Genomic DNA, 57671 nt, shown 5'->3' with positions numbered 1-57671 from the left:
GTTTCAAATAAGACAATTTCCTGATAAAAAACTAGGAACTATTAATACAACAAAAGGACAGTTGACTTTGTTCTAATAACTATTATACAGTTTGGCTTAGATTGCGCATAATAAGCCTGTCACTCATTCATGTAGTCGGGCTTGGATCTCAAATAACAGCCCAAAAATCAACTAAAATTTTAAAACAACACAAACCCTCAAAAAGTATAGCACACAAGCTGTATGAGCTATCGCTATGCCCTTATTTTGAATAATAATAAATAATTATGGAATATCAATATTTTAACAACACGCCCAGTACAATTATCAATCTTTGTAAAGCCATAACATTTAGAGATATTGTATATTCTGTAAAAGATTTAAAAGAATTTATTGACTTAGTAAAATCAGATAGTAAACCTGAGAATATAGCTATTAACAAGCTTAGAACATTTAAGAAGAAAAGTCCTGAGTTTAATAAAATCAAATTAAATCAAATCTCCTGTGCAATACTTCATTTTAACTATGCTAACAATAAAATGATAAGTGAAAACACTAAAAATCCCACAGGCTATTTATTTTTTGATATTGATAATAATACTTCAGAAATATTAAAACAACAATTAGATAATAATCAATATATAGCAGCCTATTGGAAAAGTGTCTCTAATACTGGATTTGGGTTAGTAGTTAGAGTTTCTGGAATTACTCCTTCTAATTATCTTGATGCTTGTAAGTATATTCGGAGAATATTAAAACTCCCAATAGATAAAAAAGCGCATTCAATAGATAGGTTGACAGTTCTTTCATATGATCCAGATGCGGTATATAAACCTACATCTACTATAATTGACATTGATTCTCTAAATTTTGAAAATGTAATTTCCAATGAAAGTTCTAAAAATAAGGAAAAATCTAAACAGTCACTTTTCCGTAACACTATCAATAAAGATAAATCTTTATTAGGTGTACACTGTGACGGAAAAATAACAATAAGATATGATAATCTTGACGAAGTGACTGAAAATATGGAGTTTCATTATAATAATGATGGTATTCATGATTGTGGCAAAAATAAAGTCAAATATATAATTGCTTATATGCCTAAAAATGTAAAAAGAGGAAATCGTGAAAGAACATTAGGGTTGTATGCTAAGAATTTATTATTTCTGAATCCTGATATGACAAAAGAATTGTTACACAAAATAATATCAAATGCTAATATGAGAAACCTTTTAGAGCCATTAGGATACAAGGAACTACAAACTATTATATTTAAGGCATATCATAATCAAGATAAATTTAAGCCTATTTGTAAAAAGGATAAAAGATTTTTCTTTGAAAATGTTACTCTTAGCCCTGTTGAAAAGACTTTAAAGTTCCTGCCAATTCTTCACGAAGAAAAAAGACAAAAAACGGATGAAAAGAAAAATATGATTTCAGAAATACTCTGCAATTGGAACTGTAATGAAAGTGGTAAAATAACTCCTAAAAAAGTATTGGAACTTGGAAATGGAATATTAAAAAAGACATTGGTGTATAACTATTTTAGAGATAATAAAGAAGAAATTCCTAATTGTTAAAAAATATATTATTCTTAAATACCATAATATTGCTAAAGACTATGTGTCTGTATAGTTATTAATTAAATAAAATGTAGTTTCTAAAGATTATTATAACTGGTGGATTGAAAATATTTGTTTTTTTTAATTGTGAGTTAAAAAAATATTTTTATCTTTGCTAAAGAAGTTCTTTGAATTACACGAGGTATATTAGCAAATGTATGAATTGAAGTGAATTAAGTTTCACAACCGAAAGGTATTTTTAAGCGACACATATTGTTTATGCAACATTAAACCCTGAGAGGTAACCCCTATGGTTTACATACTGTTTTCAAGTTTTTTTCCAATGACAATTTCAAAGGATGATTACTTTTTACAGCTAGCAATTCTTTTAAACGATTAGGAGCCAATAGATCAATTAATGGTTGATATTTTGGGATTTCAAATTTAACAATAGAAGCAATTACGAGGTTAACAATAGATGTTTTACATGCTTTCCATTTTTAATTATTAGATGAGATTATTTTTAATTAGAAAATAAATCGAGGATTAATTTTTATTTATGGAAGCAGGAATCTGATAGAGATGACAGCAACTTACGAGTATGCATTTGCTAATATACATTGATTGAAGCAGGCGATGTAAAGCTAAGCATTGCATTAAAATTTTAATAACAATAAAAAAATAAGTTATGAAAAAAACATTTTTCAGTCGTACAACTCGTGTAGAAGCTGTTATCAATAATCTTGAAACAGTTCTTGAAAAGAGCCGTGAATTGCTCTTGGATGATGATATTCGTTTAATCGAAGAAAGCTTGGCAGAATTAAGGAAACTTAATAAAACCGTATTTGACAAAAACGATTCAATAGCAATAGCTAGAGTAATAATTGATTTACTCCATTTATTCGGTATTGAAAATTTATTCTAAATCCAACATCTCTATCTTAATTTTCAAATTATACTTATGAATATAGGTCAAGTAATAAAAGATTTCCGAAAACAGAAAGGTATAAAACAGGGAGAATTTGCAGAATTATGCCAAGTCTCACAAACATACCTTTCTCTTATCGAAAGTAATCAGAAAGAACCTAATTTATCCTTGCTTAAAACAATTGCTGAACAATTGGAAATTCCTTTGCCAATATTGTTTTTTTTAAGTTTGGATGAAAGTGATGTTCCAGAACAAAAGAAAGAAATATTTAAAATATTAGAGCCCTCTCTAAAAGAGCTTATAGCACAAATATATATAGATGATCCAAAGTCTTAAACAATTATCTGAACATTATTTAAAAATGTCGGAAAGGGATTTAAAGGCTTTAGCTCAAAATCCACAACAGTACTATAACGTTTTTATCAAAAAGCAACCGAAGCCTGATGGAAGAATTAAGTTAAGAGAAATTACAGAAGCTGTTGGGTTGCTCAAAAAAGTTCACAAACTTATTTTGAAAAATATTTTGACAAAAATTGAATTTCCTTCTCCTCCTTTTATTGGTGGGTTGAAAAGTAAAGATAATATCTTGAATGCTTATTTTCATAAAGGCAAGCCATATAAGTTTTGTACAGATTTAAAAAAATTTTATCCTCATATTAACAATAAAATGGTTTACAATGCATTTGTAAATTATGGATTTTCCGCTGATGTTGCGAGTATATTGACGAAACTAACAACTTATAAAGGAGGTTTGATACAAGGCGGGGCTAACAGTACTCACATTGCTTATTTAGCATTATGGAATACCGTAAAAGAAATTCTACCTATTTGTGATAAAAAAGAAATAACTTTTACTGTTTATGTAGATGATATGACATTTTCATCATCAACTGATTTTAAAGAGCTGTCAATTGAACTAAGAGATATTATTATTAAAAATGGTTTTTTTGTGAATCACAGTAAAACTTTTTTCACAAAAGGAAAAGCTGATATTACAGGAGTAAAAGTAGGACAGAATACGTTAAACGTTAAAGATGATTTTCGAGAAAAATTAAATAACCTTGAGGGGTTATCTGACTTACAAAAACAAGGGTTGGAAAGGTATTATCACAGGGTTATTACCTATGGGAAGAATTAAAAAAATAGATTGTTGTACTTTTTAATTTGAAAATTTATTATGGAATTTGTAAATTATGCTTATTTTTTAGATGAATTTAATATAACATTAAATAAATATCCAACCTACAGCCCGTTTCCTTTAGACTTTCGTAGTAAGGAAGATTTTGAAAATGACATATATGAATCTTAATAATCTAAAATATTTATTGTGAAAAATTTTTTAGATTATTATGAATTATATAGCTCTACAGAAAATGCTGTAGAAAAATTTGATAAAAATTTACTAAATAAGATATGTAGATTTTGTAATCAAACAGATCAATCAAAATTTAATTCTATTCCTCATATCATTCCCGAACTTTTTGGAAAAAACAAGGTTACCTCAAATTTTGAATGTGATGATTGTAATAAGAAGTTTCAAAAATATGAAAATGATGCTGCAACAATGATACAGCATTATTTAAGCTTACTGGGGTTAAAAACTAAAAAAGGTATTCCAACCTTTCAATCTAGAAAGAAGAAAGATTCATTCTCAACAATATTAAAAGCGGAAGGGAATCAAAGATATTTTAACTTTAATACTAACTTAAATGACTTTGAATACCATGAAGCAAGAAATAAGTTGACAGTTAGGTTTCGTACAAGAAAATTTTCCCCCTATTCTGTTTACAAAGTTTTATTCAAAGTAGGAATATCGCTTTTAAAGGAGAATGATATTTTAGAAAATAAACATTATCTGGAACTCATTAATTCGGAGAATCCAATTTTAAATGGAATTCAGTTTTTTACGGCTTACAGATATATGTTAAAAACTGTCTTTTTCAAAGAGCCAAAAGCCTTTTTATATAAAGCTAAAAATGTTTTAATAAATAAAACAGAAATTCCAGAATATACTCTTGTGATTCAATTTGCTAATATAGTCATTCAGCTATTTCTTCCGATAAGCAAAAATAATGATGATATTCATAATAAAGAAAATGGATTAGTGTTAGAGCTATTTCCATCTTTCCTATATGACGATATTAACCAAATTGCAAAAATTGAGATATTCCAAATGAACTTAGCAGAGCCAACTAAAGTATCTATTACAGATGAAATTGTTATGTATTATGATAAAAAAGAAAGAGTAGATAAATTTGAATATTAATATGTTAGAAAATAAAACTTATAGATATAGCTCTGAATTTGGTATTAATATGTTTTTAAAAAAATATCAAATATTGCAACAACAGGAATTAAAAGTATTTTCTAAAATGAATGTTTTTACAGAAAATGATCCCTGTCATATTTATTTTATTTTAAAACGTCCAAGAATAATTATTGATCCAGATTATTTTATTTCTAATGATGAATTTTATGAATTAAAATTTAAGATCCAGGTAAAAGATAAATATATAACTCAAATACATAAATTTCCACATGCTAATAATAAAGTTCTAGAAATATTTTCAGAATATCCTAATAATTATTTTACTGCAATCTTTGAAAATGGAGATGTTACTTATATAAAAGTTGGAGCATTAATAGATAATATTCAACAAGATTATGACTATGATATTCCGTTACTAGATTATGAAGTTCTTTATATTGGTCAAGCTTATGGTGAAGATGGAAAAAGAACGGCAATTGACAGATTAGATAGTCATACTACTTTACAAAAAATATACAACGAAGCGATTATTCGTTTTCCAGACTCAGAAATATGGTTAATGTTAGCAAATTTTGGGCAGAAAAATATTACATCTATGATTGGTGGAATTGATATTTACACTGAAAGTAAAGATAATGAAGTAAATCGTTTTATGAATTTTTTAGATTTGGATAAAATGGAGATTAGTGGAGATCAAAAAATTAATTTTACAGAAGCTGCATTGATAAATTTATTTAAGCCACCTTTTAATGAAGACTATAAAGAAAATTTCCCCAGCAAGACTCATGTTTCATATAAAGATTGTTACAAATTAGATGTGCATTCCCTTTCTATTAATTTAGACATGTCAGATTATAATAGATGGATATATACTGATGCTTTTCCAAGAGGAATTAATAATGAAATTTTAAAATATTGTCACAGTTGTAATTTTAATTTTATAACAGATGATGATAGGTTTAGATTATTTAATAATGATTATTTGAACTTGTAATCATGTCATATAAATTAGGAACAATTTTTGCTTATTAAGCACAGATTGCAAAAATTTATATCTTTGCAATTCAAATTTTATTGAAAAACAAGAAGCATAGCTTTTATTTTGTTGACAGAAATCTGACAGTTTCAAAAAACAACACAGAATAAATAGTTTATGACTCGTGCTATATGGGCACGGGTTATTCCTATTTGTGTTGTTGGCTTTGTCAGAGCCTCTGTCATCAAGTATGGTTTAATCCCGTGCTTTCTGCATTTATAAACCTTCACTTTTCGGGACTGAGTGAGTAAAACTTTCATTTATGAAAAAACTATTATTCACAGTTTTTACAGCATTATCATTCATTGGTTGTTCAAATCACGATGATGACAGCACACAAACAACAAACAATCCAGTAGCAACACAGTATTTTCACCCTCCCGCATGGATTCAGGGAAAATGGCAAAAAGACGGAACAGCATTGTATAAATTTACTAATGATGATTTTTATACTATTGCGGGAAGTATAGAAACAAGCTACAAATCAATATTACAGCAAGGTACAAGTTTAGGAGCCTCTTCTAGTGTTCCAGAAAATATTTCTGAAACAGTTTATGAATTTACTATAAAGTCAGGATCTACGAATGCAGAATACAAATTTAAAAAGATCAGTTCTACAAAGATTGAGTGGGTAAATTATCCTTATGCTTCGACTGTAGGTGCATTTTATTTAACTAAACAATAAAATATCACCATTATGGCAATTCATCAAGTTAAACAGTATAGGTATTATTTTACAAAACCCTATAAACCAGTTTCTGAAAGTGAATATCTACAATTAAAAAGATCATTACCACCACTTCTTGAAAATCCATCTAATGCAATTTTGAAAAAATATTGGTGGTGCTTATTGCTTATTCCTGCTTTCCCAATATTATTTATTTTGGCTTTTACTGGTTTGGTGGATGAGATAATTAGTTATAGTGATTATATAAAAGATAAAAATCGATTTGTTCAAAGGTATTTTCATTTAATCCATACCTCAAATAATTACGTTGATTTTGTTAATGGATATAAAAAGTTATAGTTATGAAAAGTATATTTTCAACTTTTTTTAATTCATTGGTCAACCGCATTGAGGAAACTGTCCAGACAGTTGTAAGGATGTATAGGAAGGCGGGACACAGAAATAAACGAGACAAACACCGCCCAACCTATTAATAATAAATTCAAAATATATCACATAATATGAAAAATCACAAAATCCATTTAAAACAAACAGACAGCCAGTTTCCAACTGACAAAGAAATTAGAATGTCACTCAGAAAGTTAGGGCTAAAAGATGTTGTTTTCTCAATATTAAAGACCGTTGAGTTTGCTGAATTGTCTGAAAGAGATTTAAAAACAGTAATAACAAGTAAACCTCAAAATCCTTTAGAAGAATTATTTAAAAATCAATTGTTAAATCTTACTCTATCAAAACAGAATATTGACAGTTTTTAGTAATCGTAGATACAAACTGTCAGATCAAGTAGTGGCTGTTAGAGATTAAGCTAAGCATATAATCTAACCTCGAATAATTTGTCGAGGTTAGTTTCATTTTCATTATTTTTTAATATATAATTATCATGTAAGTTAAAATTCAGTAACTTCAAAAAATAGTTTTTAAAAACATCAATAATTTTTCTTTGCTATAAATAACCAATTTCTATACACTTTATATGAGAATGAATTTGAATCATTTAAATGAGATGTCTCAATAATTTCATCCGTAATTGTTTCATATCCATTTTCTTCAAAGAAAGCTTTAAATTCTTGTGCCGTAAGCATTTCAGATTCAGCAGAAAAAAAATAATCTAGTGGTCCAAAATGAATGAAGTAACCACCTTTTTTGATAATACTATTTATCTTTTCAAACCATAAATTTAAAGCAATAACATCTGTAAAATAAATTGAAAAAACTGCATCCATACAGTCTTTTTCTAATGGAAGATCTAAAACATCTGAAACAAAGAAATCTACTTTTTCCTTTATTTTAGATTTTAGATTGTCAGATATTGACGCTAAATGTTTTTGAGCTACATTTTCTAATGAATAAATATTTTTTTCTTGAGGAGTATAAAATTCAAAATTAGTATCTGATAGAAGTTTGGTTATATGCCAAATCATTGAATATGATTTATCTGTGGCAAGTATCTTAGTAAAGAAATTTGAAAACTCTACTGCTAATCTTCCTACACCACATCCTAAGAATAGCGCATTTTCCATTTCGGAAGGGAGTATTTTTTGAATAATAGATTCAACAGTCTTTGAAATTTGAGCTTCTCCATCTTTGTAATAGCACCAGTCTCTCTGTAAATACATATAATCTTTTAGTGTAGCATTAACTACATTATCTCTACTTGTATTTACATTTAATACATTATCAACATCAACATATGGTCTAATTTTCCCAAGTAATTCCCTTATATTATTATAGTTATGCAAATAAGCATTTACCAAAGAATCAAAATACTCTCTCCTTTTTTCCTGATTAATATACTTGTGTAGGAAAAACTCATTGTATCTATTATGATTTGATAGTAATAGATATGATTCTGCAATATAATTATCCAAGTTTTCAATATAAATTTTAACTCCATCTATTTCAGAGTGTTCTTTTTTGTACATCATTGTGCTTACTTTATTTAATAGCTAAAAATCCTTCAAAACAAACATATTTCATAATACTCATTACATCAACAAATCCAGCCCTTTGTAAGAGGTCAAGGTTTCCTTGAGTTGAGAAGGGTTCTAAAACCCCTTTTAAGCTTCTAGTCTTATCTAAAATTTCCTCTTTGGTAAATCCTTGCTCAATTTTAAAGTCTGTATATAATGCAGTTGTAATATCTTGAAATCTAGCATCTGCTCCTCTAACTTTTTCAAACAAAACAAAAGCTCCACCCCAATTTAAAGATTCGTATATTTTATCGAAAATTAACTGTCTAATTCTAGGCTTAATAAATTGTATTGTATAATAAGAAATAATCATGTCTGACTTTTCCAATTCTATATTTAGAATATCATCACAAATTATTTCAATGTCACCATAATCTTTAAGTTTATCATTGGCATAGTTCACCATGTCATTTTCAATTTCAATCCCAATGAATTTTATTTTTTTATTCTGATTGTGATCTGCTAGATTTTTTAATAAAGTTCCCGTACTAGAACCAAGTTCGTAACATACAGAATCATTAGATAAAAAAAAATCTGAAAGATTTGAGATTAGCGTATGCCCTTGTTCATATAAAGGGACAGATGAAAGGATATGTTTATCAAATTCCTGAACAATATCCCCTGAAAATTTCCAATTAGCATTTTTCATCATGTTTTGTTATTAAATTTATATATGTCTTTTATAGGAATTATCTTGTAGCAATAATTAATAATTCCATACAAAAATATTATGCTTATACTATTAATAAAAAGGAAATAAAATTTATTAAAAAAAATAAAATTTTGGCTTACAAATAAAACAAGAATTATTGAAATTAAAATTGGTAACATTTTCTTGGAAAATGGATGTATTTTTAAGAACTTATAATTAAAAAACAATTTTAAGCCATTGAATACAAGCATTGAAATAAAAGTAGATATAGCAACCCCCATAATCCCAAGTTTGTAGTAAATAATCAATAAAAAGCTTACCGTTAAAGAAATTAGTGCTGTTATTATAATAAAAGCAGTGTTAATCTTATAATGTTTGGATCTATTAATTATGTTACTATTTATTCCTGTTAATAAATCTATCATTAGTGCGAGCCCTAAAATACATATAATGTTAAAATGACCAACAAGCTCTCCTTTGTTCAAAATTGAAAAAAAAGAATCAAAGTTAGTAGCTATAATAAGAAATAAGAATGAACCAATAAAAAAAAGACTCAAAGAAGTTTTCTTATAAAATGAATTCAAATCTCTTATATTCTCATTATCAATAAAATCTGAAATTAACGGAGTAGATGATTTTGAAACGGCTAATAATGGAATATTTATAAGTCCTATAATTGAATAAATAACTGCATAAATCCCATTAATTTTCAAATCATTAGATTCTCCCAACATCACCATACCAATTTGTGTAATAATAGCATATAAAAAACTATTCAAGATAGAAAAGGAAGAAAAACTAATGACTTCTTTTCTGATACTATTGTCTTTCCAAAAATTAACATTAAAATCAAAACTCAACCCAGTCTTCTTTTTCATAAATAGAAATAGTATGACAGTTGAGATAAATGAGAGTATAACGAATAATAATAATGCACCACACGCATCTTTATAGTACAAAAAATAAATAAAAGAAATAATCATATTTACTTTAGGTAGTAGTGAATCAAAAATATTTGGAATCGCAGTAATATAAAAATTAGCTAAGAATGAATAAATTACTGAGTTTAAGCTGTAAAGGCAAATTATCGGAAATATAAAATTCATATAATTCCAAAAGTTTGCTCCTCCAAAAGTAAAAAAAAATTCCTTTAATAAATCAAAAGTAAAATAATTTAATGATATAAAAACAATTATTACTATAAGTGAAAGACAAATAAAAGAGTTTATAAAACCTTTATTTGTTAATTCATTATAAAGTTTTATGATAGTTGCATTTAAACCTAAAGAAAAAAAAGAGCTAAGTAATAATGATGTAGCCAAGATATATCTAAGTGTACCATAAAATTCTAATTCAGAGGAATACAAAAAAATAGTTGATATAATTCCTATTATATAACCAATATAGCTTATAAAGCTATATTTAATTGCTTGTGAACTCATCTTTTTATTCATACACCATCAACATATTAATTAGAAAAGACAGCCCAAAGACTGTCTTTTTTGTAATATTTCTTAGTTCAATACTATCCAAAAGGATTCGCTAATTTTTCAGCATATTGAATTATTCTATCAATCAAACCTGGATGACAAGCACCAAGAATACCACCTGTTAATTTTTCTAATTCTTCATTGTTAAGATTGTTAGAAGATTTAGCTTTAAATTGGTCTAAAGATAATCTTGAACCATTTTCTTCCTTTTTTTCAGTTTTAAACTGTTCTAATGTTAATTTACTCATTTGTATATTTTTTAAAATTTGTCTTACAAATATATAATAAGTTTTTAATTTTCCAAATTTTTTTGAAAAAAAATCATTTGTTTTTCATATACTCTGTCTACTATATTTGTATAAGGATCTTTCATATATTTATCAGTCAAATAATAATCCAATGCTTTTTTGATTAATAATATTGCTTGTGGTTTATTATTTTGTTTTTTATAGATTTGGGCTAAGTAATAGTAGGGTTCAGCATAATAATCATTATTCCTAATCTGCTTTTCAAAATATTTTTTAGCCTTATTATAATTGCTTGTTTCATAATATAATATTCCCAAATGATAATAATCAAACAATCTTGGAGTATAATCTTTTCGAGAAACTTGCCCTTCAATTATATTAATGGCTTTACTAGTATCTCCAAGCATCTTGTAACATAATGCTTTTACTATTTTTAAGCTATAATCCCCATTCTGGGAATATTCTATATAATTATCGTCCATTAGCTTTTCGAAAGATTCAATATCATCTAATGCAGCTCTATAATCTCGTAAAAATTGATATTTACACCATCCTCTGTATGCAAGGTTATTTCTAGGATTTAACTCTACTGCTTTATCAATTAATTTTTTCCATAAAATAAAGTCTCCTCTTTTCAGATATGGAACTGACTTCTCTCTGTAAGCATAATCGAAGCTAGGACATAGTTCAATTGCCTCATCAAAAGCTAACTGTGATTGCTTATAACCTTGATATGGTTCAGCTAAATTCACTAATTCACAAGCTTTCTTACAACTTTCATCATTAAATGTATTACAATTTATTTGAGCTTTTAAGACAATGCCCATCAGTGTTAAGATAAAAAAAAACTTATGGTAATATTTCTTTAATGATTCCATCTTCTACTTTAAAAGTTAAATATTGATAATAATCTACTTTTTGCTCTTTATATTTGTTTACACCCCATCCATCTAGTTCTTTTGTAAATTTTAGAATTATATTCACAAAATCTTCATTAAAAAAGGTAGCATTATAGTTTTTGTCCATCTGCTGAATTCTAAATAATCCAGTCTTACCTTCACAGTTCACTAAAAATCTTATCGTAATATATCCTGTTTCTTTAAAACTACTTACGGTTGTTGAATATTCTTCTTTCCAAATTTTCAAAATTTCGTATTTTTCTCCTTTATATTGAAATCCTTTTGGGAAGTTGTAATATTGGAAAGAAATATCAGGGTTACATATTTTAAACTCAGGATCATCAATTTTTGGATCAAATTGTATGTCACCAACATTATTTAAATACTTATTCTCTAATTTTTGTGCATCTATTTGATATATAATAAAGAATAGGAATAAATATATAACTCTAAGGGTTTGCTTTATCAAAAATTTCATAAGAAAATACATAGGGTTGATTTGACACATTAAATGAATTAATTAGACTTTCATTTCTGAAATATATTTCTTCATATCTTTTGAAAAAAAAGTCATACCATTTTTGACCATCCTCTTTGTATAATTCACGAATATTAAATCTGTCAACTCCTGCTCTAAATCTTTTCATATTACTAGAGAATCTTCCAAGTAGCTCTCTATGTTGTTTTCCACTAAAAACATTTCTATCAATGCATACTTCCATACATTGATTAATATTTGATTGGGTAAACATTCCATGAAATCTACCATATAGTTCTCCATGATCGTTTTCATCTTTGGTTATTACTGATAGATTGGTTTTAAATGGAACTGTAAATAATTCCATTTTTGAATTATATGTTAATGTATTGAAAATAACGTGAGCTCCCTCATGTAATATGTGGTCAAGAAAAAAAACTTCATCATTTTCATCATGCGCATTTAGAAAAACCATATTGTGAGCTTGTATAGCAGCAAAAGAATAAGGTTCTCCCTTATATATCATCACTTTTTTGACAGCTTTTTTTATTAAAGTAAAATAATCATAATTATTTTCTTTAATTATTTTTAGCGCAGTATTAAAATGATTAATATGTTTACTATATGTTTTGTCAATATTTACATCTACAACTATATCCGAAGTATTTTTGAATAAATTTTCAAAAAGGGGGTGTTGTGTTTTTACTAATTCAATCCCTTCATCTAAAAAGTACAAAGGCTCATACCTAAAAAAAACTTCATTATTTTTTTCATCCTTAATAGAAAATACATTATTGTCTTTTTCTAAGTACAGTTTCTCAGCAATTTTCTCAGTATGAAAATATCCAACTTTAGGAATATAAATTATTCCATTTTTATTTGAAAACACAAGAATTCTATCCTTTGGATTTCTCTCAAACCCATAAATTATAGCATCTAGCCAAATATCATCTTGTTGTGTAACATAAGTGTAAAGGAGAGGTTCTTGATAAATTGTATCATCTTCAAAGTCGATTCTATCAAAAATATTTTCGTGCCTTTTGTAAAGTAGAAGTTTCAAAGAATCAATTACACTTCCTTGACAGTTGTCAAAATCATTATAAAAATTCATCATTATCGTTGTTTAAAATTTCTTACTAAAGTATAAACAAATCTTTGAAGCAGGTTAATATCTTCCGTAATAATTTCTGCTTGCCCCGTAAGATTATTAGGGGTTATTTTTTTATTATAGGTAGTAATTAAGCCTTTATTTAATTCTACATTAACATAGTAGACATTTTCATTGGTTACGTTGGTTACTTTACTAACTTTTCCTTCTAAAACACCAAATTCTTCAAATGGATAGTTTAATAACTTAATGTTTACTTTTTGTCCTACTTTTACTTTTCCAGCTCTATCAATAGGCATTTTAGCCCTTGCAAAATATTTTCCTGTATTATTAGTTGGAATAATCGAAAATAAAGTTTGTTCTGCCTTTACGTATTGGTCTTTTTGCCAAATATCAAAAAAATTAATTTTTCCATCCATTGGAGCCTGTATAAGATATTTATTCTTCCAAGATAAAATTTGTGCTTTTAATTCCTGAATGGCATTTTCTACATTTGTGGAAAGCTCTATTTTTTGATTTTCTTTTTGAAGATTTAAATCAACGTTCTCTTTCTTTATGATACTTTTATCACTTTCCAGATTGGAGATGCTAGAACCATAGCTCTTAAATCTATTTTCTGTTTGAAGTAGTTCTATTTGGCTTTTCTCAAATTCATTTTTAGAAATAACACCTTGTTCAAAAAGTTCTTTATTTCTATTAAATTCTTTCCTTTTTACTTCGTATTCTTTGCGAGCAATTTCTCTTTGGCTGTTATATTCTCCTTGGGAATTATTTACCTTATTTATCCTGTCTTGATTTGACCTAATACCTACTAATTGAGGATTAAATGTGTTGAAATATTTGTATTGACTTTGGGCTTTTATAAGTTCATTATAAAATGATTGAATTTCTCCTAACTTTAGATCTGGTAGTATTGAGATTGACTTTGTATTTGCATAATTATTAATAATAGAATCTATTTTTTTCACATCTTTTGTTTTTGCAGGATTATCAATCACTGCAAGCCAAGTGTCTTTTTTAATATTATTTCCATCCAAAACATTAAGCTCACTTATTTTCCCACTTGTTCTGGAAACCAAATAAATGGGAGGGTTTTCAGACGTAACCTCTACCTGAGTAGAAACTATATCAGGATATTTTATCATCCAAGCAAGCAAAAATAAAATAGTAATAAAGACAAAAAACACGGAATTTCCCCATGTTATAATCCAAGCTGGAGTTTTCTCTAATACTTCTTTAGAAAAATCACTCTGCTCATCCAATAAATCAATTTTACTTTTCATCTTAGTTTGATAATTCTAGTTGATTTTTAACAAGTTCAAAATAAGCTCCTTTTATTTTTATAAGTTCAGTATGAGTTCCTTGCTCAATAATTGTACCTTTGCTTAAAACTACTATATTATCAGCATTTTTTACTGTACTTAAACGATGAGCAATAACAATAACCGTTTTGCCAGCAAAAAATTGATTTAGATTTTCCATAATTATCTTTTCATTATTGGCATCTAAAGCACTTGTTGCCTCATCAAAAAAAAGATATTGAGGATTCTTATAAACAGCTCTAGCTATTAGTGTCCTCTGCATCTGACCTCCGCTTAAAGTTATTCCACTTGTTCCTGCGGGTCCTATCCTTGTATTATAACCTGTGGGGAAGTTTTCAATCATTTCTTCAATATTAGCAACTCTTACAGCATTTAATAACCTTGATTTATCTAGTATCCAATCAGATTGAGATTCTGTTATATTTCTTGCAATAGTGTCAGTAAATATATATCCATCCTGCATTACAACACCACATGCCCCTCTCCATTCTCTGGTATCTACATTACCCAATTCAATACCACCAATATTTATTCTTCCATGAGTTTGCTTGTATAATTTTAATAATAGTTTCAGTAAGGTTGTTTTACCACTTCCACTTTCTCCAACGATAGCTGTTATTTTTCCCTGAGGAATCGTTAGATTAATGTTATCCAATATTATTTTAGAATTTTTTCCGCCATATTGGAAAGATAAATTTTGAATATCAATAGTATGATTTTTGGGAAGTTCATGATTGATCTCTTGAGCTTCATATTCATCCTTTATCTCTTTTATTTCATTCATTCTTGCAAGACTAATTTTTGCATCTTGTGCATCTCTGAAAAATTGCACCAGAGAAATAAGGGGACTATTTAATTGACCAATAATATACTGTACTGCTAACATCATCCCTAATGTCATATCTCCTTTAATTACTGAATAAGCAGCAGTAAATGATATTAATATATTCTTGATTTCATTAATAGAATTAGCTCCAATCATCTGTACTTGAGCCAATTTTAGTGACTGAATTGATATTTTATACAGTTTTATGCGCATTTCTTCCCAGCCCCATCTTCGTCTTTTTTCAGAACCATTAATTTTAATTTCTCTGATTCCACTAATTATTTGTAAGAGGCTACTAGAGTTCCCCGAAGATTCATCAAATCTTTTGTAATCTAGTTCTGCTCTTTTTTTCATGAAAAATAGAATCCAAATAATATAAAAAATTGCCCCTACTAAGAATATTCCAAAAATAGTAACATTGTAATATGCTAATATGCCCATAAATATTAGCATATTTACTATGGAAAACAATGTTGTCGGTGATGTTGTTAAAAATCGTTCTAACCTATCAGAATCCTGCAATCTTTGTAAAATATCTCCAGGAATTTTTGAATCAAAGTAAGATATTGGTAGTTTCATTAGTTTGATAAGAAACTCTGAGGCTATTGTTAGATTAATCCTTGAACCTACATATAAAAGCAACCAGTTCTGAACAAAACTAACAAAAGATTGAGAGAAAAATAATGTTAACTGTGCAATTAAAACTAATATGACGAAATTTATTTCTCTATAATTAATACCTTTATCTACGATAGATTGTGTTAAAAAGGGTAGGATTAGCTGTATAATACTGATAATGGTTAAGCCAACAATAATTTGTAAAGCATATTTTTTATATGGCTTAATGTAGGGTAATAATGATAAAAAGCCTTTTTTATCTTTTTTATCTTCTTCTATATTATGAAATTCAGAACTAGGCTCTAGTAAAATTACTAATCCTTCATCAGAATTATTAAGGTATCTTGTATTTTGCCAGCCCTCAATAAACTTCTCCTTTTCATATATAATAAGACCATAATCTGGATCAGCAACATGAACCTTTCCTTTTTCAATTTTGTAAACTATAAGAAAGTGCCTCTGTCTCCAATGAACTATACAAGGTAAAGGGGCTTGTTTCTCTAATGTTTCATAATCAATATTGGCAACAAGTGTTTTAAAACCTATTTTTTCTGCTGCATCTGTTATCCCCATAACAGAAACACCTTCTGTAGTAATATTAGACAGTTCTCTTAAATATTCAGGAGAATATACTTTGCCATAATATTTTGCCAACATTCTTAAACATGTTGGTCCGCAGTCAGTTCTATCAAATTGTTTATAAAAAGGGAATTTGTGTTTTTTTAAATTCATTAAAAAAATTAATTTTACAGCAAATATACAATAACATGGTGAAAATAGATGATATTTCCAAAATAGGGCTTGGGACTTATAGAATGAGCACAAATGATTTAGAAAATATTAATGTTCTACAGTACGCAATTGATTCAGGTATAAATTTAATAGATACTGCATCTAGTTACAACTCTGGCACATCTGAATTATTAATTGGAAATAGTATTAATGAAATTGCCAGAAGCTCCATTTTTATAGTTTCAAAGGCTGGTTATATACAAGGCGAAGACATAGATAGAATTAGGAAAAATAATTTAAAACATATTGAAGTTAATGAAAGTTTGCTTTTTTCTATTGATCCCGATTTTGTTTCTTTTCAGGTTGACAATTCTCTCAAAAGATTAAATACTGATTATATAGATTGTTATTTACTTCACAACCCTGAATACTATTACCAAAAAAATGTTTCAAAAGAGGAATTAAAGCACAAATTATTTAACTCATTTCTACTGCTTGAAGAGAAAGTAAAGGAGGGCAAGATTAGATATTATGGTATTAGTTCAAATATATTAAGTTCATTACCGTTAAAAAGTATCTTAGATGCTTTAGGGCAGTTTCCTCACTTTAAATTTTTACAGTTTCCCTATAATATTGTTGAAAGAAACTTATTTTTTCAGCTAGACAATGAAGTTACTGTAACAATCTCACAATTAAAAGAGAAAGGATTATACATATTATCTAATAGACCTCTAAATACGACATATGAAAATAAAGTTTTAAGATTAGTAGATTATGCTGCTGGTAATATAAACCTTATTGAAGATCAGGAAAATACCTTGTTTGATTCCTTTACTGAAATTATAAAACAACGTCTTTCAAATATGCAAGAGGATACTTCCTTAGAAAATTATTATCCAATTAGTTTTTTTATTGAAAACAGAAAACATATAGGGAATGATGAAGCAATAAATAAAGCAATACATTCTTATTTGTTGCCTTTTTTAGATGCTATTGGGCTGAGGAATGAAGAAACTATTAAGATATTAAGTGAGTTACAAAATTACTGGATAGAGTTTTCTAAAAGTAATAATCAGGACAGATTAAATACTCTTAAATCAAACCTATATAAAGAAGGAATATTAAATAGAAATGACACTCGTGACTTTTCATTAATACTAGCTGAAAATTACATTAATTCGGGTGTAGATACTGTTTTGATGGGATTAAGAAGAAAAGATTATGTTGACAAAATTAAAAGTATTATATGAAAATACTAAATAGATTACTACTTATTACTTTCCTGCTTTGTACATCTCTTTTAGTATTAATAGTCGTAAGCCTAACAAATGAAATTGGCGATATTTCAATGAATAAAAAAACTGATAATTCTGACTTTCAGACAAAAGGTATTACCTATCAGTATTATCAAGCAAATACAAAATATAAAGGAGAAAGAAAGGCAATCAGGGATATTCTTATGGTCGAAAATCTAAAATTAGCTTCCGTCAAAAATGGCTGGCTTGTTATTAGATTTCTTATTAATTATGAAGGTTCGACTGATAGGTTTAGATTTTTTTGTATTGATGAAAAATATAGAGATATTAAATTGAGCAATCAAGAAGAAGAAAACTTATTAAAAATCGTTCGTCTATTACGAAATTGGGAAGTTGGAAAAGTTGACGAAAAAAAAGTTGATTCATATTATCAGATAACATTCAAAGTTGAAAATGGAAAAGTCATTGATATATTTTAGGATAAAAATTATAATAAAATCTTTGTTTTTGATTTTATTTGCAGGAATTATTATTTTGTTGATTTTCATCATATTTTTCCTTAATAAGGATAGAAGATTTATACTAGCAGAAGATTTACAGGGAACTCAGCTTTCGCAATTTATGTTTAAGGTTCTAAGAAAACAGTATCCAGATTATTCAGATGTATATCATGAACAATCTGTTGCTTATAATAAAAGGGGACTTTATCATGAGGGGTTTAAATTACTTGATAAAGCTGTTTTATTAAATCCGAAAAAACATTTAGGTTATAGGGGTTGGATGAAATTAGAGAAGCTTAAAGATTATAAAGGGGCAATCATTGATTTAGAGAAACTCAATGCTCTAACACCTAATGATGATGTGCAGGGTGAAAACATAAATTATCTTCTTGCAATATCATATCAGGGATTAAGTAATTATGATAAATCTAAACATTATTATGAAAGGTTCTTTGAAACTACAGATAGTGCGACTTTAAATTTAAAATCTATAGTTTATGTAAATTATGGTACATTGTTGGAAAAATTAAACCTTAACCAAGAAGCTTTAAAACAATATAACATATCACTAAAGGGTCATTTTAAATTTTCAGAAGCATATTTCCATAAAGCAGAAGTGTTTGAAAAATTAGGAATCAAAGATTCTTCAAAATATTATTATAAAAAAGCATTACATCAATATAATAATGGATCTAAACTTAAAGATGTTTACAATGAAGTCTTTAATGAATTGTATGAAAGTGATATTATAAAAGCAATACCAAATTAAAAAATAATAGGCAGTTTTTTTAGTAAACGTACGACCAAACTATCAGATTAAATCGTGACTAATTCAATTTATTATTTACATTTCTTTGGAAACTTTAATAAAATATGATATAAAAAGACTTCTTTTCCCTCTCTAACATGCGATGTTTTTAATATCCTATTGTTGGTGTATTTACTTTCAATATTCTTAATATCATCATTTTTAGGATAAAGAAATTTCATTTCATCATTGATAAATTTTTGATATGATTGTGTGAAATTTTCAAATTTATTTTCGGCAAGATTACAATAAATGATGATGTATTTATTATGAAGTCCTTTAGAATCGTAATTTTGTTCTAACTTATTAATGTGAGAAGTAATATTATTAGTGTCAATATACTCTAAATTAAATGCTTCTAGAAAATATTCTGTTCCAGATTCATCAATTACAACTCCGTCAACACTACCTTGCTTGATGCCTGTACCTGATTCTCCATATCTAGATTGATCTTTTGCACCATATTCACGGGGAAGTAAATCTAAAATCTGTCGTGTTCGGGTATCCTCATCAACATTCCAAAATATTTTATTTTCCTGTAGTTTATAAGAAGCTATCATCAAATCATTTAACAATGGAATTGTACTGCTAAAAGCTACAAAGGGATTTTTTTCGATGATCGGTTTTATTTCTTTAATAAATTGGATTTCGTCTTTTAACCATTCTTTTAGAATTTTTCTATACTTTACTTCATTGTAATCTTTAGAAGTATTCGTGTAACCTTGTTTGAGTTTCTGCTTTCTTTTTTGGCGAATCATTTCAAGTTCTACTTTTTCAATATCTGTTATCAAACCTTTTTCAAGCAAAGTTTCTGTGTTGATTATAACTAATATTTTATTAGTTATTTCAAGTAAATAATTTATTAGAACTTTTTTTGTTTTAGGAGTAGCAACAAATAAATTACTGTACTTATTATACTTTACACTTTCAATAAGTGGATTTATGCTAAAATATTGTTTTTTGAGATGCTCAAAATAGCTTAATTCAAAAGGGAATGTTTTATACCACTCGTTATAAGTCTCTGTTAAAATATTAAAGTTTTTGTCTTGATCTTCAATAACTGGATTTTTAAGTTTATTAAGATATTCTAATATTTTATTTTTTTTATTAGAATTAGTTTTTGCCCCTCCTCCTCTCAATAAATTTTTAAGTTGAGTAATAAAACGCCCAATATATAAAGCTTCTCCATATCCTGTTGGAAAAGAACCAAAACTATCAATTACATGATCTAAATAATCAAAAATCTCTTCTTCCCACTCTTCAGTATCAATAAAATTTAAAATATGATCCCAAGTATAAAATAATTTTTCTGCATAGAATAATGGAGCATTTTTAAAATATTCTGGATCAAACCAATTTTGATTAGAAAGCTTCCTATGCAGTTCGCAACAATTTGGAAATTTTTTATGATAGGTAGAAAGATTGGTAAACTCTCTTAAATAATTTTTTTTACAAACATTACATTCTTGATGCTTGTGACCATCATAATTTAATTTGATAATATCGTAAGGTATTGTATATCGCCCGCCTTTAAATGAATATATTTCTGATCCACAGAAGTCTAACTTCTCAATACTATCGACAAAAAAGGTGTGACTTACATTTATTTCTTTATTCATTGGAATTTTCTCTGCAAAAAGGTAAAAGTAAAGGTACTGAAATTAGAAATATTTACAATAAGATATTTTAGAAGTGAAGTCATAATGCAAACAAATTTTAAAATTAAATCCAAATGTCAAAAAACTATACTACATTATTATTTGGGTGAAAAAAAGCAACGGTTAATCCCCATCATCAAAAGTACCCCCACCAAACTTGTTTCAAAAAATCAAATAGCTTTATAGTTGAATTTACGACAATTTAACACCAAAAAATATGTAATGAGTGTACAGACGGAAGTCTCCATAGATAAACTAGAGGGTATGAGAGTTGTTTTCTTTGGCGCCCCCTCCCACACTGTCAAACTTTTCTCAAAAGTAAGTTTTGTTTTATTTGGTTTTTGTGGATCTGTTTTTATTTTCCACTTACATTTTCTACTGGCTATACTCTTCAAACTATATATTTTATTGATATTTTTTTGACAGTTTTTGTTTGTTGCGGTTAGGGTTTAAAAATATTTTAAAAACTTTAATTTTAAAGTTAAAATCTCTGTCAATTGGCATGAATATTGACTTTATTAATATGTCAAAGAACTGTTTCAAGTTCTTTTTTCTACATAGATTCTCACAATAATATATAAAAAATGCCTAAAGTGCTACGAACACGATAGGCAACATCAATAAATTTTAAAATCAGTAAAAAATTATCGACATGACAAATTTACAAAATTGTCTTGATTCTTGCAGTATCTATGTAGGAACTTATCAGAAGTACAACAACGGAAGCCTTTACGGCAAATGGCTCAATTTAGCTGATTATTCAAGCTATGACGAACTATTGGAAGCAATGTACGAACTTCACAAGGATGAAAACGAGCCAGAGTTTATGCTCCAAGATCATGAACACTGTGAAATATTTGAAAAATTAGGATTAATTGGAGAAAGTTATTTATCAGATGAAATATTTGAAATAGCAGAACAAATAAATGATTCTGGGTATGATATAGAAGTTTTTGAGGCTTACATTGATTGTATTGGGAAAGTTGATTTTAATAGCCTTTATGACGGTGTAATAAACTGTTATATAGGTGAATATTCAGACGATGAAACATTTGCACAATATCTTTTGGAAGAAAGTATTCCTGAAACCCTACCAAATTATATTTATATTGATTGGGAATCTACAGCAAGGAATTTAATGTTTGATTATTATTCGAGTGATGGGCATTATTTCCGTGCTTAAAAATACAATCAGATTCAAATAGATTCAATGAGGTGTAATCGGGTGGCTTTATACAAAAAGGGTGACCAAAATCGTGACCAAGTGACCAAAAGTGACCAAAATAAAAAAGCAACTTGCTGTAAATTAGCGAGTTGCTTTTGTTTTGCTGTAGACCCACAGGGATTCGAACCCCGACTGACGGTACCAAAAACCGGAGTGCTACCGTTACACTATAGGTCTGTTTCTATGTTGCGAAATTATAGAAATTATTTTAAATATGAAAATCAAAGTTAAAGATTAATTAACATAATAGGGGCTTAAGGAGCATTACATATTGATATACAAATAATTATTTTTCAATAAAATTTTAAGAAATTTTGCTTTTATCCGGAAATAAGGGGGGTGTAGATATTATCCACTCAATTTTTATTGTAATGGTTATGATGATTTTTCCGTTAAATACTAACTTCCAGCCTCCTTCTTCCAGCTTCCTTACCTAAAACTGCATTTAAATAATAAAACCCTATCTTTGCAAAAAATTGGGCTCCAAAAGTTGGAGTAACCCATTAATAACATATCCTGAGCAAAGCAAAAGGATTATTAAACATTTTTTATGTCAAATATTGTCGCAATCGTTGGGCGTCCCAACGTAGGAAAATCCACGCTTTTTAATCGTTTATTAGAAAGAAGAGAAGCTATTGTAGATTCTACAGCTGGTGTTACCAGAGACCGTCACTACGGAAAATCAGATTGGAATGGAGTAGACTTTACTGTAATTGATACAGGAGGTTATGATGTAGGTACAGATGATATCTTTGAAGAAGAAATCCGTAAGCAGGTACAACTAGCCGTGGATGAAGCAACTTCTATTATCTTCATGGTGAATGTGGAAGAAGGGCTTACTGATACAGATTTCGAAATTTACAGACTTCTTAGAAGATCCAATAAACTTATTTATTTAGTTGTAAACAAAGTAGATTCATCAAAAGAAGAACTTCCTGCAACAGAATTTTATCAACTAGGAATAGACAAATATTATACTCTTTCTTCCGCTACAGGTTCCGGAACTGGTGACTTGTTAGATGATATCGTTAAAGATTTCCCAACTACAGAATACAAAGATCCATTTGAAGGATTACCTAAAATTACCATTGCAGGTCGTCCAAATGTAGGGAAGTCTACCATGACCAATGCTCTATTGGATGTTGAAAGAAATATTGTAACCGATATTGCAGGAACTACAAGAGACAGTATCCAGACTTTATACAACAAATTCGGACACGAGTTTGTGTTGGTGGATACAGCAGGGATGAGAAGAAAATCTAAGGTAAACGAAGATCTTGAATTCTATTCTGTAATGAGATCTATCCGTTCTATCGAATATTCTGACGTAGTTATTATCATGGTGGATGCCACACAAGGATGGGAATCTCAGGATATGAACATTTTTGGTTTGGCTCAGAAAAACAGAAAAGGAATTGTAATCCTTGTGAATAAATGGGATTTGATCGAAGACAAACAGACCAATACAATCCGTGATTTCGAAAAATCAATCAAAGATAAAATTGGTCAGTTCCAGGATATTCCAATCTTATTTGTTTCCGCTTTAACGAAGCAGAGAATCTTGAAAGCTGTAGAAGTAGCAATGGAGGTTTATGAAGACCGTAAGAAGAAAATCAAAACTTCAAAACTGAATGAAGTAATGCTTCCTATCTTCGAACAAACACCACCACCAGCATTGAAAGGAAAATATATTAAAATCAAATATTGTGTTCAGCTTCCTACGCCGTCCCCGCAGTTTGTATTTTTCTGTAACCTTCCACAATATGTGAAGGAGCCTTATAAGAGATTTACTGAAAATCAGTTGAGAAAACAATTCGGGTTTACCGGAGTTCCAATTGAAGTTTATTTCAGACAAAAATAATAAGAACAATTGTTCACAAAAGACTCCGGCAAGCGAAACTTGCCGGAGTCTTTATTTTAAGCTACATCCATTTCTCGTACACCAATCTTACAGGCTGATATCCTTGGGAAGCCAACCACTGTTGCATGGTGTCGTTGGTGCAAAGTGTATAACGATAGATTTTTCGAATTTTATAGTCTGTATAGGCTTCTTCAAATGCTTTATTGAGGGCAGAGTAGATTCCTTGCTTTCTGAATTCTTTTTTTACATATCCTTCAGAGACATAAAGATCATCACCCTCTCCTGATTCAAAATTACTGTCGTCTTTCTCATCAATATATCCGAAGAGAAACCCTATAGCTTTCCCATCAACTTCAGCAATAAGAAAAGTACCATCATTTTCTTCTTCACATTCGGTCATAAAACGGAGGTAATTTTGCCGAATTAGACTCCAGGCTGCAGTTTTATTATTCATTTCTTTTTCTGAAACATGAAGTTCTCCTACCAATTCATCCACGATAGATAGATTTTCACTGATTTTTATTTTTCTGATGGAATAATTCATAATGATGTTTTTTTTAAATTTGCTGGAAGCTGGAAGAGGGAGGATGGGGGTAACCTGTGACAGATAATATACCTGTTGTTTTAAAATAAAAGCTCAATAAAAAGACATTCATGCCTGTTATTTGCTTTCATCACCTCCAGCATCCATCCTCCAGCTTCCTGGTAATTACTTCCCTCTTAACGGGCTTCCGTACCATGATGTATTATCTGATAGTAATTCTCCTTTCATCACGAGAGAAAGAGGATCTATATTGACATTGTTTCCAATTTCACTGTCGTATAAAATAATGGTTCTTGAATTGATTGTAGTCTGTTTTCCAATTTTTACACTCCCGATTTTCATAATTCTGTCTTCAAAAAGATGGGTTTGAGGACCGCAGTCTTCATTCAGCATTGTTTCATCTCCGATAGATACCATATCAAACTCTGTAATGTCAGTGGTATTAAGCCATACTCTTTTTCCGATTTTTACCCCTAAAAATCTCATAAAGAATGGAAGCCAGCATGTACCTCGCAGGAAGTCAAGGAAAAACTGTACAGGAAGTGCTTCGTAAATGGTAGTAATCCCTTCACTCAACCAAACTTTCATGCTGTACATTGGCATTTCAGTTTTTTTATATTTTCCAACCAATATCCACTTCAATATTACCGTGAAGAAAAAAGAGGGTAAAGCAACAATTCCTAAATAATAAAAAGGAGCCAGTAAAATAAGGTAATGAATATTTCCTTCCAGATAAATACTTGTATACGCAATGAATAATACACTGCAGATAATTACTACTGTCTGTGGAAGAATAATTCTGATTCCTTCTACAATAGCTCTTGCCAGCTTAAGTTTGAATGGTGGATTATAAGTGAGGCTATCCTGAAAAGTATCAGATTTTTGCCTTGAAGGAAGACCAATCGGAGGAGATCCGAACCAGTCTTTTTCAGTAGAATTTTTCAATTGTTCTTCTGAAGGTGCTTTGCTCAGTACTCCGATCAGCATATCATTTCCAAGTTCGTATCCCTGAGGAATCAGTCCGCTGTTTCCTACAAAGCTGTTGTTTCCGATCGTGGTTTTGGATAAAATTAATTTCTCATTTCTTACATCATGTTCTCCAAGGATTACAGCATCAGCAATAAATGAGCCTTCCCCAATTTCCAGAAGATGGTGAGAAACATCACTTGCAGTCGATATTTCTGAGTTTTTCCCCACTTTTGCTCCCATCATTCTGTAGAACTTACTGATATAAATAGAAGCAAAAAGCGGATGTACAATAATCAGAGACAAGTTGAAAATCTGATCCTTTATCCATTTTTTATAATACATAAAACTGTAGACAGGATAAATGCCCGGTTTCATATTGTATTGTAAAATGCGGGTCAGTATACTTATCACTCCAATAAATAGTAGAATATATACTGTGGAAAGTATAGGAGCCTGCCATAAATAATAAAAAGTATAATCAGCAGAACGGTCATCCAGATAATATAAGGTGTAAAGTGTAGGTGCTAAAGGCAAAACAATAAGAAGGGGAAAAAAGAACAGTGAGCATGCATACAATAATGCAAACCGGTTTCTTTTTGCTGACGAAGCCAGTTGAGGAATTTCAATTTCTTCACCGGATTTTACTCTTATTTTTTCGGCCGGACTGCCATTCCATACTTCTCCAAATCCAATTCTTCCACCTTCATTCAAACAGCTTAAATCCTGAAGTTCCCCAAATTGCTCAATTTCTGTGTCTCCGCATACAATAACAGAAGATCCCAGGTAAGCATGTGCTTTTATATGGACTTTTCTTATTCTTAAGATTCCATTTTCAACAGAAGCATTATCGATGCTGCAGCCGGAGCTGGTGTTCACATTTTCATCAATAGTCACAAGATCTTCCGCTGCAATAGGAAGTAAACTCAGTTGTGCACTTGGATGCACCTTTACTCCCAGTAACTTTAAGTATTTTGGATATAAAGGAGTTTCTACAATAAATTCTGAGGGCATTAATCTTTTAATAGTCTTCCATAGCCACCATCGGAAATAATACCATCCCCAGAGCGGATAATCTCCTTCTTTTATTTTTCCAATCACAAGCCATTTGGTAAGAACAATAATGATGGAATATACAGGAGGAATCAAGGTATACAGTAAAACAGCACTCAATAGAGCATAATGCAGTCCATATCCGTTAATCTGAAAATAATAATAACTTAAATAAGGAAAAAAGATCTGAATACTCAATAAAGCAAATACAACCAGCAGACTAATTGTCTGAGCAATATTACAGGCAATATACTGTAATGTTGAAACGCTGTGAAAAGGTTCCTGATGTACTGCTGTCTGAGCATGTTTATTTTTGAGACATTCGGAATATTTTGATAAAGGACGGTTTTCATAAATCTCTTTTAATGAGGCTGTAGGAATTCCTGCTTTTTGACGAAGATGAGAAACCAATGTAGCAGCCAGAAGAGAATGTCCGCCCAGGTCAGTAAAAAAATCCTGATTCAGATTAATTTCTTTTCCCGGAAATACCCATTGCAGCGTTTGAATAAGCCTTTCTTCTATGGGAGCTTCATGATCAATTTTTATCTCTTCTTTTTTATCATGAATAAGAAAGCTTTCAGGAACAGGAAGCCGTTTTCTGTCGATTTTACCACTTGGCATTCTCGGCATTTCTTTCATCAGAACAATAGAAATAGGAACCATATAAGGAGCTAAAAACTTTGCCAGCTCTTTTCGCATTCCATTTTCATCAAAAGAAGATTCATTATTCATGACAACATATCCAACAAGTTGACCTTGTTCGTTGGAATCTTCTTTTACTGCTACAGCAGCAGAGGATACATCATGAAGTTGGTTCAACCGTGATTCTATTTCACCAAGTTCAATTCTGTAACCTCGTAGTTTGATCTGATCATCTATTCTTCCCTGAAATTCAATAAAGCCATCCTCACGGATAATAACAGCGTCTCCGGTTTTGTAAATTTTGTCTCCCGGAAGATCTTCCGGAAACAGATTTTGCAAAAACTTCTGTTCAGTAAGCTCAGGAAGATTAAAATATCCATTGCTAACTCCCGGGCCGGAAATAACCATTTCACCACGTTCTCCCCGTGGAACGATATTCATATTTTCATCAACCACAGCAACATGATAATTGGGAAGAGGAGCTCCGATAGTCAGCTCCTGTTGGCTATTCAGTTGAGCCATATTGGAGGAAACCGTGGTTTCCGTAGGTCCATAGCTGTTGATGAATGTTCGATAGGGCTTTGCCCATTTTTCCTGCACCTGTTTCGTACATGCTTCACCTCCTGTATTGATCAGTCTGATGGCAGGAACTTCATCAATAATGGCCAAAATACTTGGGACTGCATGAAGGATCGTAATATTATTTTTTGTTAAAACATCACTCAGTTCATCGATCGCTTTTACAGTAGTGCCATCAGCAATCCATATGGTAGCTCCTGAAAAGAGACTGATCCATACTTCTTCGCACCACATATCAAAAGACACAGAAAAACCCTGATAAACAATATCTGTATCTTTTATTCCTATAAAATCCTGTTCGGAACGGATCAGATGGCAGATATTCCGGTGAGAAATAGGAATTCCCTTAGGATTTCCTGTACTGCCGGAGGTAAATAATACATATGCCCAATTGTCAGGTGTAAAATCTACGGCAGGTAAAGAAACAGAATTCTTAGGCTGTTGAGCAATTTTTAGCGGTTGGCAGTGAATATGAGCATCCGTATCTGAAAAATACGTCTTGACATTCATATCTGTAAAAACCTTTTTAATCCTGTCTTCAGGCATTTCGCTGTCTAATGGAATGTACGCTGCACCCGCTTTCAAAATTCCGAGTATAGCTACTGGAAGTTCAAGGCTTCTGGGATACCATACCCCTACACGATCACCGGGCTGTACTCCCTGGTTCTGCAGTTGAAGGGCTATTGCACTACTCCAGCTGTCCAGTTCAGCATACGATATTTTTTTATCTTTAAATATAAAGGCTGTTTTATCTTTATATTTTTCAAAGGTGGGAACCAGTAGTTCAGGCAGCGTTTCTTCTTTGATAAACTCCGGGCTGATCTTTCCTAAAATAAGGCTTTTCATCATTAAAAAATTACAATATAATGTGTTGGGAATATTTTTATAAATATACTTTATTTCTCCTCAAACCCGATTTTTCAATTCGTTTTTTAGTTGTAATTTTGCAACAATTAATATCAATTAACTGAAATTAAAAAAAAATAAAATTTTCATGCTTACTATTTTATCGCAACACTTTTCTCTTGTCAATGAATGGATCAACGAACTTAGAAACGTTGAAGTCCAGCACGACCGAATGAGATTCAGAAGAAATATGGAAAGAATCGGGGAGATTGCCGCTTTTGAAATCAGTAAAGGACTGGAGTACAGAGAAGTTGAAATTCAGACTCCTTTAGATACAATAAAAAGCAGAGAAATTGCTGTACAGCCTGTTATTACTACTATTTTAAGAGCTGGAGTTCCATTGTTTGAAGGAATTCTGAGCTATCTTGACAGAGCAGATTGTGGTTTTGTGGCAGCCTACAGAAAACACGATGCCAATGATTATTTCTCAATCAAACAGGATTATCTTACTTGCCCAAGCATTGAAGGAAGGCCACTTATCGTAGCAGATCCCATGCTGGCAACAGGAGCTTCTTTAATTGAAGCGATCAAAGATTTGCTAACCAACGGAAACCCCACTCAGCTCCATATTGTAGCAGCTATTGCTTCAAAACAAGGTGTTGAAACAGTTCAAAATGCCTATCCTGAAGCTCATATTTGGGTAGGAGCTATCGATGAACATTTAACCTCTAAAGGATATATCACACCGGGATTAGGTGATGCCGGAGATCTTAGCTACGGAGAAAAACTTCAGAGATAATTTAAACAAGATTCCAGAAATCTTTTATTAAGTTCAATAATAAATCAGGTCGTACTTTGTCCATGGGATGTTTTGTATCCGGGAGTACGGCCAATTTTGCATTAGGAAGGCTTCTGTAAACTCTTACACTTTCCTCAATAGTAACCATATTGTCTTTATCTCCCACCATAATTTGAGCCGGAATCTGAATCGCAGCAAGGTTATTTTCCAAAGGAGGATTTTTACCTAAGTCAATCATTAAATCAGCAATAGCGGGAAGAAGCTTTTTCCATTTTGCTCCGTGTTGTGATTCTAAAAGTTGGGCATACTGCGGAATTTTCTCAAGAATAACATCAGGATTTAACATTTTGCTTTCTTTCAAAGCCTGTTCCTCAGTCCAGTCAAATTTTGTTCCCAACGTTATAATAGAATTTACATTTTCGGGATTTTCCATAGCATAACAAAGCGCAACATAACCTCCCATACTATGCCCGAAAATGGAAACATCTGCTAGGTTATTCACTTTACAATATTCGGATAATTCCTGAGTATACTTTTTAATATTAATTCCATCTGCAGGAAGCTCCTGATCTCCATGTCCTGAAAATAAAGGAGTGTGTACCGTGAAATATTGGGGCAGTGTATTCAGATAAGGTTTAAAAATGTCATTGTGACCTAAAGCTCCGTGTAATAAAAGCAGATTGGGCATAGTTGTTTAGTTTCCGGAAAATTAGGAAAAAGAATTGAATAGTGAAAATGGATTGAGTAGGAGAGTGAGAGTGTTTTAGAGTGAGAGAGTTTGAGGGTTCTAGAGTTTGAGAATATTTTTAATACGATCTCCACACCCTAAATCTCATAACCCGCATCAAACCATCCCGTAACTCGTACCCCGAAACCCGCAACTAGCACCCCACATCAAACATCCACCGCCATTACCAAAACACTCAACTTATTGTTCCCGGCATTTAAAATCTCCCAGGCAATTGATGAAACCGTATTTCCAGTAGTGAAAACATCATCAATCAGAAGAATATGCTTTCCGCTAATAGGATAGGTGACGGAGAATGTATTGATTGATTCCAATCTGTGCTTTTTATCTTTTAAGGCCTGAGCTTTGGAATAATAATTTCTTTTGATTAATTGATGGTCAAAAGGAATGTTGTAAAATGAAGATAGAGTTTCTGTAAATAAATGAAGCTGATTGTATCCGCGCTCTTTGAGCTTCTTTGGGTGGAGAGGCACGCTTACCAATAAGTCAGGTTTTTCGTCTTTAAAATCCAGACGTTCGATAGTCCATTCTGCAAGAATCTTTCCTGCTTTTTCCCGGTTTCTGTATTTTAGGTCGTGAATCATCTTACGGCTTAAACTTTCCTCTTCAAACTGTATCAGTGCAAACGTGTTTTCAACCGGAAAAAACAAGTTACATTTTTCCTTCACCGGATTGTTTTCGAAATAGTTGTAATGCGTAAAATGAATCTGGCTAAAACAAAGATCACATACCAAAAGTTCAGGATCGATGATTCTGTTGCAATGGATGCAACGGTTCGGAAACAATAAATCTAATATCATAAGTGTGTTTTTACTAAGATATGAAAATAATTGTCAATTTTTGCTCCGCAAAGTCAATGGTGAATTATTCTTAACGCTAATGTTCGCAAAGGCATTTCATTTGGCAGAAGGAAAGCTTTTCCATACTCACAACCTCGCACCTTGCACCTTGAATTCTGCATTAACTATTCACTCTTACACATCTTCAAAATTCTTCCTGATCTTCTCCACAGCATTCTTCATACTCAGATTAAAATGTTCCTTTTCCAGTCTCACGGGTGGAGTCTGTCTTACCTCACAATCTGCAATGCTGCAGGATTCACAGGTAACTCCTACGTTGATGGTTTTTAAGGAAGGAGACTTGATGAAACTTATTTTTTTGATTGTTTGAGAATTTAATAAAATTCCCAGGCAATAACTTCTGTTGCTCCCGTCTGAAAAAGGATTTTTCTGTGAGGTCGAAATCACCAGATAGCTTATGCCCTGATCTTTATAGTGGGAAATCTGAGCATCCGTCAGCGTTTCATTTTCCTTTAAATGATCAAGATTTTTTACAGCAATCCATCTTCTGCAATAATGTTCATTCATTGCATTGGCATGAGGAGCCTGCTGATGGTTAAGGTGAAGCTCTTTTAAAATCTGAATTTTATCCGAATTCTTCTTTTTGACCAGACACAAATAAAATAAATCTTTGATTCCCATTTCTGCCGAAAGGATATTGGTTAGTCGGTAATAGAACGTTTCCGGTGATCGGGTGAAACTGTTGATTAGGCTTTCAAAACTTTGGGGTTCCCATTTATTTTGCTGGAAGAGCTCTGAAGTTTTTTCAATGACAGGTTCTTTTGAAATTAGTAAAGCTCCTGCAAAATAAGAGGCATAAAAGTTATTCAAAATCTCTTCAAAACTCCCGAAATCAAGCCATGAATAAGTATTTGGGCGGTTTTTTAATTCTAAAACATTGAATCCAATTTCCTTTGCTAGAATAAAAGTTTTCTGATCTTTTTCCAGCTTTTGATTCAGCAGCAATAATTTTTTCTCCGGAATAAAAAGAGAACGAAGATTATCCAAAGTTCCATACTTCTCAAAATCTTCAGACTGAATGGTGTAATTGAATTTTTCTGCAAGGATCTTCTCAAGAATATCAGACTTTAAGTTTTTTCCGATTTTTAAACGATTTTCCTGAGTAAACATGCCTACTTTTTCTTCAATCTCCGGGAAATAATTATCATACAGTTCCTGAAATGACCTCAATACGGCAAAATAAAACCTTTCCTTTCCAAGATTGTAATTCTGTGAAATTTCAATCAATGCATTGATAAAAGCAGTTACTTTTTTAGGAGCATCACTGATAATACTGATGAGGTTATTTTTATTAATTCCGAACAGTTCCAGCGGAACTTCTTTGAAGAAGTCAGACTGCAGAATTTCATTGAAGGGAGCCAGACTTTTATCAAGCTTGGTAGAAACCAGATCGTCAAAAGTACAGTTCAGTGCTTCAGAAAGCTGAATAATTTTATCGTGCTTGGGATATTTTTTTCCGTTTTCAATTTCGTTGAGGTAAGATTTTGATAATCCTGTCTTTACGGCAAGATCCTGCAAAGACCAGTTTTTCTTTTGTCTCTGCTGTTTCAGTTTTAGGCCGAAAACCGTTTTGATATAGTCGCTTTCTGAATTCATTACTCAAATATAAATAATTAGATGCGATTATTCGCATAATAAATTTTAAATAAATTTAGCGAACGTTCGCTATTTTATGAAAGTTTTTATTTATGTTTGTAATATCAAATCACAAAATCAATAGGTTATGGAAACTAAGACTCAATTGGAAATAAAGTCACAGAAGCAGTTTGAGGAAATATTTACTCCGGATTTGGCAGATTTTCTGATTTCGCTTCATCAGAACTTTAATTATAAAAGACTTGAACTTTTAGAAGAAAGAAAAAATACCCAGAAGAATTTTGATAACGGAAATCTTCCTGAGTTTTTAAAAGAAACAGAAAACATCCGAAACGGAAATTGGGTATGTGCTCCACTTCCTCTTGATATGCAGGATAGGAGAGTAGAAATTACAGGGCCCGTTGACCGCAAAATGATTATAAATGCCCTGAACTCCGGAGCATCTACGTTTATGGCTGATTTTGAAGACAGCAGTTCACCGGTGTGGGAAAACTGTATCCAGGGACAAATTAATCTTTCTGATGCTATTAACCGAACTATTGATTTTGTCAACGAAAAAGGAAAAGCTTATACCCTTAATGAAAAGAGCGCTGTTTTACAGGTTCGTCCACGTGGTCTTCATCTTCCGGAGAAGCATATTGAAATCAATGGGGAGAAGGCTTCCGGTTCACTGACAGATTTTGGAATGTATTTTTTCAGAAATGCAAAACAGCTTTTGGAAAACGGCAGTGGTCCTTATTTCTATCTTCCAAAACTGGAACATTATAAAGAAGCCCGCTGGTGGAATGAGGTTTTTGTTTTTGCTCAAAACTACCTCGGAATTCCGGAGGGAAGTATCAAAGCCACTGTTTTAATAGAAACTATTACGGCTTCATTTCAGATTGATGAAATTTTATTTGAATTAAAAGAACATAGTGCAGGCCTGAATTGCGGAAGATGGGATTATATTTTCTCTTATATTAAAAAATTCAGAAACCTTCCGGAGTTTATTGTTCCGGACAGAGATCAGGTAACCATGACTTCTCCTTTTATGAGTGCGTATTCAAAAAGAGTCATTGAAATTTGCCATAAAAGAAATGTACACGCTATCGGCGGAATGGCAGCGCAAATTCCTGTAAAGGATGATGACGAAGCCAATACTATTGCTTTTGAAAAAGTAAAAAATGATAAAGAAAGGGAGGTTAAAAACGGCCATGACGGAACCTGGGTAGCCCATCCGGCATTAGTAGCCGTGGCAAAAGAAATTTTTGACCAATATATGCCTTCCAAAAATCAGATTGATAAAAAATTTGAATATCATATAACAGAAAGTCAGTTGCTTGAAATTCCAAAAGGAGATATTACCGAAAAAGGAGTCCGAAAAAATATCAATGTAGGAATTCTTTACCTTGAGAGCTGGCTGATGGGAACCGGTGCTGCCGCCATTTATAATCTGATGGAAGATGCTGCTACTGCAGAAATTTCAAGAACTCAGGTCTGGCAATGGCTGAAAAACGAAGCTGTACTAAGTGACGACAGAACTTTAACCCGAAATATGATATTGCAGTGGGAAAAAGAAGAAATGGACAATATTGAAAAATATGTAGGAGAAACCCGCTTCAATAACGGAAAATTCAACCTTGCAAAAGAACTTTTCAATGAATTGATTTTCTGTGAAAAATTTGAAGAATTTTTAACCCTTAAAGCATATCCATTTATTTAGTAAAAATGTTGGTTGCTGGTTTTATAGTTGCTGGTTGAAAACCCAATCATCAATTAACACTAACAATAAAACTGGCATCTAGCAACAAAATTACTTTCAAACCTAATCAAACAAAATCCAAATATTATGAAAACAAGACAAGAACAAATCCGGGCTCTAGAGCAAGATTGGCTGATAAATCCACGCTGGAAAGGGGTGAAAAGACCTTATACAGCAGCGGAAGTTTTAAAACTTCGTGGAACTTATACCATAGATTATACCATCGCAACTGAAATGGCCAAAAAATTCTGGAATAAATTAAATACCCAGGATTATGTGGCAGGACTTGGTGCACTGACCGGTAATCAGGCAGTGCAGGAAGTTGATGCTGGGCTGGAAGCTATTTATCTTTCCGGATGGCAGGTGGCTGCAGATGCTAACTTATCAGGGGAAATGTACCCGGATCAGTCGTTGTATCCTGCTAATTCAGTGCCTTCTGTGGTAAAAAAAATAAATAATGCTTTATTGAGAGCAGATCAGGTACAGTCTGTGAGCGGAACAGGGAATAGAGAATATCTTGTGCCAATCATTGCAGATGCAGAAGCAGGTTTTGGTGGTAATCTGAATGCCTTTGAACTGATGAAGCAAATGATTGAAGCGGGAGCAGCTGCCGTACATTTTGAGGATCAGCTTTCTTCTGCCAAAAAATGCGGCCACTTAGGAGGAAAAGTATTAGTACCCACTCAGGAAGCTGTAAATAAATTGATTGCTGCCCGTCTCGCTGCTGATGTATTGGGAGTTCCGAGTCTTATTATCGCAAGAACGGATGCGGATGCGGCAGATTTGCTGACTTCTGATATTGATGACAGGGATAAGAAATTCGTGACGGGAGAAAGAACTTCCGAAGGATTTTATGTAGTGAAAAACGGAGTAGAACAAGGGATCGACAGAGGTTTATCTTATGCACCATACGCAGATCTGATCTGGATGGAAACCTCCAATCCTGATCTGGAGCAGGCAAGGAGATTTGCCGAAGGAATTCATGCCAAATTCCCAGGAAAAATGCTGGCTTATAACTGCTCTCCATCATTCAACTGGGCAGCAAGGCTGAGTGTAGAGGAAATGTCTACTTTCAGAGAAGAACTGGCTAAAATGGGTTACAAGTTCCAGTTTATTACCCTTGCGGGATTCCATGCTTTGAATACAGCGATGTTTGAATTGGCTTTAGCGTATAAAGAAAGAGGAATGGCCGGATATTCCGAACTGCAGGAACGCGAATTTGCATTGCAGCAGAAAGGATTCAGAGCGGTGAAGCATCAGTCTTTTGTAGGAACAGGATATTTTGATGAAGTACAGAATGTTGTTACTAATGGCTCTTCAGCTACCGTAGCGATGAAAGACTCTACGGAAACAGCGCAATTCCATTAATCATTTTCCATATTTTTTTGATGTTAATTAAAACCCTTTCTTAATTTTTTTGAGAAAGGGTTTAATGATAAAGAGGCTTATTTTTTAATAGTCAGATAATTCATCCAATTAATTTAAGATAAATTGTCTATTGAATAGTTTTTACTTCTTTCCAATAAACTGCTTGACAAAACTCCATAAACAGCAATATTATTAGCGGAAAGCTCACGAACAATTTCAGGGATTCCTTGAGTATGAATTTCACAAGTTATTCCAAATTCTTGTTCCTGCAGAGATATGTTTTCTCCTTCAAGTTGCTGAATGATTTTTCTCAACTTACTTATTTCAGTGGGGTATACTTCAAAATAAACAAAATGTTTTGAATCTGAATATTCCAATGGGGTTCCTGTATTTTGTTTTTTCATAAACTTAGAAATTGTCAATCAAATATAGAGAGAGTTTTCAACTCATGTAGTAAAAAATTAGTAGAGGTAGTCTGATTATTAGTGCGACGAAGGATTTTATAGCAGCCTCCTAATTCAATTATTCATTTTTTTGATGTTAAACTTTCTCTTTTTATGAGGAGGTTTTTCTTTGTTTAAAATCATTTTTTAATTCATTTAGACTTCAAAATAATAAAGAATAAATATTACATCGTAAGTAATTGAAATTTGAATTATATTTGGGGCTTGAAAAAAATATTATTAAAAATGAATTTAATTAAAACACTTTTTATTGCATTAGGATTAACACTTACTGCAAATATCGTAAATGCTCAACAGAAGGTTGGAAGTGTAAACACAGAGGAAGTTTTTGCAAGTTTATCTGAAGTTAAAACAATAGGTGCTACCATTGATAATCTTACTAAGACTAAGCAGACTGAAATTGAAAAGCTGATCAATGATTATCAAGCCAAGCTAAAAACGGCTCAGGATAAAGAAAAAACTTTAAGCGAAGCCAACAAAGAAGCTGTAACTAAAGAACTGATTGCAGCACAAACAGAATTACAAACTTTAGGGAAAAAAATAGAAGAAACCAGATCACAGGCGGCTAAAGATATCTCTGCTAAACAAAACGAATTGTTTAGCCCGCTGCAGAAGAAAGTAAGAGAAACTATTTATGCTGTTGCGAAAGAAAGAAGTCTGAGCTATGTATTTGATACAGCAGCACAGGAATCTAATAATCTGCTTTACACTGACGGAAGTGAAGATATCACTGCTATTGTGAAAAGCAAATTAGGGGCTACAGCTACAACAGCTAAACCAGCTGGAAAATCTAAATAAGAATTTCAATATACCCAATATTATAGACGGAATCAGAGAACACCTGATTCCGTTTTTTTATGTCTGAAATGAATGAATTGTTTCTGCAGGACTAAGATAGTTCTGTTTTAAAATGATAAATTTGAGTAAACTTTCAGGAGAATGAATCTAATGTACGAAAAACAAATCCAGGTAACGGAAGAACATATTGATCAGAACAATCACGTGAATAATGTACACTATGTACACTGGGTGGAAGAAGTGGCAGCAGAACACTGGGATCTTTTAAAACAGCAAACGGAATATGCAAACGATGTCTGGATGCTTCTTGATCACCACATTCGATATAAAAAACAGGTTTATCTGAATGATACCATCATCGTAAGAACTTATCCCATGCCTCCTGAAGGAGCCAAACAGCCGAGAAAAGTGGAATTTTACTGCAATGATGAGTTGGTGGTAGACTCAAGCACGCTTTGGATTCTGTTTGATCCGGAAACTAAGAAGATCAAACGTCTTGAGAGTGATTGGCTGGAGAATTTTTTTTAAACAGGTAAATAATTAAAATCAGAGTGAAGAATAGAACTTTGATTTTTTATTTTAGGATATAGCATCAATCAAAAACTAAATAACATGAAATTCTTTTACTCACTGGCTTTGCTGTTTCTTGGCATGGCGGGCTACGGTCAGGAAAATCCTTACTGGTTTTCGGACGATATTAAAAAGAAGTTGGAAGATCTTGCTCAAAATCAGTCCTGGAAAAGTCAGATGGGAGCAACATATTATTCAATAAGCGGGCAATACAAGCCGGCATTGGAAAGTTGGGATACAACATTCGGAAGAGTGAAAAAACTAGATCCTGCAGATAGTTTGAAATTCACAAAATTAATCCCTATCAATGCAAAAGAATATATTTTGGAAAAAGCCAGTAATGAGCAGGTTATCATTATTAATGAAGCCCATCACAACGCTAGTCACAGAGCCTTTGCCTCTTCATTGCTACAGGGATTATATGATAAAGGGTACAGATATCTTGGACTCGAAACATTAGCGAGTGACTCTTTAAATACAACAAAATTTGCTTCCCTCAACAGTGGATATTATTCTCAGGAACCGGAATTCGGTAACTTTATTTATAATGCGCTGAAAATAGGATTTAAACTTTTTCCATACGAAGCAGAAGGAAACAATAAAGAAAGAGAAATTGGCGAAGCCAAAAATATCTCCGATTATATGGAGAAAAATAAAGAAGGAAAATATATTATCTATTGCGGCTATCAACATGCTTACGAAGGAATTCATAAATCATGGGAAAAAACAATGGCGGGAAGACTTTCAGATTTAACAGGCATCAATCCATTTACTATTGATCAGACTCAGTTTTCAGAGAAAAGTAATCCTAAATATAATGAACCGCTTCTCAGAATCGTAAACAATACTTTTCCGGTTGTTTTAAAAGATGAAAATCAGGTGATCTATAATGGTGAAGATAAAATTCTGTATACAGATATTAAAATTGTTCATCCTGTTACAAAGTATCTCAAAGGAAGACCAGATTGGATGCTGACGGGAAGCCGAAAATTATATAAGATTCCGTCTTCTGAAATTCCTGTATATCCGGTTTTGGTGTTGGCTTATAGAAAAGGAGAATTTGAGCAGAAAGGAATTCCTGCTGATATCATGGAATTGAATACTTCCAAAGACAGCCGTTTTTTAATCCTGGATAAAGGAGAATATGAGATTATTGTTAAAAATAAGGAGTATAAAGTTATAAGCAGATTTGAAAAAAAGATAAGATAGCAACTGATTGATAATGTAATGAAAAACAAATTAAGGAAAATAGTCATTAATACAATAGAGTATTTATACCGGGTTACGGATCAATTTCATTCTGAAACACAAACCAATACTTTAACATTGAAAATTTTTCTAAGTGGCCAGAAATTGACTCCTTTGATCATTCAGTTTGTAACGGTTGAACATTATATTGTTGGACAGCCTTTAAAATCAGGAATTAAATTGATAAATAAAATAACAAATTCTGAAGATGAGGTTAATATGAATGAGCCGAAGTACATCAGACAATTTATTTTACTTGGATTAAAAAATGGATGGTCAGGAGTTAATTCAATAGCAGTTCAAGATGGACTGGACTATTTGAATCAATTAGGTTTTGAAACAGATCAAATAATTTTCAGGAAGTAATAGATATCACTTTTGAAAACCTGTGAAAAAAAAATTTTAATATCGTTGTAATAGAAACAGTCTTTTCTCTATTAAGCGGTTTTGTCATATCTTTGTACTATGATACGTATTACAAAAATTTTTACATTTGAAACCGCTCACGTACTTTATAACTACGATGGGAAGTGTAAAAATATGCATGGACATTCCTATAAACTGTTTGTAACAGTGAAAGGAAAACCGATCAATGATATTGAAAATCCTAAAAATGGAATGGTGGTAGATTTCGGAGATATTAAAAGTATCGTAAAATCTGAAATCGTAGATGTATGGGATCATGCGGTTCTTGTCAATGCTTTGTCTCCACACAAAGAACTGGGTGATGATCTTGAGCAGAAAGGACATAAAGTAATCTATTGCAGCTTCCAGCCAACTTGTGAAAACATGTTATATGCCATTGCTGCTAAAATCAAATCAAGGCTTCCTGAAGGAATTTCTTTAGCTTATCTTAAACTTCATGAGACCGAAAACTCTTATGGAGAATGGTTTGCAGAAGATAATCAATAATTTTACCCACAAAACTCACAAGGTGTTAAAAACGACAATTAATTTAGAACCTGGAAAAAAAGTATATTTCGCTTCAGATCAGCATTTTGGTGCCCCTACACCGGGTGAAAGCAAAGTGCGTGAAGAGAAATTTATACGCTGGATGGATCAGATTAAAGAAGATGCACAGGTTTTGTTTTTAATGGGTGATCTTTTTGATTTCTGGCATGAATGGAAACATGTAGTTCCCAAAGGATACGTCCGCGTACTCGGAAAAATTGCAGAGCTTAAAGACAGGGGAATTCATATCTATTTCTTTGTCGGAAACCATGATCTGTGGATGAAGGATTATCTTGAAGAAGAAATCGGATGTACTGTTTTTTATCAGAAACAGTATTTCGAAATGGGAGGAAAACAATTTTTGCTGGCCCATGGAGATGGTTTGGGGCCTGGTGACAAAGGATATAAAAGAATGAAAAAATTATTCACAAATCCTGTTGCACAATGGTTTTTCAAATGGCTTCATCCCGATATTGCAATGAAAGTGGCATTATACCTTTCCCAAAAAAATAAAATGATCTCCGGAGAAGAAGACAAAGCTTTTCTTGGAGAAGATAAGGAGTTCCTGATTATTTATTCTAAAGAAAAGCTGAAGACTCAGAAAATAGACTATTTTATCTATGGGCACAGGCATCTTCCAATGGTATTGGATTTGGAACAGAATGCAAAATATATTAACCTGGGAGATTGGATTTCCTATTTCACCTATGGGGTTTTTGAAAAAGATTTTGAACTGAAAACTTTTGAAAAATAAAGCAAAAAAAATTACCCCTAAAAAGAGGTAACCTTCGAATAGGCCGAAACCCATTCTTGTTTTTAATCCATATTCCATTTAAGTAATTGCAAGAAGTCTACCAAAATAGAATTTTCAGATTAAAAAAATATTAAATAATATCATTTTATCTCTATAATTGCCTTGTAGTGGGGGATTAAGAAATTAAAAAATTATGGAATTGAAAAATATATTCAACATACAGACTGAACAGGATTTCCTGAATGCATCATTGAAAACATTTCGTTATCAATATGAAAATGTTGAAATATACAGGAAGTTTGTTGATTTTCTGAAAGTTAATCCAGATGAGGTAGATAGCTTGGTAAAGATTCCGTTTCTCCCTATCGAAATGTTTAAAAACCATCAGATTCTGGATAAGAATGTAGCTGCAGATCTGTTTTTTCAAAGTTCAGGGACAACTCAGATGAATCTTTCAAAACATTTCATCGCAGATCCAAAGCTGTACGAAGAAAGTATTTATAAAAGTTTTGAACAGTTTATCGGAAAACCGGAAGATTTTATTTTTCTGGGTTTACTTCCAAGCTACCTTGAAAAACAGAATTCATCACTGATTTACATGGTAGATTATCTGATGAAAAAATCTGCCAAGCCGGAAAACGGATATTTTCTTTACAACCATTCTGAACTTTTTGATTTATTGAACAGGCTGCAGGATAAAAAAGTGATTCTTTTCGGAGTTTCCTTTGCCTTATTAGATTTTCTGGATTATTGTTATGCTGAACAAAGCGAAGAATCTCTCAATTTTCCTGAAAATTTAATAGTGATTGAAACCGGAGGAATGAAAGGGAGAAAAGAAGAAATGACCAAAGACGAATTACTGAAAATTTTACAGAACGGTCTTAAAACAGATAAAATCTATTCAGAATATTCCATGACAGAGCTTCTTTCGCAGGCCTATTCTCTTGGAAATAATGAATATGAATGTCCCAGCTGGATGAAAATCATGGTTCGTAATGCTGAAGATCCTTTAGCGTATGAAAAAGAAGGAAGAACAGGTGCTATTAATATCATTGATCTTGCCAATACGCATTCCTGCTCATTTATTGCAACCCAGGATTTGGGGAAAATAGTTGGCGATAAATTTCAAGTACTGGGAAGAATAGACCATTCCGATATCAGAGGCTGCAGTCTGTTGGTAAGTTAGAAAGCATCAAAGATTAATGGTGAATAGTCAATTCGCTTTGCTTGTCAATTTTTTCTAATCGTAATAAATAAAGAAAAGATAGCCTGCAATTTTTGCTGAGTGAAACGCCTTTGCAAACATTTAACAGTTGTAAATAAAAACTTCGTGAACTTTGCGTTTACAATATTACCAATGATTAAAATAGAAGAACTTATCCACGCCTACATCCATTCCCATTGCGATTTTGAAAAAGAGATTGTGCTGACGAATTATTTTCAGGCAGACTGGGAAGCGGATATTCTGATCATTGATGCAGAGGGTGGAAGTCATGAAATCGAGATCAAGTTTTCAAAAAGTGATTTTAAAAATGATTTCAAAAAATCATATCTGAATAAAGATACCGGAGAAAAATTTCTGAAGCATGATAAGATTTCCTGTGGTGATTATGTCTGTAATTCTTTTAGTTTTTTGCTTCCGATGGGAATGGTAGATGCTGCAATTATCCCTGAACATTGCGGGATCATTGAATTTTATCATAATGCAGACACCTGGGAAACAGAATTTTATCTGATCCGTTCACCCAAAAAACTTCATGAAGATTCTTACTGGAAGCTGAATGATAAAGATCTTTTTATCAGAAAAATGGCTCTGAACCTTCTTCAGCGCAAAATGGAAATCAAAGGCAAGCATGAAGAACTGATTTTTAAGAATCCTTTTGACATCAAAAAGCTGAAATAAAAAAATCCTGCCGCCTGACAGGATTTTATAATTGATTATTATTTGAAAAATTAATCTGCGATTTCTGCAGTATCTCTCTGAAGTAAGAACTTGTAGATTAATCCTCCTACAACTCCTCCTAAAATTGGAGCTACCCAGAACAACCAAAGTTGTGACATTGCTGTACCTCCCACAAATACCGCCTGAGAAAGTGATCTTGCAGGGTTTACAGAAGTGTTTGTGATGGGAATAGAGATCAGGTGAATTAAAGTAAGAGCAAGACCAATAGCAAGACCGGCAAATTTTCCATTCGCCCATTTATCCGTAGCTCCCATGATCACGATAAGGAAGAAAGCTGTTAATAAAAACTCAGCAAGGAATGCTGCTCCCATACTGAATGCTTTTCCATTGTAGACAGCCTCTCCGTAAAAGTTCGTGGCAAAATCTCCGGGTTTTGAGAATTCTACCGCTCCCGCTCCGTTAAGGATTGTATACAGACATCCTGCTGCTACAATTGCTCCCAGACATTGAGCTACAATGTAAGGAATAAGATCTTTTGCAGGAAATCTTCCTCCAACCAACAGTCCGAAAGAAACTGCAGGGTTAAAGTGTCCTCCTGAAATATGTCCTACGGCATAAGCCATAGTAAGAACAGTAAGACCGAAGGCTAAAGCAACTCCTAAAAGTCCGATGCCGATGTCTGGAACACCAGCTGCGAAAACAGCGCTTCCACAACCTCCGAAAACAAGCCAAAATGTGCCGAAAAATTCAGCGAAAAGTTTTTTTATCATGTTGTTTATTATTTAAATGTATCTCAAATGTAAAATTTAAATCTTAAAGTAAAAAGCAAAAGCTGAAAAAATATTTCGAAAAAGTGTGAACAATAATTGTAAAATCTATAATTTGGTGTAAAGTTTGTTTGGGATTTATTTATAGAGTATTATAGTCAGTTTTGAAAGATCCAACATAAATGTTTTATCTTTCATTTGTAATTTAAAAGGAAGGTGAATGAGAAAGTTTTTTTGTGTGGTCTTTGTACCTTTTATTTATAGTTTACATTATTCGCAGGCAGCAAAAAAAGCTTTTCCCTGCTATGATCTTTCTACTGTACTGAAAGTTGAGGCTACACCGCTTTACAAACCTCACCTTGATGCCTCAAAAAGTTTCGGGATACAGCTTCTGAAAGATTCCAAAACAGTTCAGAAGTATATCGGCAACGGGAAATTCCACAAAATAAAAAAATCAGGAAAAGGATATCATGTTCAGAGGCTGGATTACAGCAGGGCTTATATGGTATCCAAGGGAAAAACAACCCTGGAGAAAATAGGTTCCAAATTCAGTAAAGATACCAAAGGCGGTACATTCACTGTTTCATCCATTACCCGTACTCTTGAAGACCAATGCAGGCTAAGGAGAGTCAATTCAAATGCTTCATTAGGGATTAGTTCGCATAATTATGGTAACTCTTTTGATATTTCTTATGTAAGATTCAATAACGTCCTTAAGTATAATCCCAAAATGGAAGCGGCGTTGGAAAAAGTATTGAAATATTATGAAAAAGCCGGTAGAATCTATTATATCAAAGAGAGACAGCAGAGCTGTTATCATATAACAGTGAAAAATTATTAATAAAAATCTTCTTGCATAGCATATTTAGTTTATATATTTTTATACAACCAAAAACTATGCTTATGACAACTTTAAACATTGTAGACTACATGCTTCCTGTAGAAGAATGTAGAGCGGCATCCCTTGAATGGAAAGCCCGCTTTTCTGATTTTTCCAAACTACAAAGTCTGATCCCTACCAATTACGTTTTCAATATTTCAAGAGAACATCTTGAATGGATGAAAGGATTTAGTGATTATAAAGACTTTTGTTCAGCAATAGGAGTATATAAAGAACGTTTGATTATGATTCTTTACCCTATGAATGATAAAGGTGGAAAAATAGACGTAAATGAATATCCATACAGTTTCCTTACTGAGCTGGACAGAGATCTGAGACTTCAGGAGATTCAGGAATATACTGTTGTCAGAAACGCAGTTCTTTCCAAAGATCTTGAAAGCACAGAGAAGAATGCCAATATGGGATTCCCTGTTTCTAATGCACCAATTCTTGAGCAGGATGTAGCTGTAGCAGCTATTGAACGTTGGAGAAACGAAGGAATGGATTGGTTCTACAAAGAATGTAGCGAAAATCAAGGAGCTGGTATTTTCAGAAAATTCTATGTTCCTACGGCGGACCTTTGTCTTGATGATGCTGGCTTAACAGGAATTACCTGTTCTTTCGGACTTAAATACAATGATATTTATGGAAAAGTGCTGGTAACTCTTATCTTCATCTCTTTCCGTGAAAACCTTAAGAATTCAGAAGTAGGAGCGGAGACGATTTCAAATACATACGACTGGGCAAAACCATGTCCTCCTATCTGCCGTATACCGGATGTAGATGTAGGATGTGAATTTTAAAAAAGATAAACTGAGGAATGGCTGGACTTTATAAGGCAATTTTATTCCTGAACTATGCACTGCTTCTATCTGTTATACTGTTGGGAGCAGCAAAATATCGCATATTAAACTCAAAAGAAAAGCAATATTTTCATTGTATTGCTTTTCTTTTTTTTATTGAACTGCTGAATCTGGCACTGCCATATATCTTCAGGCTGAATGATACCTCATTTCTCTATCCTTTGTATATCGCAGGAGAGTTTTTTTTGCTGACAGGTTTATTTATCAGAAAACTGGATTGGCCAAAAGCGGCTCTCTGGACTGTTGGGATACTGGCAGGAGGTTTTATGATTTCGAAATACGGTTTTGATTACCCAGCCAATGCTGATATTGCGAAAGTAGTTTCCAATATCATCATCATCTGCCTTTCCGGATTTACCCTCATCCGTGAGATTAAGAATACATCTGCACAGAACCGTTTTCTTTTTGTAGATGCAAGTATTTTTTTCTACTACTCGGTTTCGGTATTTATTTTTATCATTCAGCATCAGATTGCCAATCTGTCAGAAAACGATTATTATATTATTCTCAGTGCCAATAATATTCTTTCGAGTATTTTGTACTGTTCATTTTTATACACATTTATCAGATTAAAGAAGTAACTTTAAATATCAATCTGCTGATCCTTATAATTGTTACCATAGCAATTATAGTGGCTTTTATTATGCTTGCCTACAGGGCATTTATAACCAGAATTATAAAGGAAAAAAATGTGCAGCATGAGGCGGAAGTTCTTCATCAGAAAAAATTAGTCCTGGAAAACATCAAAGCTCAGGAAGAAGAAAGAAAAAGAATTGCGGTAATGATTCATGATGATATCGGAAACCGGCTCAACATTCTTTCCTTATGGTTGAATAACCTCGATACCCAGGGCGATGAACTGATCAAAAAAAATATTTATGGTCAGATGTCTTCCCTGATTGATGCTGCCAGAAGTATTTCTCATTCATTGTACCCTGTAAATCTGGAATCAGTAGGACTGGTTTTATACGTTGAAGAATTAATAGCCAATCTTTCCCATAAAATTAATATTTCCATGCAGGTAATGCCTGGATATAAACAGAAAGATCTCTTCGTGGAAGTACAGCTGTACAGGATTATTCAGGAATTTACGACCAATGTGATCAAACATTCTGATGCTACAGATCTCTGGATTTATATAAAAGATTATCCTGAAAATATGGCAGTGGTAATTTCGGATAACGGACAAGGCTTTGAATATGAAAAAGTAAAAAAAGGAATGGGAATCAAAAATATAGAATCCCGTATCAAATCTATGAACGCCACACACAAATGGAAAAAAACATTTTCGAATAAAGGAAGTCGTTTAATTATAAAAATTCCAAAATATCATGAGTTCCCAAATCAAACTAGCACTGATTGATGATGAACAGCTGATCCTCGAAGGGGTAAAAATGTTGCTGTCCAATGAAAAAAATATATCGGTATGCCTTACCGCAGATAATGGCCCCGATTTTATTGAAGACCTCGGAAAACTTTCAAAAGATGAATTTCCTGATATGGCTCTTGTAGATGTTCAGATGAAACCTATGAATGGTTTTGAACTGGTAGAAATCCTGAAGGAAAAATTTCCCGATCTTAAAATTATTATCCTGTCATCCCATTATAAAACCTCTATTCTTGGATATATGGTCAAGCTGGGAGTATCAGCATTTCTTCCTAAAAACTCGAATAAACAAACATTTATTGATGCCATTACAATGGTGGATAAAAACGGAGTCTTTTTCACAGCTGAAGATCATCAGATGCTGTTTACTTATATGAACAGTACTGCTAAGAAAAATTCTCTTTTTGAAACAGAAGACGAGTTGTCCGAAAGAGAAAAAGACGTTGTAAAACTGATCTGTCAGGAATTTACCAACAACGAAATAGGAGAAAAACTCTTTATCAGTCCAAGGACAGTGGAAAGCCACCGTCAGCGAATTCTCGAGAAGATTGGAGCCAAAAATACAGTAGGTATCGTCATTTATGCCATTGTCAACAATATATATTCCCTTGAAAAAATATAATCTGGTTCCGTAGAAATACGGAATTTTTTATTTGGTACTTTTCACTCTAGCGATCCTTGTTTTTCTTCTGTTATTTTGAAATGTCTCTTTTAGGGATGTTAGTTGAAAAAACACAAACAAGATCTGTAATAAAAAATTAAAGTAAAAACATGAATGGCAGCAGTGTGATTTCCGTCGGGATTTTCTTTGACGGTACAGGAAATAATGGGGTTAATATTCTTTCAGCGGATAAACCACTGAACAATAATGAAAGCTATTATGGTACCTTCAGCAATATCTATAAATTATACAGTTTATTTATTGGAGATGAAAAAATATATATCGAGGGAATAGGAACCGTAACAGGTAGTGAAGATAGTAATTTTGCGATGGCAACATGTGCCAATCCACCCTATGGGAACGGATATTCTTCTGATGATAAACTTCAGAAAGTCTGGGATTTTATACAAGAGATTGCTCATGACGAAGCCAAAGAATACAACTTTTATATCTATGGATTCGGGAGAGGAGGTATGCTGGCAAGAACTTTGTGTAACCAGCTTTTGAGCCATTTTTCTTTGGAAAATTGCAGAATAAAATTTTTAGGAGCTTTTGATACCGTAGAGTCCAAACCTTTTAATACCTATAACCTGAACATTCCTGTGCAGGTAGAGAATGCTTTGCATCTCTGTGCAGTCAATGAAAGCAGATTTTTTTTCCCACTTACCGGTTTTTTTGAAAACTCAAAAACTATGCAGGATCAGAAATCTGAAAATCAGTCATCTGTTTGGAAGGAAGTTTTTGTACCGGGAGATCATGCGGATATAGGAGGAGGATATCTGGAAGGACCACAATCTGTTTATATTTCTACAGATTTCATGGATATTGATGATCTGCATAACTATGTCTCAGATATAAGAAATGCAAAAACCAATGCCGAAGGAAATAAAATTTGGGATGCCTTGCTGTCAGGATATGAAGTGGAGACAGCCAACGGGCTTTCACAGGCATATGTATGTAGAGATAAAGTATACAATGATCTTTCAAAAGTATATGGAAAACTGATGATGGAGGAAACCAATGAAATATTATCTGTTTTTAGTACAGAAAACTATGCCTATTTTGGAACGGATTATAATAAACATGCTTTTCTTAATCGGTTTTATATCAAAATGAAAGAATATATAAAAGATCTCTCCGTAAGCAAAAAACCTATATACGATTTTGCGAAATTGGCAGATTATACCCATATTTCAGCCAACTTCGGATTGTATAGTCATAGTTTCAGGAATAGATCGCAGCAGGAAATTAATATTGAAATGATTAACAACGGGCTCAATGTTTCCAGCAGTACATCTGTTGATCAAACCAGCCAGACAAGACTTTCTGTGGAACTTCATCTGCCGGAAGACAGCTTTGTTGCAGATTTTCTTTATGGAACCAGTGTTCCTAATAATGATATCTGGGTCCGTTCAATTATAAAAACTCCAGCAGTTATTACTTCACATTAAATGAAATAAAGAACCAGTGCAACACTTCTCAGTTTTAAATTTAGGTTAGGGGACATCATTCAGGTGTCTCCTTTTCTTTATAAAGGCTTATAGAGCAATGAGTACAATTACGGAATACTAAATTTGGTGTTTTATACGGTATTTTTTAGATTTTAATTCTCGTTACTTTGAGTTGTTCATTTCGAGAAGCTTCAAAATAAAAACTGAACAAAGGCGTATTCTGAAAAGCCTAATCTCAAAAAGAGTAAGAACATTAAAGATTAAAACAATGGAAAAGACACTGATTCAAAGACCCGGAACTATGATATACTCAATTAATTTTGATTTTACATCCGCTGATCAAAGACGCATTTTACAATACCTGCAGGAAAACGGATACCAGCTTTTAGGGTATAAAGGAGCAACAGGTCCTAACCAAATCACTTCAGGAGTACCAACTTGGTTTGCGATGAACTTTACAGAGATGTTCGGTATGGCGGAAATAGATTGTGAACCTCAATATAAAGTATATGTTTTCAATAAAGAAGTTATTCAGCCTAATACAACCATTCAGATGCAGGCATTATCACAGGAAATTTCTTTAGGTACATCCTTAATTTTCCATCCGGATGGCTCATTTACTACTAATGGAAGCGCTCCTGAAGGAACAATTAATGTAAGAAATGAAAGACCCGCAGGCACCCCTGCTCTCACTATTGGCATTGCAGGAAAAGTAAATGGAAGGTTTCAGCCTTTTTGTGCATTTACATGTAATGCAAAAGGAGAGGTGAATATGCAGCCTAATGAAAATATAGTTTTATTGGCGGCTCAGTCCAATACCTATTCAGGATCTGTTGCTGGTAATACTACAACATCAGGATGCCAATTTATGTTCAGTGCGAGAAATATAGAATATGATCTGGAAATTGTTGCGGGAACATATGGTATAACAAGCAGTCCAGGAGCAGCTCCTGTAGATCCTGTACCTGCAGGGCAATCTTTGATACAGCTTCTCAATAAATAGAAACATTTTAATAAATAGAAACATTTTACATCCAAATCACTAAAACAAAATAATTATGAAAGTTTCAGAATGGCTTAAAAAAGCAAACAAACTTTTAGACACTTGTGAATACGAAATCAGTATTAAAAATGGAAGTAAACCCATCACAATGTCTGAAGCGAAGACCTTGAATGAATTGCAGGTTGCAATAGGATCTAACCATGGGATCAAACAAGTGAAATATAAAGAAGCCGAAGCAACCCTTGTAGAAATGATTGCAATGGTACAGGCGGGACAGAAAACACCGCCGCTTACCCCAGGATAAATTTCTTATAAAATCAGTTCATATGCAAATGAAATAGTTGTCTTTTTGGGCAGCTATTTTTATTTCTGGGCTATTCATTTCTTTTTCCGTATTTTTGCACCCGAAAATTCATTATTCATTACTAATTATTAATTAAGATGCTTTCGGTTCAAAGTTTAGGGTTACATCATTCAGGAAATTACTTATTTCAAAATGTCAGTTTTACCATCAAAAAAGATGATAAAGTAGGTCTCGTAGGAAAAAATGGAGCGGGTAAATCCACTCTGTTAAAAATGCTGTCCGGAGAAATTAATTTCTACGAAGGAGAGGTAGTAACTGAAGGTAGTGTTACCATTGGTTTCCTTAAGCAGGATCTTGACTTTGTGAAAGGAAGAACCGTCTGGGCTGAAACAATGCAGGCTTTTGAGCAGATCAATGCCTGGAAAAATGAGCTTGAAGAGGTAAATCACCAAATGACGGTGAGAACAGACTACGAAAGTGATTCTTATACGGATCTGATTAATAAAATGACCGAACTGAATGACCTTCTAATGAACCATGATGCCTACAATCTTGAAGGCGACATGGAGAAAGTTCTGTTTGGTTTAGGATTTAAAGCAGATGATTTCCAAAAAATCACCGATGAATTTTCCGGAGGATGGAGAATGAGAATCGAATTGGCAAAATTGCTTCTTCAGAAGAATGATATTATGCTTCTTGATGAGCCTACCAACCACCTGGATATGGAATCCATCATCTGGCTGGAAAACTTCCTGAAAGACTATCCGGGAGCTATTGTTCTCGTAAGTCACGATAAACAGTTCATGACAGCGGTTTGTAACCGTACTTTTGATATCAACAATAGGAAAGTTGACGACTATAAAGCCAACTACTCGAAATATTTGGTTATGAGAGAAGATCGACGTGAAAAACTGGTTCAGGCTAAAAAGAATCAGGATGCGGAGATAAAGCAGATGGAAGACAACATTAATAAGTTCCGTGCAAGTGCTACAAAAGCATCTTTTGCACAGTCACTTATTAAGAAATTAGATAAAATAGAACGTATTGAAGTGGATAATGAAGACGTTTCAAAATTCAACATTCGTTTCGTACAGTCTATGGTTCCTGGAAAGATCATCTTTGAAGCAGAGCATTTAGGAAAAGCTTACGGACAAAAACAGATTTTTGATGATGTAGACTTTATCGTTCAGAGAGGAGACAGAATTGCTCTTTTAGGACAGAACGGGCAAGGAAAAACAACGTTGGCTAAAATTTTAGCAGGAGATATTAAAGATTATTCCGGTACCTGGAATCTTGGCCACAACGTCAACATCGGATACTTTGCACAGAATCAGGAAGAGGTTTTAACCCCTAATAAAACGGTTCTGGAAGAAGCAGAAGATGCTGCAACCGAAGAAACAAGGCCTAGAGTAAGAGATCTTTTAGGATCTTTCCTTTTCCAGGGAGATGCCGTTACCAAGAAAACAAAAGTGCTTTCCGGGGGAGAAAGAAACCGTTTGGCACTTTGTAAACTGTTGCTTCGTCCTTTCAACACGCTGATCATGGACGAACCTACCAACCACCTTGATATCCAGTCTAAGGAAATTATCAAGCTGGCGCTGCAGAATTTTGAAGGAACTTTAATTGTAATTTCGCACGACAGGGAATTCCTTCAGGGACTTTGTGATAAGATCTACGAATTCCGCGATGGGAAAATGAAAGAATTCCTGGGAGATATCAATGAATATCTTGAATACAGACAGAAAGAAACCATCAGAGAGATTTCTGCAGAAAAGGCCAAACTTCACAGCGAAGTAAAGGTAGAGCCTAAGAAAGTGGAAGTGAAGCCTGTAGTGAGCAACAGTTCATCTTCAAACATTGTAAGTAAAGAACAGAAAAATATTCAGAATAAAATCAAGAAAGTAGAAGAGAAAATTTCCGAGCTTGAAACAAAAGTGGAAGAAATGGAAGCCTCTTTTGCCAAAGAAAATCCTTCAGATGAAACCTTAGAGCAATATAATAAAGCTAAGGAAGAGCTGGAGACCGCTTTACAGGAGTGGGAATATCTTGGAACTCAACTGGATTAAACTAAAATATAAAAGCTTCATAAACTAAAAATTATGAAGCTTTTTTTTGTAACAAAATCAGCTCGATTTCTACATATTATCAATAATCATAGAGTAATTTAATGAAACTTTAAGGAAACAATTAAATTATTTTCATAATTTTGAACCATGATTTTTAAAGAAAGCAGAAACCTAAAGAGTTTTATCTCCAAGCTATTGTTTGGGGTATACTTCCTCGCGCTGCTTTCTCAGAGCTTTCACCACCATGATTCCGTAGATTATTTTAAGGCTTTCAATCTTAAAAAAGTTGAGAATATGGTGACGAAAGCAGTTACTAAAGAGAAAGCTGGCGACTGTCTGGCCTGCCACTTTTTGGTTACCGGACATACATTAGCTCCTGAAGAATTCAGTTTTACTTTTGAGCATTACAGTCATGAAGTAAAACAAATCATCGCTATTCAGGAGAAAATTTGGTCAAAGACCAAATTCACTTTTCAACTTCGGGGGCCGCCCGCACTTTCATAATTCACAGATTCTTATTGGGTTTAAAGTTTTTTACTTTAAAGTTAAATGTTTAATGCTTCAAATTTGATGTTTAAAGTTTAAGGTTGTTGTAGAACAGCTGATACTGTGTAATTGATATTTAAATAATGTCCAATTACTAGTTTCTAACCTCTAGCTTTTAGTTTCTCATCATTGATACATAGTACAATTAAACGAATCCAATCCCACAAATTTTAACGAAAAATGTACTCCATTGAAAGAGTACGCAATCAATCTATTTACAATGAAATTGATATATTGCCTGCTGCTGATCTTTTGCGGATCAGTATTTACAAGTGCACAAAAAACTTATACTGTAGAGGGAACCGTTCATGATTTTCATGATAAAACACTGCTGGAAAATGCAGTGATTAAAATCGGGAGCTTTACAGCCAAAACAAACAAGAAAGGTCAATTTTCTTTTGACAAAATTCCTGCAGGAAAGTATACACTCATTGCTCAGCATCCTGATTGTGATGATTATACTGAAAATATAGGAGTTACACAGGATGTACATCTGGTTATTACACTGGAGCATCACGTCAAAGATATCGAAACAGTGACCGTTCACGGAAGCCACAAGAACAATGGAAGCATGGTAGTGAAAACCCTTGATAAATCAGTACTTTCAAGAAATGTTACTGAAAACTTAGGGAATTTACTAACTAATATTTCCGGTGTTAACGTTCTTAAAACAGGAAATAATATCGCCAAGCCTATTATTCATGGGCTTTATGGAAGTAGAGTTTCCATTCTTAATGATGGCGTAAAACTTGCCGAACAGGAATGGGGAGTGGAGCATGCGCCCAATGTAGATGTCAATAATTTTGAACATATTGATGTCATCAAAGGAGCATCAGCTTTGAAGTATGGAGCGGGAGCTGTAGGTGGAGTTGTTGTCTTGCAGCCTCAGGTTTTGCCTAAGAAAGATACCATCATGGGGAATGTTTCTCTTTCCGGAATTTCAAACGGAAGAGGAGCGGATCTTAATGTAAAACTGGCAAAAACATGGGAGAATGGCTGGGCCATCAAAACCAATGGAAGCTATAAAAAACTTGGTGATCTTGAAGCTCCGGATTATGGCCTGATGAATACCGGACTTGAGAGCTCCGGATTTAATTTTGGGGTGCAGAAAATGACATTTGAAAAAGGGTTTTCATTTGATTATTATCTGACAAAAAGCACAGTTGGAATTCTCAGAAGCTCTCACGTAGGGAACTCCGAAGATCTGCGTACTGCTCTTACCTCACCAGAACCAATCTATCAGAGAGACTTTAGTTATGATATTGATAATCCTAAACAGGAAATTGAACATCATATTGCTAAAGTTTCGGCTTACAAAAGGTTTGAAAATTTTGGAAAGATAACGGCTACTTACAGCTTCCAGTACAATCACAGAAAAGAATATGATATCAGACGTACAGAAGCTTTGAGCAAAAAACCGGCATTGGATCTTGAACTGATCACCAATGATCTGAATGTGAACCACCTGATAGAAAGAGGAAACTGGAATCTTGAAACAGGAATTAATGCAGGGTATCAGAACAACTATTCCAATACGCAGACCGAAGCAAGACGTCTTGTTCCGAACTACGACAGATATTATGCAGGAATTTATTCCGTATTAAAATATAAAATTGCTCCCCAATTGGATCTTGAACTGGGAGGCAGATATGATTACGATCATTATGACGTAACAAAATGGTATGATCTGAGCGACTGGAATAAGACCTATGCCGCAGATTATTCAAACTTTGTAGTAAGAATAAACCAAAACAGAATTCTTACCAATCCATCATTAACCTATAATAATATTTCAGTAAACGGAGGACTGGTTTACCATCCATCCGAATATTTTAACCTGAAATTTAATTATGCCAGAGTGTCAAGATCTCCAAATATTGCAGAGCTTTTTGCTGATGGACTTCACCATTCTGCAGCCATTATTGAAAGAGGAGATATGAGAATGAAAAGTGAAACAGGAAATCAGTTTAATCTGGTCGCAGACGTAAAAGCAAATGTCTTAAAAGGATTGAATATTTCAGTAAACCCGTATTTCTTTTATACTCAGAATTTCATCAACCAGATTCCTACAGGATATCAGAATACCCAGTGGGGAGGAGCTTTTGTAGTATACAGTTATCAGCAGATCAATGCAAAAATGTATGGATTAGATATTGATGCACAGCTTAAGATCACAGATAATCTGACTTACAAAGGAAGTGGTTCCTATGTTTATGGGCAGGATACGACTAATAATGTACCTCTTATCCTAATGATGCCTCCAAATTTTAACAATTCATTGGAATTCAATAAAAAAGAATGGAAAAATTTCTATTTCAGCGTAAGTAACAATACGTATCTGAAACAGACAAGATTTCCTGTTTATAACGTTCCGATCAGATTATTCGATTCTGATGGAAATGCTTACAATGAAGATGTAGATATCTCTACACCTCCAAGCGGATATTCGCTTTGGAACCTTCAGACAGGGGTGAATCTGTCTAAAAATTTCGGAATTGATTTCTCAGTTCGAAATGTCTTCAATAAGTCTTACAGAGATTATCTGAACAGACTTCGTTTCTTTTCCAACGAAATGGGAAGAAACTTTATTGTAACTCTTAAATATCAATTTTAATTATTTAAAATCAAAAACATGAAAAATATTTTTAAAAATACTACTCTTATCTTAGGACTTTTCTTTGCTGTTTTTTTAAGCTTAACATCATGTAACAGAAGCGATGATGAAGCAGATGACCTTCCTCAGGAAGAACTTTCAGATGTGCTCTTAAGAGTAACAGATGTGGCTACAGGAACCCCTGTGGTATATGATTACCAGGTGAATAGTACTACGAATCCAAATGTTAAATTAATCAACGGTCATACCTATAACGTAGAAGTTATTTTCAAAAATGGAAATGAAGATGCTACTCAGGAAATCAAAGATGCAAAAGATGAACATTTCTTAGTATACAATTTTCCTAACTCTGATATCACTTTAACCCGTACTGATGATGCAAGCTCTACAAGAGGAGACGGAAACAGAGTAGGGTTGAAAACAAAATGGGTGGTAAATACTGCTGTAAAAAATGCTTCTGCACCTAGTCAGCTGGTTCTTACATTATTCCATGAGCCGGTAACGGTTTCTGAAACTTCTGCAGCAAGCGGAAACGGAGTAATCTACGGAACTCATACAGGAGGAGAAACAGACGCGCAGGCCAACTACAATATTATTAATTAATATATTCTTTAATCTTGTTTGAACCACCGGAATTCTCCGGTGGTTTTTTATTTAACAATATTTGGCGTTATAAGTTGATTTTAAATGGGTGATTTTCATAAAAAATTCATATTTTTGCAACCTAAAATTTTAATCAATAATGAAGGTTACCGCACAAAACCATGATGACGTAAGTGCATTGCTTACAGTAACATTGGAAAAATCTGACTACAAAGAAAAAGTAGAGAAGCAGTTGATTAATTATGCTAAAAATGCGCAAGTTCCTGGATTCAGAAAAGGGAAAGTGCCTTTGAGTATGGTTAAAAAACAATATGAAGCAGGTATTGCATTCGAAGAAATCAACAGACAAGTTTCTGATGCTTTAAACAACTATGTTAATGAGAACAAATTAAGATTAGTTGGTCAGCCTGTTCCTCAGCCAGTAAACGAATTAGATTACAATGCTGAACAATTAGAAGTTGCTTTCGAAGTTGGATATGAGCCTGAATTCACTATAGATTTAGCTAAATATGAAGCTCCTCACTACAAAGTAGAAGCTTCTGACAAAGAGATCAGCAAGAGTATTGAAAACATGCAGAAGCGTTTCGCTGAGCAGGTTCCTCAAGATAAAATCACTAAAGATTCTTACATTGCTTTAGAAGTTTCTCAGGTTGTGGAAGAAGATGCTGAAGGAGAGCACCACCACCACCCAAAAAACCTTACCATTACAGCTGAAAACAAAGAAGCTTTCAAATTGGTAAAAGGTTTGAAAATGGAAGGTTCTGTAAAAGTAACGAAAGAAGCTCTTGCAGGTGATGAAGAATTAGCTAAAGAATTAGGATTCAGCAAAGAAGAAGTAGAGCACCTACACCATAATGAATTAGAAGTAAAAGTAAAAGATTTCTATTCATTAAACTTAGCTGAGCTTAATCAGGATCTTTTCGACAAAGTATACGGAGAAGGAAACATCAAGTCTGAAGACGAGCTTAAAGATAAAGTAAAAACTGAATTAGACGAGTATTTCCAACAAAATGCCGATGTTCACTTTGTGAATAAAGTATTAGAGCAGGTAACTGAGAAAGAAGAAGTAAAACTTCCTGAAACGTTCCTTGTGAAGTGGTTATTATTCTCTAACCAGAACATCCAGTCTGAAGCACAGGCTAAGGAAATTCTTGAAGCTGAGAAAAACCAGTTGAGATACCAGATCATCGAAGGTAAATTGATGACTGATAACGAAATCAACCTTGACTATGCTGATGTATTAGCTCAGGCTGAGCAGTTGGTGAAAAACCAATTGGCAATCTACGGAATCCACCACTTAGGTGATGAAGAAGTTCAAAAATATGCTGTTGAAATGTTGAAAGACCAGGAGCAGGTAAGACAAATTTCTTCTGAAGTAGCTATGGCTAAATTGAAAGATGTAATTCTTGAAAAAGCAAGCAAAAAAGAAACTAAAATTTCTCACGACGAATTTTTAGAAGAACTTAAGAAATAATTATACTCCGATATAAATATTTGAAAACCGTCAATTTTTTGGCGGTTTTTTTTATGATGTTAATATTAATCACGCATCATTCATCCACTTATCATTTATTACTCATTACTCATTACTCATCCATATGTCCGCCAATATTCCTATATTTACCCAATAAACTTTATTATAAATATGAAAAAGATCATCATTCCGTTTTTCTGTGCTGTGCTTTTTTCAGTACCGGCAGCAGCTCAGAAGAAAGCGGCTGCATCTGTTAAAACAGAAGCTGTAAAATCAAAACTGACACCTAAAGAAGTTCTGGATAATTATTTCAAAGCTTTAGGAGGAAAAGATAAATTGGAGGCTGTAAAATCTACCATTACTGATAATACGGTTTCCGTACAGGGAATGGAAATTCAAATGACCACTAAGAAATTAGGAAATAAATTCGGTATTGTTAAAATAAAATAGATTTTATATTTTTGGAATAAAAAAAATGGATTGTCCAAAATGCCATAGTTCTTCTA

The 57671-nt window shown here is 32.7% G+C and carries 57 protein-coding genes and 1 tRNA gene (1 of these 58 running past the window's edge); 40 read left to right on the top strand and 18 right to left on the bottom strand.

What is annotated here, in order from left to right:
• From CQ046_RS08545 to CQ046_RS08500, 10 genes are all read left to right on the top strand, one after another.
• On the top strand, positions 1-76 hold the 3' end of the coding sequence (locus tag CQ046_RS08545; RefSeq protein ID WP_105701857.1) for a DUF5131 family protein. Its footprint begins 701 nt before the window's first position; the window shows 76 of its 777 coding nt (coding positions 702-777); its start codon lies off the left edge, out of view; its stop codon occupies positions 74-76.
• A 190-nt stretch (positions 77-266) separates the two neighbouring features.
• Positions 267-1562, top strand: a complete 1296-nt coding sequence (locus CQ046_RS08540) for a BT4734/BF3469 family protein (protein ID WP_105701856.1) — start codon at positions 267-269, stop codon at positions 1560-1562.
• 670 nt (positions 1563-2232) lie between these two features.
• Positions 2233-2469, top strand: coding sequence for a hypothetical protein (locus tag CQ046_RS08535; protein WP_105701855.1), 237 nt, complete (start codon positions 2233-2235; stop codon positions 2467-2469).
• A gap of 36 nt (positions 2470-2505) precedes the next feature.
• Positions 2506-2808, top strand: a complete 303-nt coding sequence (locus tag CQ046_RS08530; protein WP_105701854.1) for a helix-turn-helix domain-containing protein — start codon at positions 2506-2508, stop codon at positions 2806-2808.
• Complete coding sequence (locus tag CQ046_RS08525) at positions 2792-3610, top strand: reverse transcriptase family protein (RefSeq protein ID WP_105701853.1); 819 nt, start codon at positions 2792-2794, stop codon at positions 3608-3610. The genes CQ046_RS08530 and CQ046_RS08525 overlap by 17 nt, the downstream gene beginning before the upstream one ends.
• A gap of 189 nt (positions 3611-3799) precedes the next feature.
• The gene (locus tag CQ046_RS08520) at positions 3800-4738 is read left to right on the top strand and encodes an HNH endonuclease (protein WP_165790493.1); all 939 of its coding nucleotides are present in this window, start codon (positions 3800-3802) and stop codon (positions 4736-4738) included.
• 1 nt (position 4739) lies between these two features.
• Positions 4740-5735 carry a hypothetical protein gene (locus tag CQ046_RS08515; RefSeq protein WP_105701851.1) on the top strand — a complete coding sequence of 332 codons (996 nt, stop codon included), beginning with the start codon at positions 4740-4742 and terminating at the stop codon, positions 5733-5735.
• A 304-nt stretch (positions 5736-6039) separates the two neighbouring features.
• Positions 6040-6462 (top strand): hypothetical protein, encoded by a 423-nt coding sequence (locus CQ046_RS08510; protein ID WP_105701850.1) that lies wholly within the window; start codon positions 6040-6042, stop codon positions 6460-6462.
• A 12-nt stretch (positions 6463-6474) separates the two neighbouring features.
• On the top strand, positions 6475-6804 hold the full coding sequence (locus tag CQ046_RS08505) for a hypothetical protein (protein WP_105701849.1): 330 nt from the start codon (positions 6475-6477) through the stop codon (positions 6802-6804).
• A 161-nt stretch (positions 6805-6965) separates the two neighbouring features.
• Entirely contained in the window at positions 6966-7220 is a 255-nt protein-coding gene (locus CQ046_RS08500; RefSeq protein WP_105701848.1) for a hypothetical protein, read from the top strand.
• Positions 7221-7391: 171 nt separating this feature from the next.
• Here CQ046_RS08500 and CQ046_RS08495 read toward each other — a convergent pair whose 3' ends face one another.
• The 9 genes from CQ046_RS08495 to CQ046_RS08455 all read right to left on the bottom strand — a co-directional run bounded on the left by CQ046_RS08495 (position 7392) and on the right by CQ046_RS08455 (position 16808).
• Positions 7392-8390, bottom strand: coding sequence for a class I SAM-dependent methyltransferase (locus CQ046_RS08495; RefSeq protein ID WP_105701847.1), 999 nt, complete (start codon positions 8388-8390; stop codon positions 7392-7394).
• Positions 8391-8400: 10 nt separating this feature from the next.
• Positions 8401-9087, bottom strand: a complete 687-nt coding sequence (locus tag CQ046_RS08490; protein ID WP_228406913.1) for a methyltransferase domain-containing protein — start codon at positions 9085-9087, stop codon at positions 8401-8403.
• Positions 9084-10529: a lipopolysaccharide biosynthesis protein gene (locus CQ046_RS08485; protein WP_165790492.1), complete on the bottom strand. Its 1446-nt coding sequence runs from the start codon at positions 10527-10529 to the stop codon at positions 9084-9086. Before CQ046_RS08485 ends, CQ046_RS08490 begins: the two co-directional genes overlap by 4 nt.
• Before the next feature lie 83 nt (positions 10530-10612).
• Positions 10613-10825 carry a hypothetical protein gene (locus CQ046_RS08480; protein ID WP_105701844.1) on the bottom strand — a complete coding sequence of 71 codons (213 nt, stop codon included), beginning with the start codon at positions 10823-10825 and terminating at the stop codon, positions 10613-10615.
• A gap of 44 nt (positions 10826-10869) precedes the next feature.
• Complete coding sequence (locus tag CQ046_RS08475; RefSeq protein WP_105701843.1) at positions 10870-11703, bottom strand: tetratricopeptide repeat protein; 834 nt, start codon at positions 11701-11703, stop codon at positions 10870-10872.
• Positions 11675-12202 (bottom strand): hypothetical protein, encoded by a 528-nt coding sequence (locus CQ046_RS08470; RefSeq protein WP_105701842.1) that lies wholly within the window; start codon positions 12200-12202, stop codon positions 11675-11677. Before CQ046_RS08470 ends, CQ046_RS08475 begins: the two co-directional genes overlap by 29 nt.
• Complete coding sequence (locus tag CQ046_RS08465; protein ID WP_105701841.1) at positions 12174-13316, bottom strand: hypothetical protein; 1143 nt, start codon at positions 13314-13316, stop codon at positions 12174-12176. The genes CQ046_RS08470 and CQ046_RS08465 overlap by 29 nt, the downstream gene beginning before the upstream one ends.
• Positions 13316-14593, bottom strand: a complete 1278-nt coding sequence (locus tag CQ046_RS08460) for an HlyD family secretion protein (protein ID WP_105701840.1) — start codon at positions 14591-14593, stop codon at positions 13316-13318. Before CQ046_RS08460 ends, CQ046_RS08465 begins: the two co-directional genes overlap by 1 nt.
• A gap of 1 nt (position 14594) precedes the next feature.
• Positions 14595-16808: a peptidase domain-containing ABC transporter gene (locus tag CQ046_RS08455; protein ID WP_105701945.1), complete on the bottom strand. Its 2214-nt coding sequence runs from the start codon at positions 16806-16808 to the stop codon at positions 14595-14597.
• A gap of 35 nt (positions 16809-16843) precedes the next feature.
• Between CQ046_RS08455 and CQ046_RS08450 the strand changes: the two genes are divergently transcribed.
• Genes CQ046_RS08450 through CQ046_RS08440 form a run of 3 tightly spaced genes read left to right on the top strand, consistent with a single transcriptional unit; the run spans position 16844 to position 19333 of the window.
• Complete coding sequence (locus CQ046_RS08450; RefSeq protein ID WP_165790491.1) at positions 16844-18058, top strand: aldo/keto reductase; 1215 nt, start codon at positions 16844-16846, stop codon at positions 18056-18058.
• A complete protein-coding gene (locus CQ046_RS08445) occupies positions 18055-18543 on the top strand; it encodes a hypothetical protein (protein WP_105701838.1) in 489 nt (162 codons plus the stop codon). Before CQ046_RS08450 ends, CQ046_RS08445 begins: the two co-directional genes overlap by 4 nt.
• A complete protein-coding gene (locus CQ046_RS08440) occupies positions 18518-19333 on the top strand; it encodes a tetratricopeptide repeat protein (protein ID WP_105701837.1) in 816 nt (271 codons plus the stop codon). The genes CQ046_RS08445 and CQ046_RS08440 overlap by 26 nt, the downstream gene beginning before the upstream one ends.
• Positions 19334-19404: 71 nt before the next feature.
• Here the strand turns inward: CQ046_RS08440 and CQ046_RS08435 are convergent, their stop codons facing one another.
• On the bottom strand, positions 19405-20991 hold the full coding sequence (locus CQ046_RS08435) for a hypothetical protein (RefSeq protein WP_105701836.1): 1587 nt from the start codon (positions 20989-20991) through the stop codon (positions 19405-19407).
• Between the two features lie 691 nt (positions 20992-21682).
• On the opposite strand from CQ046_RS08435, the gene CQ046_RS08430 reads away from it, so the two are divergent.
• Positions 21683-22213, top strand: a complete 531-nt coding sequence (locus CQ046_RS08430; RefSeq protein ID WP_105701835.1) for an antirestriction protein ArdA — start codon at positions 21683-21685, stop codon at positions 22211-22213.
• Positions 22214-22361: 148 nt separating this feature from the next.
• On the opposite strand, the gene CQ046_RS08425 is transcribed toward CQ046_RS08430, so the two are convergent.
• Positions 22362-22432, bottom strand: a tRNA-Gln gene (locus CQ046_RS08425).
• 373 nt (positions 22433-22805) lie between these two features.
• On the opposite strand from CQ046_RS08425, the gene der reads away from it, so the two are divergent.
• A complete protein-coding gene (der, locus tag CQ046_RS08420; protein WP_105701834.1) occupies positions 22806-24116 on the top strand; it encodes a ribosome biogenesis GTPase Der in 1311 nt (436 codons plus the stop codon).
• A gap of 61 nt (positions 24117-24177) precedes the next feature.
• Here the strand turns inward: der and CQ046_RS08415 are convergent, their stop codons facing one another.
• Together CQ046_RS08415 and CQ046_RS08410 are read right to left on the bottom strand one after the other, a co-directional pair.
• Positions 24178-24660 (bottom strand): GNAT family N-acetyltransferase, encoded by a 483-nt coding sequence (locus CQ046_RS08415; protein WP_105701833.1) that lies wholly within the window; start codon positions 24658-24660, stop codon positions 24178-24180.
• 165 nt (positions 24661-24825) lie between these two features.
• Positions 24826-28746, bottom strand: a complete 3921-nt coding sequence (locus tag CQ046_RS08410) for a Pls/PosA family non-ribosomal peptide synthetase (RefSeq protein ID WP_228406912.1) — start codon at positions 28744-28746, stop codon at positions 24826-24828.
• Positions 28747-28894: 148 nt separating this feature from the next.
• On the opposite strand from CQ046_RS08410, the gene upp reads away from it, so the two are divergent.
• Positions 28895-29545 carry a uracil phosphoribosyltransferase gene (gene upp, locus CQ046_RS08405; protein WP_105701831.1) on the top strand — a complete coding sequence of 217 codons (651 nt, stop codon included), beginning with the start codon at positions 28895-28897 and terminating at the stop codon, positions 29543-29545.
• A 1-nt stretch (position 29546) separates the two neighbouring features.
• Here upp and CQ046_RS08400 read toward each other — a convergent pair whose 3' ends face one another.
• The 3 genes from CQ046_RS08400 to CQ046_RS08390 all read right to left on the bottom strand — a co-directional run bounded on the left by CQ046_RS08400 (position 29547) and on the right by CQ046_RS08390 (position 32749).
• Entirely contained in the window at positions 29547-30233 is a 687-nt protein-coding gene (locus CQ046_RS08400) for an alpha/beta fold hydrolase (RefSeq protein WP_105701830.1), read from the bottom strand.
• Between the two features lie 206 nt (positions 30234-30439).
• Entirely contained in the window at positions 30440-31093 is a 654-nt protein-coding gene (locus CQ046_RS08395) for a ComF family protein (protein ID WP_105701829.1), read from the bottom strand.
• 174 nt (positions 31094-31267) lie between these two features.
• Positions 31268-32749, bottom strand: a complete 1482-nt coding sequence (locus tag CQ046_RS08390) for a helix-turn-helix domain-containing protein (RefSeq protein ID WP_105701828.1) — start codon at positions 32747-32749, stop codon at positions 31268-31270.
• A 127-nt stretch (positions 32750-32876) separates the two neighbouring features.
• Here CQ046_RS08390 and aceB point away from each other — a divergent pair, with 127 nt between their 5' ends.
• Together aceB and aceA are read left to right on the top strand one after the other, a co-directional pair.
• Complete coding sequence (gene aceB / locus CQ046_RS08385; protein ID WP_105701827.1) at positions 32877-34451, top strand: malate synthase A; 1575 nt, start codon at positions 32877-32879, stop codon at positions 34449-34451.
• A 126-nt stretch (positions 34452-34577) separates the two neighbouring features.
• Positions 34578-35858 (top strand): isocitrate lyase, encoded by a 1281-nt coding sequence (gene aceA / locus CQ046_RS08380; RefSeq protein ID WP_105701826.1) that lies wholly within the window; start codon positions 34578-34580, stop codon positions 35856-35858.
• Positions 35859-35971: 113 nt separating this feature from the next.
• Here aceA and CQ046_RS08375 read toward each other — a convergent pair whose 3' ends face one another.
• The gene (locus CQ046_RS08375) at positions 35972-36262 is read right to left on the bottom strand and encodes a hypothetical protein (protein WP_105701825.1); all 291 of its coding nucleotides are present in this window, start codon (positions 36260-36262) and stop codon (positions 35972-35974) included.
• A gap of 285 nt (positions 36263-36547) precedes the next feature.
• On the opposite strand from CQ046_RS08375, the gene CQ046_RS08370 reads away from it, so the two are divergent.
• The 8 genes from CQ046_RS08370 (at position 36548) to CQ046_RS08335 (ending at position 42546) form a co-directional block, all read left to right on the top strand.
• A complete protein-coding gene (locus CQ046_RS08370) occupies positions 36548-37120 on the top strand; it encodes an OmpH family outer membrane protein (protein WP_105701824.1) in 573 nt (190 codons plus the stop codon).
• 141 nt (positions 37121-37261) lie between these two features.
• Positions 37262-37648, top strand: coding sequence for an acyl-CoA thioesterase (locus CQ046_RS08365; protein ID WP_105701823.1), 387 nt, complete (start codon positions 37262-37264; stop codon positions 37646-37648).
• 84 nt (positions 37649-37732) lie between these two features.
• Positions 37733-38899: a hypothetical protein gene (locus CQ046_RS08360; protein WP_105701822.1), complete on the top strand. Its 1167-nt coding sequence runs from the start codon at positions 37733-37735 to the stop codon at positions 38897-38899.
• Between the two features lie 18 nt (positions 38900-38917).
• Positions 38918-39304 carry a hypothetical protein gene (locus CQ046_RS08355; RefSeq protein WP_105701821.1) on the top strand — a complete coding sequence of 129 codons (387 nt, stop codon included), beginning with the start codon at positions 38918-38920 and terminating at the stop codon, positions 39302-39304.
• Positions 39305-39403: 99 nt separating this feature from the next.
• The gene (locus CQ046_RS08350) at positions 39404-39850 is read left to right on the top strand and encodes a 6-pyruvoyl trahydropterin synthase family protein (RefSeq protein ID WP_047097353.1); all 447 of its coding nucleotides are present in this window, start codon (positions 39404-39406) and stop codon (positions 39848-39850) included.
• Between the two features lie 22 nt (positions 39851-39872).
• Positions 39873-40643, top strand: coding sequence for a UDP-2,3-diacylglucosamine diphosphatase (locus tag CQ046_RS08345; protein WP_105701944.1), 771 nt, complete (start codon positions 39873-39875; stop codon positions 40641-40643).
• A gap of 193 nt (positions 40644-40836) precedes the next feature.
• Positions 40837-41829: an acyl transferase gene (locus tag CQ046_RS08340; RefSeq protein ID WP_185126168.1), complete on the top strand. Its 993-nt coding sequence runs from the start codon at positions 40837-40839 to the stop codon at positions 41827-41829.
• A gap of 171 nt (positions 41830-42000) precedes the next feature.
• Positions 42001-42546: a hypothetical protein gene (locus CQ046_RS08335; RefSeq protein ID WP_105701820.1), complete on the top strand. Its 546-nt coding sequence runs from the start codon at positions 42001-42003 to the stop codon at positions 42544-42546.
• Between the two features lie 50 nt (positions 42547-42596).
• On the opposite strand, the gene aqpZ is transcribed toward CQ046_RS08335, so the two are convergent.
• On the bottom strand, positions 42597-43313 hold the full coding sequence (aqpZ, locus tag CQ046_RS08330) for an aquaporin Z (protein ID WP_105701942.1): 717 nt from the start codon (positions 43311-43313) through the stop codon (positions 42597-42599).
• Between the two features lie 220 nt (positions 43314-43533).
• On the opposite strand from aqpZ, the gene CQ046_RS23530 reads away from it, so the two are divergent.
• From CQ046_RS23530 to CQ046_RS08260, 14 genes are all read left to right on the top strand, one after another.
• Positions 43534-44154, top strand: a complete 621-nt coding sequence (locus tag CQ046_RS23530) for a DUF5715 family protein (RefSeq protein WP_105701819.1) — start codon at positions 43534-43536, stop codon at positions 44152-44154.
• Between the two features lie 62 nt (positions 44155-44216).
• The gene (locus CQ046_RS08320) at positions 44217-44996 is read left to right on the top strand and encodes a hypothetical protein (protein ID WP_228406911.1); all 780 of its coding nucleotides are present in this window, start codon (positions 44217-44219) and stop codon (positions 44994-44996) included.
• A gap of 17 nt (positions 44997-45013) precedes the next feature.
• A complete protein-coding gene (locus CQ046_RS08315) occupies positions 45014-45637 on the top strand; it encodes a hypothetical protein (RefSeq protein ID WP_105701817.1) in 624 nt (207 codons plus the stop codon).
• Positions 45638-45747: 110 nt separating this feature from the next.
• Positions 45748-46419 (top strand): sensor histidine kinase, encoded by a 672-nt coding sequence (locus tag CQ046_RS08310; RefSeq protein ID WP_228406910.1) that lies wholly within the window; start codon positions 45748-45750, stop codon positions 46417-46419.
• Positions 46388-47065: a response regulator gene (locus CQ046_RS08305; protein WP_105701816.1), complete on the top strand. Its 678-nt coding sequence runs from the start codon at positions 46388-46390 to the stop codon at positions 47063-47065. Before CQ046_RS08310 ends, CQ046_RS08305 begins: the two co-directional genes overlap by 32 nt.
• A gap of 149 nt (positions 47066-47214) precedes the next feature.
• Positions 47215-48555, top strand: a complete 1341-nt coding sequence (locus CQ046_RS08300; protein WP_105701815.1) for a T6SS phospholipase effector Tle1-like catalytic domain-containing protein — start codon at positions 47215-47217, stop codon at positions 48553-48555.
• A 268-nt stretch (positions 48556-48823) separates the two neighbouring features.
• On the top strand, positions 48824-49558 hold the full coding sequence (locus tag CQ046_RS08295; protein WP_123906591.1) for a hypothetical protein: 735 nt from the start codon (positions 48824-48826) through the stop codon (positions 49556-49558).
• 55 nt (positions 49559-49613) lie between these two features.
• Positions 49614-49862 (top strand): hypothetical protein, encoded by a 249-nt coding sequence (locus CQ046_RS08290; RefSeq protein ID WP_105701813.1) that lies wholly within the window; start codon positions 49614-49616, stop codon positions 49860-49862.
• A gap of 137 nt (positions 49863-49999) precedes the next feature.
• Positions 50000-51928, top strand: a complete 1929-nt coding sequence (locus CQ046_RS08285; protein WP_105701812.1) for an ABC-F family ATP-binding cassette domain-containing protein — start codon at positions 50000-50002, stop codon at positions 51926-51928.
• A gap of 147 nt (positions 51929-52075) precedes the next feature.
• The gene (locus CQ046_RS08280) at positions 52076-52432 is read left to right on the top strand and encodes a hypothetical protein (RefSeq protein WP_228406909.1); all 357 of its coding nucleotides are present in this window, start codon (positions 52076-52078) and stop codon (positions 52430-52432) included.
• A 262-nt stretch (positions 52433-52694) separates the two neighbouring features.
• Complete coding sequence (locus CQ046_RS08275; protein WP_105701811.1) at positions 52695-55088, top strand: TonB-dependent receptor; 2394 nt, start codon at positions 52695-52697, stop codon at positions 55086-55088.
• Positions 55089-55106: 18 nt separating this feature from the next.
• Complete coding sequence (locus CQ046_RS08270; protein ID WP_105701810.1) at positions 55107-55691, top strand: hypothetical protein; 585 nt, start codon at positions 55107-55109, stop codon at positions 55689-55691.
• Positions 55692-55830: 139 nt separating this feature from the next.
• Positions 55831-57165, top strand: coding sequence for a trigger factor (locus CQ046_RS08265; protein WP_105701809.1), 1335 nt, complete (start codon positions 55831-55833; stop codon positions 57163-57165).
• Positions 57166-57336: 171 nt separating this feature from the next.
• Positions 57337-57615 (top strand): hypothetical protein, encoded by a 279-nt coding sequence (locus CQ046_RS08260; RefSeq protein WP_228406908.1) that lies wholly within the window; start codon positions 57337-57339, stop codon positions 57613-57615.
• Positions 57616-57671 lie beyond the last annotated feature (56 nt).

Origin of the sequence: Chryseobacterium sp. MYb7 (assembly GCF_002979455.1) — a bacterium.
GTDB lineage: Bacteria > Bacteroidota > Bacteroidia > Flavobacteriales > Weeksellaceae > Chryseobacterium.
The sequence above is the reverse complement of the archived record's forward strand: the minus strand, read 5'-3'. Positions and strand labels throughout refer to the sequence as shown.

Coding starts and splice junctions, on each gene's coding strand:
- CQ046_RS08540 (WP_105701856.1), top strand. CDS start 267: ATGGAATATCAATATTTTAACAACACGCCCAGTACAATTATCAATCTT.
- CQ046_RS08535 (WP_105701855.1), top strand. CDS start 2,233: ATGAAAAAAACATTTTTCAGTCGTACAACTCGTGTAGAAGCTGTTATC.
- CQ046_RS08530 (WP_105701854.1), top strand. CDS start 2,506: ATGAATATAGGTCAAGTAATAAAAGATTTCCGAAAACAGAAAGGTATA.
- CQ046_RS08525 (WP_105701853.1), top strand. CDS start 2,792: ATGATCCAAAGTCTTAAACAATTATCTGAACATTATTTAAAAATGTCG.
- CQ046_RS08515 (WP_105701851.1), top strand. CDS start 4,740: ATGTTAGAAAATAAAACTTATAGATATAGCTCTGAATTTGGTATTAAT.
- CQ046_RS08510 (WP_105701850.1), top strand. CDS start 6,040: ATGAAAAAACTATTATTCACAGTTTTTACAGCATTATCATTCATTGGT.
- CQ046_RS08505 (WP_105701849.1), top strand. CDS start 6,475: ATGGCAATTCATCAAGTTAAACAGTATAGGTATTATTTTACAAAACCC.
- CQ046_RS08500 (WP_105701848.1), top strand. CDS start 6,966: ATGAAAAATCACAAAATCCATTTAAAACAAACAGACAGCCAGTTTCCA.
- CQ046_RS08495 (WP_105701847.1), bottom strand. CDS start 8,390: ATGATGTACAAAAAAGAACACTCTGAAATAGATGGAGTTAAAATTTAT.
- CQ046_RS08490 (WP_228406913.1), bottom strand. CDS start 9,087: ATGATGAAAAATGCTAATTGGAAATTTTCAGGGGATATTGTTCAGGAA.
- CQ046_RS08485 (WP_165790492.1), bottom strand. CDS start 10,529: ATGAGTTCACAAGCAATTAAATATAGCTTTATAAGCTATATTGGTTAT.
- CQ046_RS08480 (WP_105701844.1), bottom strand. CDS start 10,825: ATGAGTAAATTAACATTAGAACAGTTTAAAACTGAAAAAAAGGAAGAA.
- CQ046_RS08475 (WP_105701843.1), bottom strand. CDS start 11,703: ATGGAATCATTAAAGAAATATTACCATAAGTTTTTTTTTATCTTAACA.
- CQ046_RS08470 (WP_105701842.1), bottom strand. CDS start 12,202: ATGAAATTTTTGATAAAGCAAACCCTTAGAGTTATATATTTATTCCTA.
- CQ046_RS08465 (WP_105701841.1), bottom strand. CDS start 13,316: ATGATGAATTTTTATAATGATTTTGACAACTGTCAAGGAAGTGTAATT.
- CQ046_RS08460 (WP_105701840.1), bottom strand. CDS start 14,593: ATGAAAAGTAAAATTGATTTATTGGATGAGCAGAGTGATTTTTCTAAA.
- CQ046_RS08455 (WP_105701945.1), bottom strand. CDS start 16,808: ATGAATTTAAAAAAACACAAATTCCCTTTTTATAAACAATTTGATAGA.
- CQ046_RS08450 (WP_165790491.1), top strand. CDS start 16,844: ATGGTGAAAATAGATGATATTTCCAAAATAGGGCTTGGGACTTATAGA.
- CQ046_RS08445 (WP_105701838.1), top strand. CDS start 18,055: ATGAAAATACTAAATAGATTACTACTTATTACTTTCCTGCTTTGTACA.
- CQ046_RS08440 (WP_105701837.1), top strand. CDS start 18,518: ATGGAAAAGTCATTGATATATTTTAGGATAAAAATTATAATAAAATCT.
- CQ046_RS08435 (WP_105701836.1), bottom strand. CDS start 20,991: ATGAATAAAGAAATAAATGTAAGTCACACCTTTTTTGTCGATAGTATT.
- CQ046_RS08430 (WP_105701835.1), top strand. CDS start 21,683: ATGACAAATTTACAAAATTGTCTTGATTCTTGCAGTATCTATGTAGGA.
- der (WP_105701834.1), top strand. CDS start 22,806: ATGTCAAATATTGTCGCAATCGTTGGGCGTCCCAACGTAGGAAAATCC.
- CQ046_RS08415 (WP_105701833.1), bottom strand. CDS start 24,660: ATGAATTATTCCATCAGAAAAATAAAAATCAGTGAAAATCTATCTATC.
- CQ046_RS08410 (WP_228406912.1), bottom strand. CDS start 28,746: ATGAAAAGCCTTATTTTAGGAAAGATCAGCCCGGAGTTTATCAAAGAA.
- upp (WP_105701831.1), top strand. CDS start 28,895: ATGCTTACTATTTTATCGCAACACTTTTCTCTTGTCAATGAATGGATC.
- CQ046_RS08400 (WP_105701830.1), bottom strand. CDS start 30,233: ATGCCCAATCTGCTTTTATTACACGGAGCTTTAGGTCACAATGACATT.
- CQ046_RS08395 (WP_105701829.1), bottom strand. CDS start 31,093: ATGATATTAGATTTATTGTTTCCGAACCGTTGCATCCATTGCAACAGA.
- CQ046_RS08390 (WP_105701828.1), bottom strand. CDS start 32,749: ATGAATTCAGAAAGCGACTATATCAAAACGGTTTTCGGCCTAAAACTG.
- aceB (WP_105701827.1), top strand. CDS start 32,877: ATGGAAACTAAGACTCAATTGGAAATAAAGTCACAGAAGCAGTTTGAG.
- aceA (WP_105701826.1), top strand. CDS start 34,578: ATGAAAACAAGACAAGAACAAATCCGGGCTCTAGAGCAAGATTGGCTG.
- CQ046_RS08375 (WP_105701825.1), bottom strand. CDS start 36,262: ATGAAAAAACAAAATACAGGAACCCCATTGGAATATTCAGATTCAAAA.
- CQ046_RS08370 (WP_105701824.1), top strand. CDS start 36,548: ATGAATTTAATTAAAACACTTTTTATTGCATTAGGATTAACACTTACT.
- CQ046_RS08365 (WP_105701823.1), top strand. CDS start 37,262: ATGAATCTAATGTACGAAAAACAAATCCAGGTAACGGAAGAACATATT.
- CQ046_RS08360 (WP_105701822.1), top strand. CDS start 37,733: ATGAAATTCTTTTACTCACTGGCTTTGCTGTTTCTTGGCATGGCGGGC.
- CQ046_RS08355 (WP_105701821.1), top strand. CDS start 38,918: ATGAAAAACAAATTAAGGAAAATAGTCATTAATACAATAGAGTATTTA.
- CQ046_RS08350 (WP_047097353.1), top strand. CDS start 39,404: ATGATACGTATTACAAAAATTTTTACATTTGAAACCGCTCACGTACTT.
- CQ046_RS08340 (WP_185126168.1), top strand. CDS start 40,837: ATGGAATTGAAAAATATATTCAACATACAGACTGAACAGGATTTCCTG.
- CQ046_RS08335 (WP_105701820.1), top strand. CDS start 42,001: ATGATTAAAATAGAAGAACTTATCCACGCCTACATCCATTCCCATTGC.
- CQ046_RS23530 (WP_105701819.1), top strand. CDS start 43,534: ATGAGAAAGTTTTTTTGTGTGGTCTTTGTACCTTTTATTTATAGTTTA.
- CQ046_RS08320 (WP_228406911.1), top strand. CDS start 44,217: ATGACAACTTTAAACATTGTAGACTACATGCTTCCTGTAGAAGAATGT.
- CQ046_RS08315 (WP_105701817.1), top strand. CDS start 45,014: ATGGCTGGACTTTATAAGGCAATTTTATTCCTGAACTATGCACTGCTT.
- CQ046_RS08305 (WP_105701816.1), top strand. CDS start 46,388: ATGAGTTCCCAAATCAAACTAGCACTGATTGATGATGAACAGCTGATC.
- CQ046_RS08300 (WP_105701815.1), top strand. CDS start 47,215: ATGAATGGCAGCAGTGTGATTTCCGTCGGGATTTTCTTTGACGGTACA.
- CQ046_RS08295 (WP_123906591.1), top strand. CDS start 48,824: ATGGAAAAGACACTGATTCAAAGACCCGGAACTATGATATACTCAATT.
- CQ046_RS08290 (WP_105701813.1), top strand. CDS start 49,614: ATGAAAGTTTCAGAATGGCTTAAAAAAGCAAACAAACTTTTAGACACT.
- CQ046_RS08285 (WP_105701812.1), top strand. CDS start 50,000: ATGCTTTCGGTTCAAAGTTTAGGGTTACATCATTCAGGAAATTACTTA.
- CQ046_RS08280 (WP_228406909.1), top strand. CDS start 52,076: ATGATTTTTAAAGAAAGCAGAAACCTAAAGAGTTTTATCTCCAAGCTA.
- CQ046_RS08275 (WP_105701811.1), top strand. CDS start 52,695: ATGAAATTGATATATTGCCTGCTGCTGATCTTTTGCGGATCAGTATTT.
- CQ046_RS08270 (WP_105701810.1), top strand. CDS start 55,107: ATGAAAAATATTTTTAAAAATACTACTCTTATCTTAGGACTTTTCTTT.
- CQ046_RS08265 (WP_105701809.1), top strand. CDS start 55,831: ATGAAGGTTACCGCACAAAACCATGATGACGTAAGTGCATTGCTTACA.
- CQ046_RS08260 (WP_228406908.1), top strand. CDS start 57,337: ATGAAAAAGATCATCATTCCGTTTTTCTGTGCTGTGCTTTTTTCAGTA.